The organism is Prosthecomicrobium sp. N25, from assembly GCF_037203705.1.
Classification (GTDB): domain Bacteria; phylum Pseudomonadota; class Alphaproteobacteria; order Rhizobiales; family Ancalomicrobiaceae; genus Prosthecodimorpha.
This window is the reverse complement of record NZ_JBBCAT010000003.1, coordinates 222494-278362: the sequence shown is the minus strand read 5'-3', so window position 1 is coordinate 278362 and position 55869 is coordinate 222494. Positions and strand designations below refer to the sequence as shown.

The 55869-nt window shown below is 71.2% G+C and carries 50 protein-coding genes (2 of these 50 only partly in view); 11 read left to right on the top strand and 39 right to left on the bottom strand.

Annotated elements, in window-relative coordinates; genetic code table 11:
• Positions 1-3286 carry the 3' portion of a bifunctional diguanylate cyclase/phosphodiesterase gene (locus WBG79_RS20430; protein WP_337359071.1) on the top strand. It extends 41 nt beyond the left edge of the window, so only the last 3286 of its 3327 coding nucleotides appear in the window; its start codon lies beyond the left edge, outside the window; the stop codon is at positions 3284-3286.
• Here the strand turns inward: WBG79_RS20430 and WBG79_RS20425 are convergent.
• The 5 genes from WBG79_RS20425 to WBG79_RS20405 all read right to left on the bottom strand — a co-directional run bounded on the left by WBG79_RS20425 (position 3283) and on the right by WBG79_RS20405 (position 9574).
• Positions 3283-3774 carry a GAF domain-containing protein gene (locus WBG79_RS20425; protein WP_337359070.1) on the bottom strand — a complete coding sequence of 164 codons (492 nt, stop codon included), beginning with the start codon at positions 3772-3774 and terminating at the stop codon, positions 3283-3285. The two genes, WBG79_RS20430 and WBG79_RS20425, sit on opposite strands and share 4 nt — an antisense overlap.
• 119 nt (positions 3775-3893) lie before the next feature.
• Complete coding sequence (locus WBG79_RS20420; RefSeq protein ID WP_337359069.1) at positions 3894-6350, bottom strand: response regulator; 2457 nt, start codon at positions 6348-6350, stop codon at positions 3894-3896.
• Positions 6337-6792, bottom strand: coding sequence for a response regulator (locus WBG79_RS20415; RefSeq protein WP_337359068.1), 456 nt, complete (start codon positions 6790-6792; stop codon positions 6337-6339). The genes WBG79_RS20420 and WBG79_RS20415 overlap by 14 nt, the downstream gene beginning before the upstream one ends.
• A complete protein-coding gene (locus WBG79_RS20410) occupies positions 6789-9011 on the bottom strand; it encodes an ATP-binding protein (protein WP_337359067.1) in 2223 nt (740 codons plus the stop codon). Before WBG79_RS20410 ends, WBG79_RS20415 begins: the two co-directional genes overlap by 4 nt.
• Positions 9008-9574, bottom strand: a complete 567-nt coding sequence (locus WBG79_RS20405) for a biliverdin-producing heme oxygenase (protein WP_337359066.1) — start codon at positions 9572-9574, stop codon at positions 9008-9010. Before WBG79_RS20405 ends, WBG79_RS20410 begins: the two co-directional genes overlap by 4 nt.
• Positions 9575-9726: 152 nt before the next feature.
• Between WBG79_RS20405 and WBG79_RS20400 the strand changes: the two genes are divergently transcribed.
• Complete coding sequence (locus WBG79_RS20400; RefSeq protein WP_337359065.1) at positions 9727-10380, top strand: glutathione S-transferase family protein; 654 nt, start codon at positions 9727-9729, stop codon at positions 10378-10380.
• 5 nt (positions 10381-10385) lie between these two features.
• Here WBG79_RS20400 and WBG79_RS20395 read toward each other — a convergent pair whose 3' ends face one another.
• The 18 genes from WBG79_RS20395 to WBG79_RS20310 form a co-directional block, all read right to left on the bottom strand.
• The gene (locus tag WBG79_RS20395) at positions 10386-10697 is read right to left on the bottom strand and encodes a Dabb family protein (protein WP_337359064.1); all 312 of its coding nucleotides are present in this window, start codon (positions 10695-10697) and stop codon (positions 10386-10388) included.
• Positions 10694-12349: a GMC family oxidoreductase gene (locus tag WBG79_RS20390; protein ID WP_337359063.1), complete on the bottom strand. Its 1656-nt coding sequence runs from the start codon at positions 12347-12349 to the stop codon at positions 10694-10696. Before WBG79_RS20390 ends, WBG79_RS20395 begins: the two co-directional genes overlap by 4 nt.
• A 10-nt stretch (positions 12350-12359) precedes the next feature.
• Entirely contained in the window at positions 12360-12488 is a 129-nt protein-coding gene (locus WBG79_RS20385; RefSeq protein ID WP_337359062.1) for a hypothetical protein, read from the bottom strand.
• A 10-nt stretch (positions 12489-12498) separates the two neighbouring features.
• Positions 12499-13266, bottom strand: a complete 768-nt coding sequence (locus WBG79_RS20380; protein WP_337359061.1) for a 3-ketoacyl-ACP reductase — start codon at positions 13264-13266, stop codon at positions 12499-12501.
• On the bottom strand, positions 13263-14744 hold the full coding sequence (locus WBG79_RS20375) for a GMC family oxidoreductase (protein ID WP_337359060.1): 1482 nt from the start codon (positions 14742-14744) through the stop codon (positions 13263-13265). Before WBG79_RS20375 ends, WBG79_RS20380 begins: the two co-directional genes overlap by 4 nt.
• Positions 14745-14974: 230 nt before the next feature.
• Positions 14975-16141 carry an ABC transporter ATP-binding protein gene (locus tag WBG79_RS20370; protein WP_337359059.1) on the bottom strand — a complete coding sequence of 389 codons (1167 nt, stop codon included), beginning with the start codon at positions 16139-16141 and terminating at the stop codon, positions 14975-14977.
• Positions 16142-16145: 4 nt separating this feature from the next.
• Complete coding sequence (locus WBG79_RS20365; RefSeq protein ID WP_337359058.1) at positions 16146-17030, bottom strand: carbohydrate ABC transporter permease; 885 nt, start codon at positions 17028-17030, stop codon at positions 16146-16148.
• Positions 17027-17950: a carbohydrate ABC transporter permease gene (locus WBG79_RS20360; protein WP_337359057.1), complete on the bottom strand. Its 924-nt coding sequence runs from the start codon at positions 17948-17950 to the stop codon at positions 17027-17029. The genes WBG79_RS20365 and WBG79_RS20360 overlap by 4 nt, the downstream gene beginning before the upstream one ends.
• Before the next feature lie 184 nt (positions 17951-18134).
• The gene (locus tag WBG79_RS20355) at positions 18135-19400 is read right to left on the bottom strand and encodes an ABC transporter substrate-binding protein (RefSeq protein WP_443147491.1); all 1266 of its coding nucleotides are present in this window, start codon (positions 19398-19400) and stop codon (positions 18135-18137) included.
• A gap of 165 nt (positions 19401-19565) precedes the next feature.
• Positions 19566-20345, bottom strand: coding sequence for an enoyl-CoA hydratase/isomerase family protein (locus WBG79_RS20350; protein ID WP_337359055.1), 780 nt, complete (start codon positions 20343-20345; stop codon positions 19566-19568).
• Positions 20342-21961 (bottom strand): acyl CoA:acetate/3-ketoacid CoA transferase, encoded by a 1620-nt coding sequence (locus WBG79_RS20345; RefSeq protein ID WP_337359054.1) that lies wholly within the window; start codon positions 21959-21961, stop codon positions 20342-20344. Before WBG79_RS20345 ends, WBG79_RS20350 begins: the two co-directional genes overlap by 4 nt.
• A gap of 3 nt (positions 21962-21964) precedes the next feature.
• Positions 21965-22972, bottom strand: a complete 1008-nt coding sequence (locus WBG79_RS20340) for a Gfo/Idh/MocA family protein (protein ID WP_337359053.1) — start codon at positions 22970-22972, stop codon at positions 21965-21967.
• On the bottom strand, positions 22969-24018 hold the full coding sequence (locus WBG79_RS20335) for a LacI family DNA-binding transcriptional regulator (RefSeq protein WP_337359052.1): 1050 nt from the start codon (positions 24016-24018) through the stop codon (positions 22969-22971). The genes WBG79_RS20340 and WBG79_RS20335 overlap by 4 nt, the downstream gene beginning before the upstream one ends.
• Before the next feature lie 401 nt (positions 24019-24419).
• Positions 24420-24935 (bottom strand): hypothetical protein, encoded by a 516-nt coding sequence (locus tag WBG79_RS20330; protein ID WP_337359051.1) that lies wholly within the window; start codon positions 24933-24935, stop codon positions 24420-24422.
• An 85-nt stretch (positions 24936-25020) separates the two neighbouring features.
• Positions 25021-26109: a sulfate/molybdate ABC transporter ATP-binding protein gene (locus tag WBG79_RS20325; RefSeq protein ID WP_337359050.1), complete on the bottom strand. Its 1089-nt coding sequence runs from the start codon at positions 26107-26109 to the stop codon at positions 25021-25023.
• Between the two features lie 11 nt (positions 26110-26120).
• Complete coding sequence (cysW, locus tag WBG79_RS20320) at positions 26121-26999, bottom strand: sulfate ABC transporter permease subunit CysW (RefSeq protein ID WP_337359049.1); 879 nt, start codon at positions 26997-26999, stop codon at positions 26121-26123.
• Positions 26992-27852, bottom strand: coding sequence for a sulfate ABC transporter permease subunit CysT (gene cysT / locus WBG79_RS20315; RefSeq protein ID WP_337359048.1), 861 nt, complete (start codon positions 27850-27852; stop codon positions 26992-26994). Before cysT ends, cysW begins: the two co-directional genes overlap by 8 nt.
• Before the next feature lie 10 nt (positions 27853-27862).
• Positions 27863-28948: a sulfate ABC transporter substrate-binding protein gene (locus tag WBG79_RS20310; protein ID WP_337359047.1), complete on the bottom strand. Its 1086-nt coding sequence runs from the start codon at positions 28946-28948 to the stop codon at positions 27863-27865.
• A 478-nt stretch (positions 28949-29426) separates the two neighbouring features.
• Here WBG79_RS20310 and WBG79_RS20305 point away from each other — a divergent pair, with 478 nt between their 5' ends.
• Genes WBG79_RS20305 through WBG79_RS20295 form a run of 3 tightly spaced genes read left to right on the top strand, consistent with a single transcriptional unit; the run spans position 29427 to position 31949 of the window.
• Entirely contained in the window at positions 29427-30440 is a 1014-nt protein-coding gene (locus tag WBG79_RS20305) for an ABC transporter substrate-binding protein (protein WP_337359046.1), read from the top strand.
• 1 nt (position 30441) lies between these two features.
• Positions 30442-31191 carry an ABC transporter permease gene (locus WBG79_RS20300; RefSeq protein WP_337359045.1) on the top strand — a complete coding sequence of 250 codons (750 nt, stop codon included), beginning with the start codon at positions 30442-30444 and terminating at the stop codon, positions 31189-31191.
• The gene (locus WBG79_RS20295; protein WP_337359044.1) at positions 31179-31949 is read left to right on the top strand and encodes an ABC transporter ATP-binding protein; all 771 of its coding nucleotides are present in this window, start codon (positions 31179-31181) and stop codon (positions 31947-31949) included. Before WBG79_RS20300 ends, WBG79_RS20295 begins: the two co-directional genes overlap by 13 nt.
• A gap of 10 nt (positions 31950-31959) precedes the next feature.
• Here the strand turns inward: WBG79_RS20295 and WBG79_RS20290 are convergent, their stop codons facing one another.
• From WBG79_RS20290 to WBG79_RS20275, 4 genes are read right to left on the bottom strand one after another with little or no spacing between them, the layout of a single operon-like run.
• The gene (locus WBG79_RS20290; protein ID WP_337359043.1) at positions 31960-32778 is read right to left on the bottom strand and encodes an ABC transporter permease; all 819 of its coding nucleotides are present in this window, start codon (positions 32776-32778) and stop codon (positions 31960-31962) included.
• A complete protein-coding gene (locus WBG79_RS20285) occupies positions 32775-33614 on the bottom strand; it encodes an ABC transporter permease (RefSeq protein WP_337359042.1) in 840 nt (279 codons plus the stop codon). The genes WBG79_RS20290 and WBG79_RS20285 overlap by 4 nt, the downstream gene beginning before the upstream one ends.
• A gap of 43 nt (positions 33615-33657) precedes the next feature.
• Entirely contained in the window at positions 33658-34806 is a 1149-nt protein-coding gene (locus WBG79_RS20280; RefSeq protein ID WP_337359041.1) for an ABC transporter substrate-binding protein, read from the bottom strand.
• A 22-nt stretch (positions 34807-34828) separates the two neighbouring features.
• Positions 34829-35917, bottom strand: a complete 1089-nt coding sequence (locus WBG79_RS20275) for an ABC transporter ATP-binding protein (protein WP_337359040.1) — start codon at positions 35915-35917, stop codon at positions 34829-34831.
• Between the two features lie 136 nt (positions 35918-36053).
• On the opposite strand from WBG79_RS20275, the gene WBG79_RS20270 reads away from it, so the two are divergent.
• Positions 36054-37076, top strand: coding sequence for a LacI family DNA-binding transcriptional regulator (locus tag WBG79_RS20270; RefSeq protein ID WP_337359039.1), 1023 nt, complete (start codon positions 36054-36056; stop codon positions 37074-37076).
• Between the two features lie 8 nt (positions 37077-37084).
• A complete protein-coding gene (locus WBG79_RS20265) occupies positions 37085-37645 on the top strand; it encodes a 2'-5' RNA ligase family protein (RefSeq protein WP_337359038.1) in 561 nt (186 codons plus the stop codon).
• 397 nt (positions 37646-38042) lie between these two features.
• Here the strand turns inward: WBG79_RS20265 and WBG79_RS20260 are convergent, their stop codons facing one another.
• The 9 genes from WBG79_RS20260 to WBG79_RS20220 all read right to left on the bottom strand — a co-directional run bounded on the left by WBG79_RS20260 (position 38043) and on the right by WBG79_RS20220 (position 48621).
• Complete coding sequence (locus WBG79_RS20260; RefSeq protein WP_337359037.1) at positions 38043-38756, bottom strand: SDR family NAD(P)-dependent oxidoreductase; 714 nt, start codon at positions 38754-38756, stop codon at positions 38043-38045.
• 14 nt (positions 38757-38770) lie between these two features.
• Positions 38771-39196, bottom strand: coding sequence for a RidA family protein (locus WBG79_RS20255; protein WP_337359036.1), 426 nt, complete (start codon positions 39194-39196; stop codon positions 38771-38773).
• Positions 39197-39215: 19 nt separating this feature from the next.
• A complete protein-coding gene (locus WBG79_RS20250; protein ID WP_337359035.1) occupies positions 39216-40202 on the bottom strand; it encodes an ABC transporter ATP-binding protein in 987 nt (328 codons plus the stop codon).
• On the bottom strand, positions 40199-42022 hold the full coding sequence (locus tag WBG79_RS20245) for a dipeptide/oligopeptide/nickel ABC transporter permease/ATP-binding protein (protein ID WP_337359034.1): 1824 nt from the start codon (positions 42020-42022) through the stop codon (positions 40199-40201). Before WBG79_RS20245 ends, WBG79_RS20250 begins: the two co-directional genes overlap by 4 nt.
• Positions 42019-42966 (bottom strand): ABC transporter permease, encoded by a 948-nt coding sequence (locus tag WBG79_RS20240; protein WP_337359033.1) that lies wholly within the window; start codon positions 42964-42966, stop codon positions 42019-42021. The genes WBG79_RS20245 and WBG79_RS20240 overlap by 4 nt, the downstream gene beginning before the upstream one ends.
• A gap of 84 nt (positions 42967-43050) precedes the next feature.
• Positions 43051-44673 carry a hydantoinase B/oxoprolinase family protein gene (locus WBG79_RS20235; RefSeq protein ID WP_337359032.1) on the bottom strand — a complete coding sequence of 541 codons (1623 nt, stop codon included), beginning with the start codon at positions 44671-44673 and terminating at the stop codon, positions 43051-43053.
• Positions 44673-46724, bottom strand: a complete 2052-nt coding sequence (locus tag WBG79_RS20230; RefSeq protein ID WP_337359031.1) for a hydantoinase/oxoprolinase family protein — start codon at positions 46722-46724, stop codon at positions 44673-44675. Before WBG79_RS20230 ends, WBG79_RS20235 begins: the two co-directional genes overlap by 1 nt.
• A 3-nt stretch (positions 46725-46727) precedes the next feature.
• On the bottom strand, positions 46728-47591 hold the full coding sequence (locus tag WBG79_RS20225; RefSeq protein WP_337359030.1) for a PfkB family carbohydrate kinase: 864 nt from the start codon (positions 47589-47591) through the stop codon (positions 46728-46730).
• Positions 47592-47607: 16 nt separating this feature from the next.
• Positions 47608-48621: an SIS domain-containing protein gene (locus WBG79_RS20220; protein ID WP_337359029.1), complete on the bottom strand. Its 1014-nt coding sequence runs from the start codon at positions 48619-48621 to the stop codon at positions 47608-47610.
• Positions 48622-48782: 161 nt separating this feature from the next.
• Here WBG79_RS20220 and WBG79_RS20215 point away from each other — a divergent pair, with 161 nt between their 5' ends.
• Both WBG79_RS20215 and WBG79_RS20210 read left to right on the top strand, forming a co-directional pair.
• Positions 48783-49526: a GntR family transcriptional regulator gene (locus WBG79_RS20215; protein ID WP_337359028.1), complete on the top strand. Its 744-nt coding sequence runs from the start codon at positions 48783-48785 to the stop codon at positions 49524-49526.
• A 29-nt stretch (positions 49527-49555) separates the two neighbouring features.
• Positions 49556-50887 (top strand): NAD(P)/FAD-dependent oxidoreductase, encoded by a 1332-nt coding sequence (locus tag WBG79_RS20210; protein WP_337359027.1) that lies wholly within the window; start codon positions 49556-49558, stop codon positions 50885-50887.
• Between the two features lie 338 nt (positions 50888-51225).
• Here the strand turns inward: WBG79_RS20210 and WBG79_RS20205 are convergent, their stop codons facing one another.
• Positions 51226-52749 carry an ABC transporter substrate-binding protein gene (locus tag WBG79_RS20205; protein ID WP_337359026.1) on the bottom strand — a complete coding sequence of 508 codons (1524 nt, stop codon included), beginning with the start codon at positions 52747-52749 and terminating at the stop codon, positions 51226-51228.
• A 214-nt stretch (positions 52750-52963) separates the two neighbouring features.
• Between WBG79_RS20205 and WBG79_RS20200 the strand changes: the two genes are divergently transcribed.
• Positions 52964-53326, top strand: coding sequence for a DUF488 domain-containing protein (locus tag WBG79_RS20200; protein ID WP_337359025.1), 363 nt, complete (start codon positions 52964-52966; stop codon positions 53324-53326).
• Positions 53327-53337: 11 nt separating this feature from the next.
• Here WBG79_RS20200 and otnC read toward each other — a convergent pair whose 3' ends face one another.
• A complete protein-coding gene (otnC, locus tag WBG79_RS20195; RefSeq protein ID WP_337359024.1) occupies positions 53338-53985 on the bottom strand; it encodes a 3-oxo-tetronate 4-phosphate decarboxylase in 648 nt (215 codons plus the stop codon).
• Positions 53986-54130: 145 nt separating this feature from the next.
• Positions 54131-54859, bottom strand: a complete 729-nt coding sequence (locus WBG79_RS20190; protein WP_337359023.1) for a GntR family transcriptional regulator — start codon at positions 54857-54859, stop codon at positions 54131-54133.
• Between the two features lie 156 nt (positions 54860-55015).
• On the opposite strand from WBG79_RS20190, the gene WBG79_RS20185 reads away from it, so the two are divergent.
• On the top strand, positions 55016-55869 hold the beginning of the coding sequence (locus tag WBG79_RS20185) for an ABC transporter substrate-binding protein (protein WP_337359022.1). It continues 1099 nt past the right edge of the window; 854 of the gene's 1953 nt are visible here — the first part of the coding sequence; the start codon lies at positions 55016-55018; its stop codon lies beyond the right edge, outside the window.

Below are 55869 nucleotides of genomic sequence, written 5' to 3'. Positions count from 1 at the left end.
CGCCGCCTATGCGCTGGGGGCGACGGTCTGGATCTTCGCGTCCGACAGCCTGCTGGCGCAGATCGCCGACCCGGGCGCGATCGTCGCCATCGCGAAGTTCAAGGGGGTCGTGTTCGTCGCGGTCACGGCCGGCCTCCTCTATCTCGCGCTTCGGCGCTTCGCCTCCGAGACGGCCCCGGCGGAAGCCCCGAAGGCCGGGTCCTCTCTCACGCTGGTGCTCGCCATCTCGGCCGCGATGGCGACGACCGGCCTGATCGGGACCGTGGTGTACCGGGCGGAAGCGGATGCCCTGCGCCGGCTCGCGCTGGAGAAGATGGAACTGGTGACCGCCGCCCGTGCCCAGGCGATCTCGCGCTGGGTCTCGGAGCGACGCCGCAACCTGGAGGACTTCGCCGAGAGCCCCCTGCACCGGGATGCCCTCGCGCGCGTCATGGCGACGGGGTCGCCGCTCGACCGGGCGTCCCTCGAAGCGGTCATCGACGGCTTGCGCGCCCGGTACGGCTTCGCCTCCGTGGGCCTGTTCGCCCTCGACCGGACGAGGCTCGCCGGCGACGGGCAGGACGACATCGAGGAGCATCGAGCGGCCTTCGCGCGCGCCCTGGCGGGAGTGCCGGCCGTGCTCGACGCCCACCGGCACCAGGACGGGACGCTTCGGCTCGCCTTCATGATTCCGTTTCGCTCCACGGATCGGACGTTCGCCTCGCCGCTCGGTGTGGTGGTCGGCGACCTGCGGCCCTCGGACGAACTGTTTCCCATGGTGGTGGCCCGGGTCACGGCCGCCGCAACGGAACGCACGCTGCTGGTGCGGATGCAGGACGACGAGATCGAGATCCTTTCGGGCAACGGGGGGACGGACCAGGTCCGGATGTCGGTTCAGGACGTCGGGGCCGCGGATCCTGCCGTGCGCCGGGCGATGTCGGGCGAACGACGGATCTCGAGCCAGGATCGGGACGGCCGCCCCATCCTCGCCGCCGGGCTCGAGGTTCCGCAAACCGGCTGGTCGCTGTTCGTCTCCATCGACGAGGGCGAGGCGCTCGCCAACCTCAAGCACCTGGCGGTGGCCGCGGGGGTGGCCGTGGCGATCGCCTTCGCGGCCTCGATCGCGCTCGCCGTCCTCCTGTGGCAGCGCCAGCGCCTCGGGGCGGCCATGGCGCACCTGTCCCAGGCCCGGCTGATGCAGGCGGCGGAAGACCGCTACCGGGCCACCTTCGAGCAGGTCCAGGTCGGGATCGTCAGCATCACGGCGGACGGGCGCTGGAGCGAATTCAACAGCGCGTTCCTGCACATGACCGGCTACGACGCGGAGGCGATCCGGTCGGTCGCCATCGCGGACCTGATCCACCCCGACGACCTCGAATCGGCGGCCGATTCGGTCCGGGGCCTTCTGACCGGGACCAAGGAGACCTGCCTGGCCGAGCGCAGGATCCGCAGGTCCGACGGCACCGTCGCGACCGTGATGGTGTCGGCCTGCCGCGCCGAGCATGCCGCGACCGGCGAGCCCTACGTCATCGCCGCCTTCCACGACGTCAGCGAGCGCCGTCTCGTCGAAGAGGAACTCCGGCGGGCGGCCGCGGTCTTCTCCAACACCCAGGAGGCCGTGGTCATCACCGACCCGCGCGGCCGCATCGTCGACGTCAACCCGGCCTTCACCACCATCACCGGGTGGGCCGCCGACGAGGTAACCGGGCGCCGCATGAGCATCCTCAGTTCGGGCCTGCACGACGTCGGCTTCTACAAGGCTCTCTGGCGGTCCGTGGAGGAGACGGGACACTGGCAGGGCGAGATCTGGAACCGGCGCCGCAACGGCGAACTCTTCCCCGAGTGGCTGACCATCTCGACGGTGCGCGACGCGGCGGGCCAGGTCACCCACCGCCTCGGCACCTTCATCGACATCGGCCAGTTGAAGACCTCGGAGGCGCGGCTCGCCTACCTCGCCAACCACGATCCCCTGACCGATCTGCCCAACCGCTTCATGCTGATGGGCATGCTGGCCCGCTCCATCGAGCAGGCCGCCGTGCGCGGCGCGATCGGGGCGGTGATCTTCCTCGACCTGGACCGCTTCAAGACGGTCAACGACAGTCTCGGCCACGCGGCCGGCGACGAGCTCATCGTCCTGGTGGCGGACCGGTTGCGGCGCGATCTCCTGCCCGGGGCGATCCTGGCGCGGCTCGGCGGGGACGAATTCGTCTGCCTGGTTCCCGACGCCCCCGGCCGGGAGGCGGTGGCAGAGCTCGCGGAGCGGTGGAACCGGCTCGGGGCGGAGGAATACGTGCTGTCGGGCGGGCGCAGCCTCTACATCTCGGTCAGCCTCGGGATCTCGGTCTTCCCGCATGACGGCACCTCCGCCACGGAGGTGCTGCAGCACGCGGACGCGGCGCTCTACGAGGCCAAGGCGGCAGGCGGCTCGACCTACCGCTTCTATACGCGCGGGCTCACCCAGGCCGCTGCCCAGAAGCTCGAGATCGAGGTCGGACTCCGCCGGGCGCTCGAGCGGGGCGAGTTCGAGCTGCTCTACCAGCCGGTCGTCGCCTCCGCGGACGGCCGGACCCGCAGCGTCGAAGCGCTCCTGCGCTGGAACGACCCGGAGCGGGGCGTGATCGAGCCGGCGCGGTTCATCCCCTTCGCGGAGGAGACCGGGCTCATCCTCGCGATCACCGACTGGGTGCTGCCGACCGCCTGCCGTCAGATGCAGGCCTGGCGTGAGGCCGGGCTCGGGCTCGACGTGATGGCCGTCAACCTGTCGGCCCGGGAGTTCCGGCAGGCCGACATCGTGGAGCGCGTCGCCCGAATCCTGCACGAGACCGGGCTGCCGGCGCAGTGCCTCGAACTGGAGATCACCGAGGGGGCGCTGCTGGAGCACGGGGATTCCGACCGGCGCCTGGCGGCCCTGCGCGAGCTGGGCGTCCGGCTGGCGGTCGACGACTTCGGCACGGGCTACTCGTCGCTCTCCTACCTGAGCCGGCTGCCGCTGGACAAGCTGAAGATCGACAAGAGCTTCGTGCGCAACCTGCCGTCCGACCCCACCTCGGTGGAGATCGCGCGGACCATCATCGCGCTCGCCCGCAATCTCGAGCTCGTCGTGGTGGCGGAGGGCGTCGAGACGGAAGGCCAGTTCGCGGCTCTCGCCGCGATGGGTTGCGATTTCGCCCAGGGCTATCTCTTCTCCCGTCCGGTCGCCGCCCGCGACCTGCCGGCGGTGGCTGGCCGGCCGGGGCTCATGGGCGGATCCGCGCTCCGCGCCCCCGACGAGGGCCCGAGGGCGGAGCGCCTGCGGAACTCGGCCTAGGGCAGGCCCGCGGCGATCCGCTCCTCCAGGAAGGCCGGCACGAGCACGGGGGCGAGGGCCTGCAGGGTCGCGACCGCCTCGGGGCCGTAGCGGCCGGGGGTGTCGAGGAGGTTGAGAGTGCCGAGCACGTCGCCGTCGTAGAGGACGGGCACGTTGACGACCGAGCCGAGCCCCATGCGCTCGAGCGGGCCGCTGTCCGGGAAGGCGCGGCGGAAGCTCTCGGGATCGGCGGCGCAGTAGGGCCGGCCCTCCTCCAGGACTTGGATGCTCCAGGGCGTCCGGGGCATGAGGACGGCGGGGCCGGGCGGGACCCTGTCCGGCCGGCTGGAGTGGATCCGGCGGACGCGGTGGCCCTCCACCGCCATCAGCGTGAAGAGCCGGTGGCCCGGGTCGGCGGCGGCGGCCTCTTCGACGGCGCGGACCATGGCCGCCGGTTGGCCCTTTTCGGCGAGGACGGCCCAGAGACGGGCGAGGCGGGTGTCGGTCACTTGCGGCTGCTCCGGGCTCGGGCGGCACGCTCCGCCCCGCCCGAGCCACCATAGCGCAAGCGCGGGCCTGGTCCGGTCGGGGGGTCGGCGGCGAAGGGGGAGGGCCGGGCGCGGCCGGATCAGTTTCGGAGGCGAATCACCTTGCGATCGGGCGTGCCTTGAAGGATGGCGCCGAGCTTGCGGGCGAGTTCGTCGTCCCGGAAGGGCTTGCGGATGATGCGGTCCTCGCCGACGTCGCGCAGGGCCTTGAGGTCCGCGTAGCCGGTGATGAAGAGGACCGGCAGGTCGGGATGCATGAGGCGGGCGGCGTCGGCGACTTCCGAGCCGTTCATGCCCGGCATGGCGTAGTCGACCAGGAGGAGATCGGCGACCCGGCCCTGGCGAAGAAGGTCCAGGGCGGCGTTGCCGCTGCCGGCCTCCAGCACCGCGTAGCCGAGTTCCTCCAGCATGGCCGAGGTCACCTCCCGGACGGCACTGTCGTCGTCGAGGAGGAGCACGGTGCGGCCACCGGTGTCCGGGGTGGGTCCGGGGGCGATCGGGGGCGGGATGTCCCGGGCCGGCGCCGCCACGTAGGCGCGGGGCAGGAAGACCTGCACGGTCGTGCCTTCGCCGAGCCGGGTCTCGATCCGGACCCCGCCGCTCGACTGCTTGGCGAAGCCGTATACCTGGGCGAGGCCGAGGCCGGAGCCCTTGCCGACGTCCTTGGTGGTGAAGAAGGGCTCGAAGGCCTTGGCGAGTACCTCCGGCGCCATGCCGGAGCCGGTGTCGCTGACCGACAGCATGACGTAGTCGCCGGGCGACGGCTCCTCGGGACGGGCCGGGGGCGTGTCGAGCCTGACGTTGGCGGTCTCCACCGTCAAAGCGCCGCCGACCTCCATGGCGTCGCGGGCGTTGATGGCGAGGTTGAGGATGATGAGCTCGATCTGGGTTGGGTCGACCAGGGCGGGCCAGAGGTCCGGCTTCAGCACGGTCTCGATGCGGATGCTGCCGCCCATGGTCGATTGCAGCAGGTCGCGCATGCCCGCGACCGTCTCGTTGAGGTCGAGGGGCTTGGGCTCGAGCTTCTGGCGCCGGGAGAAGGCGAGAAGCTGCGCGGTCAGCTTGGCGCCCCGCTCGGCGGCGGTCCGCATGTGGCCGAGCCGCTGCGCCAGGCGGGGATCCCGGGGCAGCTTGGCGAGCGCCTTCTCGACGAAGGCCACGTTGCCGAGGATGACCGTCAGGAGATTGTTGAAGTCGTGCGCGACCCCGGAGGTGAGCTGGCCCACGGCCTCCAGGCGCTGCATCTGGCGGAGGGTCTCCTCGACGCGCTCGCGTTCGGCGATCTGCTCGGCGAGCTGGCGGTTGCGCTCCGCCAGGGCTTCGGCGGCCGCCCGCTCGCTGGTGATGTCCCGGCCCACCGCATAGAAGGCGTCCCCTTCCGGCGCCGCCGTCCAGGCGATCCATCGCCAGGTACCGTCGATGCGACGGATGCGGTTCTCGAAACGCTCGATGCGGTCGCCGCGGCCCAGCCGGTCGACGATGGCCACCGAGCGCTCCTGGTCGTCCGGGTGGATCATCCGTCCGATCCGCGCGCCGACCAGGTCGTCCGGGCGGTGGCCGAGCATGGACATCCAGGCCGGGTTGACGCGCCGCAGGCAGCCGTCGAAGCCGACGACGGCGAAGAGGTCCGGGCTCAGGCGCCAGATCCGGTCGCGCTCGGCCGTGCGCTCGGCGACCTGCTGCTCCAGGGAGGCGGCGAGGTTCTGCAGGGTCTCGTGGGCCTTGCGCTCGGCCGTCGTGTCGCGCACCACGCCGACGAGCCGGACGGCCCCGTCGCCGTCGTTCTGGGTCTGGCCGTGCATGGCGACCCAGCGGGGCTCCCCGCGGGCCGGCGAAACGCGGAACTCGACGTCGAAGCTGCAATTCGGCTCGCCGCAGCCCTCGCTCGCGGCCTCGACCGCCTTGCGGACCCGCTCGCGGTCTTCCGGGGCGCAACGGTCGAGGAGCATCTCGTAGGACGGCTCGGCCTCGGCATCGAGGCCGAAGAGGCTCCGGCAGCGGGCGTCGCACCGAAACTCCCGGCGAACGGCATCGTAGTTCCACAGGCCGAGTGCGGCGGCCTCGGTGGCCACGCGGGCGCTGAGTTCGCTGCGCTGGAGCGCCTCCTCGACGCGCCGCCGCTCCGCCCTGTCCCTGGCCTGCTCGAGCGCCCGCGACACGGCGCCGTCGAGCCGTCCGAGGTTGCGCTTCATGACGTAGTCGGCGGCACCGAGCTTCAGGGCGCCGGTCGCGAAGTCCTCGCCGACGACGCCGGAGACGAAGATGAAGGGGATCTCGGGCTTCAGCTCCCTGGCGAGGCTGAGGGCGGTGAGACCGTCGAAGTCCGGCAGCGAATAGTCCGCGAGGATGATCTCGCAATCGCGCGACTGGAGGGCGTCCACGAAGTCGGCCCGATTGGTCACGCGGGTGACGAGGAACTCGCCGTCGGCCCGCTCGAGCTCGGCCATCAGGAGCTCGGCGTCGAGGTCGCTGTCTTCCAGAAGCAGCACGCAGACGCGGGACACGGCGTTGGCGCCGCGGTCCTCATTCGGGCGCATAGGACCCCCGCGGCGGCGGCTCGTTGAGGATCGCCCAGAACATGCCGAGGTCCTGGATCGCCTCGAAAAAGGCGTTGAACTCGACCGGCTTGACCACGAAGGCGTTGACCCCCAGTTCGTAGCTCCGGACCAGGTCGCGCTCCTCGCGCGAGGAGGTCAGCATGACGATCGGGATTTGGCGCTGGCGCGGATCGGTCTTGACCCTCTCCAGCACTTCCAGGCCGTCCACCTTCGGCAGCTTCAGATCGAGCAGGATGACGGCCGGATCGCCGGGCGCGCGAGCGGCATGGGCGCCGCGGGCGTAGAGGTAGTCGAGGGCCTCGGCGCCGTCGCGCGCGACGACGATGTCGTTGGCCAGCTGGCATTTGGCGAGCGCGGCCAAGGTGAGTTCCAGGTCTCGAGGGTTGTCCTCGACGAGCAGGATCGGGCGCAGGTCGCTCAACGTCCGACCCTCCCTTCCTGTCGCCGGCGCGGCAGCACGAATGTGAACTCCGATCCCTGCCCCGGTGTTCCCTTCGCCGCCACGGTGCCGCCGTGCCGGTCCACGATGCGCTTGACGAGCGCGAGCCCGATGCCCGTGCCTTCGAAGTCCTCCGCCCGGTGCAGGCGTTGGAACACTCCGAACAGTTTGCCCACGTAATCCATCTCGAAGCCGACCCCGTTGTCCGCGACCGTATAGGCCACGCTGTCGCCGAGGTCCCGGGCCGAGATGTCGATGACCGCGTGATCCTCGCGGGCGGTATATTTCACCGCGTTGTGCAGGAGATTCTGGAAGACCTGCCGCAGCATGCTCGGGTCTCCCCAGGCGTCCGGCAAGGGGCCGACCCGCCATTCGATCGACCGCCCCGCCGTGTCGGGCTCGAGCGAGCGACGGACGTCGGCGACGAGCTTGCGCATGTCGACCGGGCTCGTCTTCAACTGGGAGCGGCCGAGCTGCGAGAACTGCAGGAGGTCGTCGACGAGGCGGCCGGAGGCAAGCGCGGCTTCCCGAATGGTTCTCAAGTAGTGCTGCGAGCGCTCGTCGAGCAGCTTCTCGCGATCGGCGAGGAGCTGGGCGTAGCCGACGATGTGGCGGAAGGGCGCCCGCAGGTCGTGCGAGATCGAATACGAGAAGGCCTCCAGCTCGCGGTTGGAGGCCTCGAGCTTCTCGGTGAGTTCGGCGCGTTCCTCGGCCCGCCTGAGCACGAGCGCCTGGATGGAGGTGCGGAAGGCCTCGGCGCTCTCGATCTCGGCGGGCGACCAGGGCAGGGCGTGCAGGCGCACCTGTTCCTTCCAGAGATCGAAGGACTTGCGCGGATGCAGGCGGCCGCCGCCGGGCTCGACGGGCTTGCGCGGGTCGCCGCTCCAGCTCACGGTGCGGACGACCTCGGGCCGGAACCAGAACAGCATGTCCGGGTGGATCTGGGAGACCGGCAGGGCGATCACCCCGCTGGCGACATCCGCGAAGGCCTCGGCCTCCGGCCAGTCGGCGGCGAGCGAGTCGGTCGCGTAGCTCTCCTGCCGGTCGGACTGGAGGCGCGCCGCCAGAGCGAGGATCCGGTCTTCGGAGGGGGCCGTTCCGACGGTGAGGACGCGGTCGCGGGTCACGACGGCGGCGCCGTCCGCGCGGGCGAGGGCGAGCCACGGGCCCGGGTTGGCGACGAGGCCCTCCTGGAAGCTGGGGCTTTCCGACAGGCGGGCGAGGAGTTCGGTCTCGGCGCCCTTCAGGTCGAGGCGTTCGGCCGCGTGGGCGGCCTGCTGGCGGGCGTCGATCTGCAGGGACAGGACCTGGCCGAGCAGGTCGCAGGCGGTGCGCATCTGGGCTCCGACCGAACGCGGCGCCGCGGAATGGGCGGAGACGAGGCCCCAGAGCCCGCCGCCGACCAGGATCGAGACCGACATGGAGGAGCCCGTGCCCATGTTGCGCATGTACTCGAGATGGACGGGCGAGACGCTGCGCAGCGCCGAGAACGAGAGGTCGACCGGCCGCCCGTCGACAGGACTGAGCGCCGGCTCGACCGGGCAGGGGACGTAGTCAGCGCTCGGGATCAGGCGGATCCGGTTCATCCGGTAGAGCGCGCGCGCCTGGGCGGGGATGTCGGAGGCCGGGAAGCGGAGGCCGAGATAGGAGGGCAGGACGCCATTGCGATCCTCGGCCAGCACCGTCCCGTGGCCTTCGGCGTCGAAGGTATAGAGAAGGACGCGGTCGAAGCCGGTGAACGACCGGATCTCCCGGACCGCGATCTCCGCGATCGCACCGACGTCCGCGGCCCCGGCGATCTCGTCCAGGAAGCGGCCGAGGCGCGGGTAGAAGGCCTCCAGGGTGGCGGTGTCTGGCTCGAGGGCTTCGAACTCGAGGATCAGTCCCTGGTCGGTCGCATGGCCGACCAGCTGGAGGGAGCGATCGGCGACCGGTACCACGCGCAGAAGCCGCGTCTCGACGGCCGGGTCCCAGCCGCGGACCAGGGCTACCAGCGCGGCGGCCTCCGGGGTCTCCGCGAGGCAGGATCCGGGCGGCAGGGCGAGGCCCGTCACCTCGGCGAGATTGCGGCTCGCATGCCGGACGTGGAGCGTGGCGGGATCGAGGATCACCAGCGCCCCATGGGGCTGGATCGCGCCGGGGATGTGGATCGGCTCGGCCGCGCAGGCAGCCAGGTCGGGTTCGGGCGTGCCGGTCGTCATGGATCGAGCCACTCCGCCAGGAGCCCGAAGGTGCGCACCGCGGCGGCGACGGCCTCCGCGTGATCAACGTCGTCGCCCCGTCCGTCGATCCAGGCCTTGAGCGCCTGCCAGCGCGGTCCCGTCTCGCGTCCGTAGGGATGGAAGAAGGCGAGGCCGCCGGCCGGCAGCCAGGGCGCCTTCGCCAGGGCCCGGGCGATCACCGTGCCGCCGAGCGTCGAGCCCTCGACCACGTAGAGGGACCCGACGGCGGCCGGCAGGGTCGCGGCCAGTCCTGCGGCGCCGGGACAGGCGGGCAGGGCCGCGAGCGCGGCCGGATCGAGGCCGAGCGCGCCGAGGTCGCGGGCGAGATGGGGCAGCCTGGAGCGCCCCGCCAGCACCGGCCGCAGCGCGTCGTGGCGGGCGAGAGCCGGTTCCCAGGCGGCGTGGAAGCCATGGAAGCGGGCGAGGAGGCCGCGGATTCGCGCCCGGTCCGCCGGCCCGTCCAGGAGCGCGAGGCGCGCCTCCAGGTGGGCATGGGCCTGCGCGGTCCCCTGACGCAGCAGGTAGGTGAGAAACTGGGGCATCCCTGCGGAAATCGACGGTTCCCGCGCGTCAAGTAAATTCAATGTCGAGCCTCATTTTCGGCAGTATGATCACCAGAATCCGCAAAACACAATGGCCGCATCGCGGCCGCAGGCTGCCGACCTGAACCACCGATCACCAGGACGCAACGCTCATGATCCTGCATGCCCACCCCTTCTCGTCCTATTGCCAGAAGGTCCTGACGGCGCTCTATGAAGCCGGGACGGCCTTCACGTACCAGCATCTCGACTTCGGCGATCCCGCGGCGCGGGAGGCCTTCGCGGCGCTCTGGCCGGTGATGCGGATGCCGGTGCTGGTCGACGGGGACCGGATCGTGGTCGAATCGACGATCATCATCGAGCATCTCGACCTCCACCACCCGGGACCCGCCCGCATGGTTCCGGGAGACCCGGCGGCGGCCCTCGAGGCGCGCCTGCTCGACCGTGCGTTCGACAACTATGTGATGACGCCCATGCAGCGGGTCGTGGCCGACTTCATGCGTCGCCCCGAGATCCGGGACCCGACCGGCGTCGCCGAGGCGCGCAGCCTGCTCGACCGGGCCTATGGCTGGCTCGACGGGCGGCTGCGGGGGCGGACCTGGGCGGCCGGCGAGAGCTTCGGGCTGGCGGACTGCGCGGCGGCCCCGGCGCTCTTCTACGCCGACTGGGTGCAGCCGATCCCGCCGTCCTGCGGGCGGCTCCGGGACTACCGGGCGCAGCTTCTCGCCCGCCCGTCCTTCGCGCGCGCCGTCGACGAGGCGCGCCCCTACCGGCACTTCTTCCCGCCGGGCGCGCCGGACCGGGACTGACGGGCTCAGCCGAAGGGGATGTCGAGGACGCAGATGCCGTCGATCCCGCCGACCGCGCCGGCGACGAGCCGGGCCCCGACCGCCTTGTGGGCCGGGTGCTCCTGGTAGGCGGCGAGCGCCTCCCAGGTGTCGAAGTCGATCGTGAAGCCGTGGCGGTAGCCGCGCTCGATCTTCTCAGGGCTTTCCGAGCGGCCGGCCACGATCGGGCCGATGCCGGGAACGAGGGCCCGGATCGGCTCGAGATCGGCGAAGACGGCGGCGATCTCGGCCTCGGTCACCTCGGGGCGGAACTTCACCAGGACGATGTGGCGGATCACTGGGCGGCCTCCCGGACGAGGGCGTGCGGCCGCCGGTTGCCGGCGAAGACGGCCGGCGGCAGGGGATCGCGGCCGAGGATCAGGTCCGCGGCCTTCTCGCCGACCATGATGGTCGGCGCGTTGGTGTTGGAGGACGGCACGCGCGGCATGATCGAGGCATCCGCGACACGCAGGCCGTCCAGGCCGCGCACCTTCAGGTCGGGCGTCACGACGGCGTCCGGGCCGACGCCCATCCGGCAGGTGCCGGCCGGGTGGTGGTCGGTCTTGGCGTGCCGGCAGCCGTACTCGAAGAGCTCCTGGTCGGTGCGGACGTCCGGGCCCGGCAGGCGCTCGGCCATCACGAAGGCCTTCAGGGCCGGCTGGCTCAGGATCTCGCGGGCGAGCCTCAGGCCGCGGATCGACATCTCACGGTCGTAGGGGTCGGCCCAGTAGTTCGGATCGATCAGCGGCATCGCGAAGGGGTCGGGGCCGGGGATGCGGACCGTGCCGCGGGAGCGGGGGCGCAAGAAGGCGGAGTTGAGCGTCACGCCGGCGTTGCGGAGCTTGGCGACGCCCGCCTCGATGCCCGAGCCGAGGCCGAGATGGAGCTGGATGTCGGGCGAGCGGGCATCGGGGTCCGCGTACCAGAAGCCGCCGGTCTCGAAGAGGCTGGAGGCGACCGGGCCCTTCTTCAGGAGGAAGTACTGGAGGCCGGCCCAGGCGGACCACCAGGGCTTGGCGTATTTGTCGTAGGTGTGGTCCCCGGTGCATTCGGCGATGACGAACAGGTCCAGGTGGTCCTGCATGTTGGCGCCGACGCCGGGCAGGTCGTGGACGACCGGCACGCCGACGCGCTTCAGTTCGTCGGCCGGCCCGATCCCGGAGAGCTGCAGGAGGCGGGGCGAGCCGATGGCGCCGGACGAGAGGATCACCTCCCGGTCCGCGCGGATGATCCGGGACCCGCCGCCCTTGCCCTCGACCACCTCGACCCCGACGGCGCGGCCGCGCTCGACGACGATGCGGGTCGCCTGCAGTCCGGTGAGGACGGTGAGGTTCGCCCGGTCGCGAATCGGGTTCAGGTAGGCGATGGAGGCGGAGGAGCGGCGGACGTCGCGCTGGGTGAGCTGGTAGAAGCCGACGCCGTCCTGGGTCCGGCCGTTGACGTCCGGGTTGTAGGGGATGCCCATGTCCTGCGCGGCGCGGAAATAGGCGTCGCAGATGGGCAGGGGCGAGACCGGCATGGAGACCCCCAGCGGGCCGCCATAGGCGTGGTAGTCGTCGTTGAAGCGCTGGTTGTCCTCGGCGCGCTTGAAGTAGGGCAGCACTTCCCGGTAGCTCCAGCCGGCGCAGCCCTCCTCCTCGGCCCAGGCGTCGTAGTCGAGTGCGTTGCCGCGCGTGTAGATCTGGGCGTTGATGGAGGAGCCGCCGCCGATCACCTTGGCCTGGGTGTACCAGAGCACCCGGTCCTGCATGTGCTTCTGGGGCACGGTCGACCAACCCCAGGAGCCGATGCCCTTGGTCATCTTGGCGAAGCCGGCGGGCCAGTGGAAGAAGGGGTGGGTGTCGCGTCCCCCCGCCTCGATCAGCGTGACGGTGACGGACGGGTCGGCGGACAGGCGGTTGGCGATGACGCAGCCGGCGGAGCCGCCGCCGACGATGACGTAGTCGGGCATGGGATCCTCCCTAGAGTCGCGGAATGGAGAGCGCGCCATCGACGGCGACGACGGAGCCGGTGGCGAAGCCGAGCCGTCCCCCGGCCAGGGCGATGACGCAGCCGGCGGAGCCGCCGCCGACGATGACGTAATCGGGCATGGGATGCTCCCTAGAGTCGCGGAATGGAGAGCGCGCCGTCGACGGCGACGACGGAGCCGGTGGCGAAGCCGAGCCGTCCACCGGCCAGGGCGGCGACCACGGCGGCGACGTCCGCCGGCTGCCCCCAGCGCCGCGCGGGCACGAGGCCGTCGGCGATGCGGGCGTCGTAGCGGTCGGCGACCGGCGCGGTCATGCCGGTGCGGATAATGCCCGGGCGGACCTCGAAGACCGCGATGCCGTGGTCGGCGAGGCGGACCGCGAGGGCCTTCACCCACATGGAGAGGCCGGCCTTGGAGATGCAGTAGTCGGCCCGCTCGTGGGAGACGAGTTCGGCGGAGACCGACGTGACGGTGACGATCGCGGCGGGGTGCGGCCGGCCGGCGGCGAGCATGTGCCTGGCGACCACCTGCGTCAGGAAGACGGTGCCGCGCAGGTTCACGTCCATGACGGCGTCGAAGTTCTCCGGCGTGATCTCCAGGCAGTCGCCCCGCACGGCGGCGCCCCGGCCGGCGTTGTTGACGAGGACGTCGACCCCGCCGAAACGGTCGATCACATGATCGAGGAGGGCCGGGTGGCTCTCCACATGGGCGACGTCATGACGCCAGAGGTGGAAGCGCGCGCCGGTGGCGGTCACGGCCTCGCGGGCGGCTGCGGCAGCCTCGTCGTCGTCGACGAGGTCGGTCGCGGCGATGTCGAATCCGGCCGCGCCCAGCGCCTCCGCGATGCCGCGGCCGATCCCCTGGCGGGCGCCGGTGACGAGGGCGACGGGGCGGGTCATGACGTCAGCTCCTTCCGGATGTGGGCGGCGGCGCGCAGCGCCAGGGCGGCGACGGTGAGGGACGGGTTGACGGCGGCCGAGGTCGGCAGGACGGAGGCGTCGACGACCCAGAGGTTGTCGTGGTGCCAGGCGCGCAGGTCCGGACGGACGGGCGCGGCGGCCGGGTCGGCGCCCATGCGGAGCGTGCCGCACTGGTGGGAGGGCGTGCGCCGGTCGAAGGGGCGGGAGAGGACGACGGGCGTGTCGATGGCCCTCAGCACCTCGCGCCAGCGCGCCACCAGGGCCAGATGGGCGTCCCAATTGGAGCGGCGCCAGTCGAGCACGACCCGGTCGCCGTCGTAGAAGACGCGGCTCTCCGGGTTCGGCAGGTCCTCGCTCATCAGGTACCAGTCGGTCGAATGGCGGCCCATGAGCGCGGTGGCGAAGGCCGGGGCCCAGCGGATCTGCGCCTTGAGGATCGGGCCGGTGATCTTGCCGAGGAGCTGGACGTTGCCGAGCGGGCCGCCGCCGCGGCCGTCGTCGAGGTAGAAGTCGTTGAGCCCCAGGGTCTTCTGGTAGACCGAGGTGTTCGGCCGGCGCGGGTCGATCGCCAGCATGGCCGAGGAATTGTGGTTCATGAAGTTGCGGCCGACCTGGCCGGAGCGGTCCGCGAGGCCGGAGCGCAGCAGGAGCAAGGCCGAATTGACGGCGCCCGCGGCCAGGATCACGAGCCGGGGGGAGAGGCGGACCTCCTCGCCATGGCGCCGGTACACCACCGTGGCGACGCGGCCGTCCGGGCCGGCTTCCAGGCGCTCGACCAGGGCGCCGGTCTCCAGGCGGACGTTGCGGTGGGCGAGAGCGGCGGCGAGGCCGCAGGTCTCAGCGTCCATCTTGCCCGTGCGCGTGTCCGGGTAGGCGTCCCAGGGGGTCGCGGCGCGCTTCAGCCATGTCTCGACATCGACGCCGAGGGGCAGCGAGAAGGGGTGCAGGCCCTCGCGCGCCAGCCGGGCGCGGGTCTCGGCGATGACCGGCTCGTCGGGGACGGGCGGATGCGGGTAGGCGGCGGAGTGGGGCGGCTCGGTCGGGTCCTCGCCGAGGCAGCCGCGGACGCGGTAGAGCGCTTCGGCGGCGGTGTACCAGGGCTCGAGCTCGTCGTAGCCGATCGGCCATCCGGGCACGGGGCCGCCGGGGAGGTCGCGGGGCACGAAATCCTCGGCGCGATAGCGGATCAGGACGGCACCGTAGAGCTTGGTGTTGCCGCCCACGTAGTAGTAGTTGCCCGGGTTGAAGGGTGTGCCGGCCGGGTCGTGCCAGGTCTCCTTCGGGCGGAAATGGCCTCGGCCGAAGATGGCGTTGACGTCGCGCGTCTCCGGCGTGTCCTCGATCCGCTCGCCTCGCTCCAGGATCAGGATCGAGGCCCCGGACGGCGCCAGCCCGGCCGCCACGGTGGCGCCGCCCATGCCGGAGCCGATGATCACGATGTCCGGGGATGCGGGCACGGGCGGGAGTCCCTTGTTGGTGGTTCAGAAGCTGGGCGGCTGTTGGGCACTTCCTCTCACCCGCGTCCCCGGACAAGGCGCGTGAGCGCCGCCGATCCGGGGTCCAGCGCGTCCCTCGCACCGCAGCGCTGCGGCGGGCGGAAGGGGCTGGATCCCGGCTCTCCGCTCCGCTCCGGCGGGGGAGGAGGCAGGCCTCGGGGCACCTCCTCGCCGCCTCACCTCCGCACGGACTACAGCCGCCGCGTGGTCTCCGGGTCGAAGAGGAGCGCCTTGTCGAGGTTGAACGCGAAGGGCACCGTGTCGCCCGGCCGGACGTTCGCGTCGGCGCGCATGCGGGCGATGACCTCCTTGCCGGCGATCGGCGTGACCACGAAAGTGTCGGAGCCGGCCGGCTCGACCACGTCGACATGGGCGTCGACGACCTCGATGATCGCGTTGGCATCGGCACTCGACTTGTCGGTGATCGCCTCGGGGCGGATGCCGAAGATCACCGGGCGGCCGTCGGGGAGGTCCGTGGTGCCGACCGAGCCGGGGATCGGCAGCGCGATCTCGCCGCCGTTGGCGCCCTTCGCGCCCTTGGTCAGGGCGACCACCGCACGGCCGTCGCGGCGGCGGATCGTGCCCTCGATCAGGTTCATGGAGGGCGAGCCCATGAAGTCGGCGACGAAGAGATTGACCGGGCGGTTGTAGATCTCGGCCGGGGAGCCGACCTGCTGGACCTCGCCGCCCTGCAGGACCGCGATCTTGGTGGCGAGCGTCATGGCCTCGATCTGGTCGTGGGTGACGTAGACGATCGTGGTGCCGGTCGTCTGGTGCAGGCGCTTGATCTCGGTGCGCATGTCGACGCGCAGCTTGGCGTCCAGGTTCGACAGCGGCTCGTCGAACAGGAAGACGCGCGGGTTGCGGACGAGGGCCCGGCCCATGGCGACGCGCTGGCGCTGGCCACCGGAGAGCTGGCTCGGCTTGCGGTCGAGCAGGTGGCCGATCTGGAGCGTCTTGGCGACGCCCGCGATGGCCTTTTCGCGGTCCGCCTTCGGCACGCCGCGCATCTCCAGCGCGAAGCCGATGTTCTCGGCGACCGTCATGTTGGGGTAGAGCGCGTAGGACTGGAACACCATGGCGATGTCGCGCCGGGACGGGTGCAGGTCGTTGACCTTGGCCCCGTCGATGCGGATCTCGCCCTCCGAGATGCTTTCCAGGCCCGCGATGGTGTTGAGGAGGGTGGACTTGCCGCAGCCCGAGGGCCCGACCAGCACCAGGAAGCCGCCCTTCTCGAGCGTGATGTCGATCCCCTTGAGGATCTCGACCGACCCGAACCGCTTTTTCAGGCCGATCATCTGCAGGAAGGCCGCGGGGGCGGCGGTCGCTGTCGCGGAATGGGGGAGCGTTTGCAGCATGGGATCAGCCCTTCACGGCGCCGGCCATCAGACCGCGGACGAAGTAGCGGCCGGCCAGGACGTAGACGAGGAGAGTGGGGAGGGCGGCGATCATGGCCGCCGCCATGTGGACGTTGTATTCCTTCACGCCCGTCGAGGAGCTCACCAGGTTGTTGAGCGCCACCGTCATGGGGGCGGAGTCGCCGTACGCGAAGGTCACGCCGAAGAGGAAGTCGTTCCAGATGTTGGTGAACTGGTAGATCACCGTGACGACGATGATCGGGCCGGAGGACGGCAGCAGGATGCGGCGGAAGATCTGGAAGAAGCTCGCGCCGTCGATCTGCGCCGCGCGGATCAACTCGGTCGGGAAAGCCTCGTAGTAGTTGCGGAAGAACAGGGTCGTGAAGCCGAGGCCGTAGACGACGTGGACGAAGACGAGGCCCGTGGTGGAGTTGGAGAGCCCGATCTGGCCGAGGATCGTCGCCATCGGGATCAGCACCGTCTGGAACGGGATGAAGCAGGCGAAGAGCATCAGGCCGAAGACGACCTTGTGGCCGGGGAAGCGCCACTTGGTCAGCACGTAGCCGTTCAGCGCGCCGAGCACGGTGGAGATCGCGACGGCCGGCACCACCATCTTGATGGAGTTCCAGAAGTAGCCGTGGATGCCCTCGCAGACCTGGCCGATGCAGGTCTTGCCCCAGGCCTGGACCCACGGCTCGAAGGTGAGCGTCTCGGGCAGGCCGAGCATGTTGCCGCCCCGGATTTCGTCGAGCGGCTTCAGCGACGTGACGATCATCACGAAGAGGGGCAGCAGGTACAGGATCGCGAAGACGATCAGCAGCCCGTAGATCACCACGCGGGTGACGATGGAGCCTCCGACGGGCCCGGAGGTGGCGGCGGCGGCGCTCATCGGCTCTTCTCCCGGAGCTCTGAATAGAGGTAGGGGACGATCACCGCCGAGATGGTCATCAGCATGATGATCGCGCTCGCGGAGCCGACCGCCATCTGCTTGCGGGTGAAGGTGTAGGAGTACATGAAGGTCGAGGGCAGCTCGGTGGCGTTGCCCGGCCCGCCGCCCGTCAGCGCGATGACGAGGTCGTAGGACTTGATCGCCATGTGGGCGAGCACGATGAAGGCGGACAGGAACACGGGCCTCAGGATCGGGATGACGATCCGGCGGTAGACGTTGACGGTCGAGGCGCCGTCGATCTGGGCGGCCTTCAGGATCTCGCCGTCGACGCCGCGCAGGCCGGCCAGGAACATCGCCATGACGAAGCCGGAGGCCTGCCAGACGCCGGCGATCACCACCGTGTAGATCGCCATGTCGTTGTCGACGAGCCAGCCGAACTTGAAGGAGGTCCAGCCCCAGGCGTTGATGGTCTTCTCGAGGCCGAGGCCGGGGTTCAGGAACCACTTCCAGGCCGTGCCGGTGACGATGAAGGAGAGCGCCATCGGGTAGAGGTAGATCGGCCGGAGGATCCCCTCGCCGCGCACCTTCTGGTCGATCAGGATCGCGAGCAGGAGCCCGAGCGCGATGCAGATCAGGATGTAGAGGGACCCGAAGATGCCGAGGTTCGTCAGCGCCACCCACCAGTTCGGCTGGTTGAACAGCCGCCCGTAGGCGTCGAAGCCGGTCGCCTCGTAGACCGGCATGAACCGGGACGGGGTCAGCGACAGGTAGAAGGTGAAGAGGATGAAGCCGTAGACGAAGATCAGGATACCGGCGAAGGAGGGCGCCAGCACGAGCTTCGGCAGGGCGGCCTGGAGCCATTCGGCGCGCGAGCCGGCGCGCTCCGGGGTGGCGATGGGGGCTGTCGTGGTGACGGTCATGGGGCTCTCCGACGGATCTTCGTCAGGGAGGGGGGTCGGGGCGGCCGAGGCCGTCCCGCGAGGTCGCCTGCGACCGGGAGGTCGCCCGCAAGGGTCGGGCGGAGGCAGCGCCCCCGCTCCGGCCGGATTTCGGGGAGGGGCGCAAGCGGGCGCGCCCCTCCGGTTCGGTCTCGGGATCAGCCGATCACTTGGCGGCGGCGACCGCCTTGGGCAATTCGGCGACCGCCTTGGCGGTGTCGAGCTGGCCGTTGAAGTGACGCGTCACGACGTCGTAGATCGCGTTCTTGACGGCGGCCGGCGAGGCGTGGCCGTGCGCCATGGAGCCGAAGAGCGTGCCCTTGGCGCTCGCCTCGGCGAGGTCCTTCATGCCCTTCTTGCCGCAGTCGTCGAAGTCCTTGTCGCTGACGTCGGTGCGGGCCGGGACGGAGCCCTTCTTGACGTTGAAGGCCGACTGGAAGGCCGGGTCGAGGATCGACGAGGCGAGGACGGCCTGGGCCTCCTGCTTGTCGGCGCCGACCTTGAACATGGCGAACTGGTCGGCGTTGAACGTGACCGTGCCCTGCGTGCCGGGGAAGCGGAAGCAGACGAAGTCCTTGCCCGGGACCTTGCCGGCGGCCAGGAACTCGCCCTTCGCCCAGTCGCCCATGATCTGGAAGGCGGCGTCGCCCTTGATCACCATGGCGGAGGCGAGGTTCCACTCGCGGCCGGGGAAGTTCGCGTCGACGTAGGTGCGCAGCTTGGCCATCCGCTCGAAGGCGGTCTTCATGTCGGCGGAGCCGAGGGCGGCGGGGTCGAGGTCGATCATCGACTTCTTGTAGAAGTCGTTGCCGACCGAGAGCAGGATCGAGTCGAAGATCGTCGCGTCCTGCCAGGGCTGTCCGCCGTGGGCGAGCGGGATGAGGCCCGCGGCCTTGACCTTGTCGAGGGCGGCGACGAACTCGTCGAAGTTCGCCGGCATCGCGGTCACGCCGGCCTTCTCGAGCACGGCCTTGTTGGCCCACACCCAGTTGGTCGAGTGAACGTTGACCGGGGCGGCGACCCACTGGCCCTTGTACTTGGAGAAGCGCTGCAGGGCGGCCGGAATGACCTTGTCCCAGCCTTCCTTGTCGGCGACGCCGTTCAGGTTGGCGAGCACGCCCTCGGCGGCGAAGTCCTGGATGTCGAAGCCGAGGCCCTGGGTGGCGGTCGGCGGGTTCTTGGCGGCGAGGCGAGCCTGCAGAACGGTCATCGCCTGGGCGCCGCCGCCGCCCGAGATCGGCGCGTCCTTCCAGGTGATGCCCTTCGCCTCGACGGCCTTGCGCAGCACGGAGAGGCCCGCGGCCTCGCCGCCGGAGGTCCACCAATGGACCACCTCGACCTCCTTCGACTGCGCGACGGCAGCCGTCGGCGCCAGCCAGGCGGCGCCGGCCGCGATCATCACTCCGGCGAGAAGCTTGGTACGGATCGTCATTTTCATTCCTCCCGTTGGACATGCCCCGCCGGGCACCGCCCGGCGGAGAAACTCAGCCGCCGGTCCGACCGCGCGTCGCGGTCCGGTCCGGGGTATTCCGGCCGCCCTTGGCGGGCGGTTCTGCCGGCATCGTTCTCCAAAGCGGAGCCCGGCGCCAGCGCGAAGTCAGCGCCCGTCGAAGCGGGGCGCGCGCTTCTCCCGGAAGGCGGCGACGCCCTCCCGGAGATCCGCCGTGTAGGAGGTCAGGGCGCCCGCCATCGACTCGAAGGCGAGATCCGCGTCCTCGCCCTCGGCGGCGTTGATCATCTGCTTGGCGACCTGGACGGCCACGGGCCCGCGCGCCGCCACGGCGGCCGCGATCGCCTCGGCGCGGGCGAGGCCGGCACCGCGCGGCACCACCTCGTCGACGATGCCGAGCGCCAGCGCGTCGGGGCCCTCCACCATGTCGCCGGTGAGGCTCAGGCGGCGCACGGTCTGCGCGCCGAAGCGGCGGACGAGGCGCTGGGTGCCGGACCAGCCGGGGACCATGCCGAGGCCGGTCTCGGGCAGGCCGAAGCGGGCGCCCTCCTCGGCGAGGCGGATGTCGGCGGTCGCGGCGAGCTCGAGCCCGCCCCCGAAGGCGTGGCCGGCAAGGACGGCGACGAGGGGGACCCGCAAGCGGGCGAGCGCCTCGAAGGCTCGGTGGCCGGCCCGGGTCCAGTCGCGCCACATGGCGAGCGGCTCCAGGCCGCCCCAGGCGGCGATGTCGCCGCCGGCGCAGAAGGCCTTGCCCTCGGCGGCCAGGATGGCGACGCGGGCGTCGGGGTGGGCCTCGATCGCCTGTGCGGCGGCGAAAAGGCCCTCGATCATGCCCATGTCGAGCGCGTTCAGCTTCTCGGCCCGCTTCAGCGTGAGGCGGGCCACGGGGCCGTCGAACGCGAGGGCGACGCGCGGATCCCGGTTCATTCGGCTGCCTCCGCGAAGGCGAGGCGGGAGGGGGCGGTCGCCAGCGCCAGCCCGATCGGCGAAGGGCGGAAAAGGGCGGGGTCCATGCGCTTGGGCGGACGCGGGACGAGCAGCGGGAATTCCGACTGGGCGAGAACGTCGCGCTCCAGGTCGACGCCGGGAGCGAGCTCGGTCACCGCGATGCCGGCGGCCGTCAGCTTCATCACGCAGCGCTCGGTGACGTAGGTGATGTCCTGCCCCTGCTCGACGGCGCGGCGGCCCGAGAAGGAGACGTGCTCGACCGCGTTCACGAGCTTGCGGACCTTGCCCTCCTGGGCGATCTGCAGCGCGCCGTCGCGGATGTCGAGCTTCGCGGCGGCGGTGAAGAAGCCCGAGAAGACGATCTTGCGGGCCCGCGCGGTGATGTCGACGAAGCCGCCGGCTCCGGCGGTCACGTGCGGGCGGACGCCCAGCTTGGAGACGTTGACGGAGCCTTCGCGGTCGATCTGAAGGAAGGACAGGAGCGAGCAGTCGAAGCCGGCGCCCTGGAAGTAGGTGAACTGGTAGGGCGAGGGGACGATGCATTCGGCGTTGGAGGCGCAGCCGAACTGGAAGTCGAGGAGCGGCACGCCGCCGACGGCGCCCTGCTCGATCACCCAGGTGACGTCCCCATGCCGGCCCTCCTCGATCAGGATGCGGGGCACGTTGGCGGAGATGCCGAAGCCGATGTTGACGGCGTCGCCGTCGCGCAGTTCCTGGGCGACGCGGCGGGCGATCACCTTCGAGACGCCGAACTCGGGCACCTCGAAGCTCGACAGCGGGCGGAAGATCTCGCCCGAGATGGCCGGCTCGTACGGCGTCTGGGTGGTCTGCATCTGGTCGGGGGCGACCACGATGGCGTCGACCAGGATGCCCGGCACGTAGACCTGCTGGGGCTTCAGCGAGCCCGCCTTGGCGAGGCGCTTCACCTGCGCGATGACGATGCCGCCGTTGTTGCGGACCGCGAGCGCCTGGTCGAGGGGGCCGAGATAGCCGCCCTCGTGCTCGTAGGAGAGGTTGCCGCGCTCGTCCGCGGTGGTCGCGCGAATGATGGCGACCTGCGGGGTGATGGCCGGGAAGTAGAGCCAGGTGTCGCCGGCGAAGCTGACCTTCTCGACGACGGGCTCGGCCGCCGCCCGGGCGTTCATGGCGCAGCCCTCCCGGTCCGGGTCCACGAAGGTGTCCATGCCGACCTTGGTGAGCACGCCCGGCCGCTTGGCGGCCGCTTCGCGGTGCATGTCGAACAGGATGCCCGAGGGGATGTTGTAGGCCGGGATGCGGTTGCCGGTGACCATCTGCCAGATCTTCGGCGGTTCGTGGCTCGACGGGCCGGAGGGGTAGGAGCCGGCCAGCACCTTCGCGAGGCAGCCGTCCTTGGCGATGTGGTCGATGCCGGCGACGCCCCACATGTCGCCGGCGGCGATCGGGTGGAGGGTGGTGAGGTCGCGCGGGTGGCCGTCGCGGTCGAAGCGGCGGCCGATGGCGGCCAGCACGGCGTCCGGGCAGCCGAGGCCGGAGGAGGACGAAACGGTCACGACGGCGCCGTCCGGGATCAGCAGGGCGGCCTCGTCGGCGGTCAGGACCTTGGGCGCGGGCATCGGTCAGGCTCCCGTGTTCACGGCGGCCTCGCGGCCGGTCCGTGCGGATTCGAGGGCGGCGAGGGCGAGCGCCATGGAGCGCACGCCGTCCTCGCCGGTGGCGCTCGGGGCGCCCTCGCCGCGCAGGGCGGCGTGGAAGTTGGAGAGGGCGCGCTCGTAGAGGTTCACGTGGTCGACATGCAGGTCGTGCTCGCCGGAGTCGTTGCGCAGCGTGACGGTGCCGACCGGGCGCTGGGTCATGCAGTCGAGGCCGATCAGCGAGCCCTCGGTGCCGTGGACCTCGAAGCCGGTGCGCGGGTAGCGGGTCGTGAAGGCGTCGTGGAACTGGGCGAGCAGGCCGGAGCGGAAGCGCGCCACGCCCATGACGCCGTCCTCGATGCCGGGCGCACCCATGCCGGCGTGCTGCACCATGGCGGTAACGGCCTCCGGTTCGTCGTCAAGGACGAAGCGCAGCGTGTCGGCGTCGTGGACCGTGATGTCCATGACCACGCCCGCGCCGGTCTTCGGATCGCGGATGCGCCAGCCCTGCAGGTGGGGCGGCAGGTAGACGGCGTGGAAGACACGGGCGAAAAGGGGGCGGCCGATGCGGCCCTGCGCGATGGCGTCGCGCAGGGCGCGATGGGTGCCGGCGTTGCGCAGGTGATGGTTCGTCGCCATCACGACGCCTGCGCGCTGCGCGGCGGCGACCATCTCGCGGGCGTCGGCGAGGGTGAGCGCCAGCGGCTTCTCGCACAGGAGGTGCCGCCCGGCGGCGATGGCGGCGAGGGCCTGGGGATGGTGGAGCTCGTTGGTGGTCGAGACGTAGACGGCGTCGACGTCGGCGAGCGCCTCGTCCATGGACGTGGTGGCGCGCGGGACGGCGTGTTCGCGGGCGTAGGCGACGGCGCGATCGCGATCAGCGCTCATGACCACCTCGACGGAGCCGCCGGTGGCGCGGATGGCGGGCATGACCCATTCGCGGGCGATGGTCGAGGCGCCGATCAGCGCCCAGCGGGGAGCGGTCGTGCTCATGCGGTGATCCTCGCGAGGGTGGACGGGGCCGGACCGCAGGAGCGGCGCAGCACGAGGCGGGTGGGGCCGTAGAACTCGACGGGCTCGATGGCGCGCCCCTCGATGCGGGCGAGCAGGACCTCGGCGGCCTGGGCGCCGAGCGCCATGGTGTTGCCGTCCACGGTGGTGAGCGGCGGCGCGTTGTGCTGCGCTTCCGCGATGTTGTCGAAGCCGACGATCGAGACGTCGCGGCCGATGACGAGGCCGCGCTCGCTCATCCACTGCGCCGCCCCGATGGCGACGATGTCGTTGTAGGTGACGAAGGCGGTCGGCCGCCGGGCGCCCGCGAAGGCGGCGGCGACGGCCTCGCGGCCGCCGGCGCGAGTCGGCATGGCCTCGAACACCATGGCGGGGTCGTATGGAAGGCCGGCCGCCAGGAGCGCGTCGCGGTAGCCGTCGAGGCGCTCGCGCATCGTGGTCATGGTGTCGTAGCCGCCCAGGTAGGCGATGTCGCGGTGGCCGAGGCCGATCAGGTGCGCGGTCGCCTCGCGCTCGCCGGAGCGGTTGTCGGGGCCCACATAGGGGAGAGGGCTGCCCTCGACGCGGCGCATGGTGATGACCATGGGCATGGCGGCGAACTCGGCGAGCGTCCAGGCGGTGGTGCCGCGGGCGGGCGACATGATGATGCCCCCCACGCCGTATTCGCGCATGGTCTTCAGGACCTCGGCCTGGCGGTCACGGTCCTCGTTCGTGTTGGCGAGGATCGGCACGTAGCCGAGCTTGTAGATCGCCTCCTCGATGCCGACGGCGAGCTCGGCGAAGAACGGGTTCATGAGGTCGGAGATGATCATCCCGACGAAGCGGGACGTGGCCGTGCGCAGCGAGGCGGCGCCGCGGTTGTAGACGTAGCCGAGCTGGGCGCTCGCCCGCTCGACGCGCTCCCGCGTCTCGGGCTTGACCTGCGGCGAGCCCTTCAGCACCAGCGATACGGTCGACTTCGAGACACCCGCGGCGCGCGCGATGTCGACGATGGTCGCCGGCCGGCGCGGTTCGCGCGGCTTCGCCATGTCGTCTCCTCCCTTGCGTCCGCGCCGCCTTGTGGATCAGCGGCTGCGGTCACGCTCAGGATATTGGAACGTTCCGATGAGTTTGTAAAGGAGAATATAAATGTTGAAATTTCGTTCGTTTTTACAATAGTTTATGCGCACAAGTCGGCGAGTGCGTTGAAATTGGAACGTTCCATCTATAGCGCTGCCTTGAGGTCGGGCTCAAGACGGGCGGGCTCAAGACGGTGCTGCGGGTATCCCCTCCCGGGAGGCCCTCATCTTGCCCCAGGGCTCTGGAGCTGTCCCGGTCGACGCGGCCGGGACCGGGGAGCGGCATCGCCAACGGAGGCTCGGGGGCGGGGCCGGCCGGGCGTCCGGCGGCCGAGGACGGCGGCGATCTTCACCGCCGTCCCGGTTCGGCGTCAGCGGGCGGTCACGCCCGAGAGGATCTTCAGCGGGAGCACAGCCAGACGGGACTGGGTTTCGACGGCGATGCCGAGGCCGTCGAGGGCGGCGCGCTGCTGGGCGAGGATCCAGTCGGTCGGGGAGCCGCAGTCCCGGAGCGTGCGGGCCGAGGTCACCGCCCAGGCCATCTGCCGGGAGAGGATCGCGGACATCTCGTCGGCGACGACGCGGGTGGCGACGGGCAGGCCTCTGACGGCCCCGGACGCGCTGGCCACGGCTTCGTCGGACCCGGTCTCCCGGGCCGCCGTCTCGGCTTCGGCGGCGGTGTGCTCGGCGCGGCTCGTGAAGGCTTCGGAGGCGTCCTCGGCGCGGCTCGTGAACGCATCGGCGGCGTCCTCGCCGGCCTTGCGAGCGTCATCGCCCGCGTTGCGGGCGTACTCCGTCATCGCGATCACGCTCTCGGAGGCCGATGACGAGAGGTCGGCGGCGGTCCCGGTCGGGGCCGTCGTGGGGAATCGTGCCTTGTCGGCCATGCGTGCCTCATATTCCTGCTGTTGCGGTGCAGCAAGAACGCGTTCGGCACTGCAGGGGTTCCCGGGGCCGGCGGGGCGGACCGGGTCAGCGGGCTCCGGCGCCGGCGGCGCGGCGGGGCGCCTGGGCGGCGAAGGACTTGCCGTCGGCGAGGAACAGGCGCCAGCGCTGGGCCCGGAGCCCGATGCGGTCGCCCGCCGCGAGCGGGTGGTCGGCGGAGGTGTCGACCGTGACGGTCAGGTCGCGGCCGACTTCCACCTCGGCGCGGCGGCCGGGCCCGTGGCGGGTGACGCTGCGGACCACACCGGCGAGGCCCTGGCTCGGGGCCCCGACGTCCCAGTGCTGCGGGCGGACGAAGAGGCGGGCGGGGCCGTGGCCGACGACGTCGAGGCCGAGCGGCACGGGGCGGTCGTAGAGCCAGGCCTTGCCCTGGTCGAGGGTGACGGGGAGTTCGCTCGAGTCGCCGATGAACGAGAAGACGAAGGGGCTGGCGGGCGTGTCGTAGACCTCGTCCGGGGTGCCGACCTGCTCGATCCGGCCCTTGTCGAGGACCACGACCCGATCCGCGAGCTCGAGCGCCTCCTCCTGGTCGTGGGTGACGAAGACGGTGGTGTAGCCGGTCTCCTGGTGAATCTCGCGCAGCCACTTCCGGAGCTCCTTCCGGACCTTGGCGTCGAGCGCGCCGAACGGCTCGTCGAGGAGCAGCACCTTCGGGTCGACCGCGAGCGCGCGGGCGAGGGCCACGCGCTGCCGCTGGCCGCCGGAGAGCTGGGCCGGGTAGCGGTTCTCGAGGCCGGTCAGGCGGACGAGGTCGAGCAGGGACATGACGCGCTGGCGGATCTCGGCCTTGGACGGGCGAGCCGCGCGCGGGCGGACGGAGAGGCCGAAGCCGATGTTTTCGGCGACCGTCATGTGCTTGAAGAGGGCGTAGTGCTGGAACACGAAGCCGACGCCGCGCTCGCGCACGGGTGTCGCGGAGGCCTCCTCGTCGCCGAAGAAGATCTGGCCGCGGCTCGGCTGCTCCAGGCCGGCGATCGAGCGCAGGAGCGTCGTCTTGCCGGAGCCCGAGGGGCCGAGCAGCGCGAGCAGTTCGCCGGCGCGGATGTCGAGGTCGACGCCGTGAAGCGCCGGGAAGGTGCCGAAGTCCTTGGCGAGGTCGCGGATCCGGATTTCCATGGTCGTGCCTCTCAATGTCCCCTGGTGCCGCCGGCGAGGTGACCGCCGTAGCGCCATTCCAGGAAGGTCTTCAGGACGAGGGTGACGAGGGCGAGGGCGGCCAGCAGCGACGCCATCGCGAAGGCGGCCACGAACTGGTACTCGTTGTAGAGGATCTCCACGTGTAGCGGCATCGTGTTGGTCAGTCCCCGGACGTGGCCGGAGACGACCGAGACCGCGCCGAATTCGCCCATGGCGCGGGCGTTGCAGAGGAGCACGCCGTAGAGCAGGCCCCACTTGATGTTGGGCAGCGTCACGCGGACGAAGGTCGTCAACCCGGAGGCGCCGAGCGTCATGGCGGCCTCCTCGTCGGCGGTGCCCTGCTCCTGCATCAGCGGGATCAGCTCGCGGGCCACGAACGGGAAGGTGACAAAGATCGTCGCGAGCACCAGGCCCGGAACCGCGAAGATGATCTGGATCCCCTGGCTCTTCAGGAAGGGGCCGAGGTAGCCCTGGGCGCCGAAGAGGAGCACGTAGACGAGGCCCGAGACGACCGGCGAGACCGAGAAGGGCAGGTCGATCAGGGTGATCAGCAGGCTCTTGCCGGGGAAGCGGAACTTGGTGATCGCCCAGGCGGCGGCGATGCCGAAGACGAGGTTGGCCGGCACCGCGATGGCGGCGACGATCAGGGTCAGGCGGATCGCCGCCTGCGCGTCGGGCTCCCGGAAGGCCTCCAGGTAGGCGGCGGTGCCGTTGCGGAACGCCTCCACGAAGACCGCGACGAGCGGCAGGACCAGGAAGAGGGCCAGGAAGCCGAGCGCGACGGCGATCAGCACGGCGCGGGCCGCGAAGCCCTCGCCGGTGGCGGTCGCGGTGGCGGCGGCGGAGCGGGAAAACGCGATATCAGACATCGCCGTAGCGCCTCCGGCTCCAGGCCTGAATCAGGTTGATGACGAGCAGCATGAAGAAGCTCACGAGGAGCATGATGAGCGCGATGCCGGTGGCGCCGCGGTAGTCGAACTCCTCGAGCTTGATGACGATCAGAAGCGGGGCGATCTCCGACACATAGGGCATGTTGCCGGCGATGAAGATGACCGAGCCGTATTCCCCCACGCCGCGCGCGAAGGCGAGGGTGAAGCCGGTCAGGACGGCCGGCAGCAGCGGCGGCAGGAGGACGCGCGTCACCGTCACGAAGCGGGAGGCGCCGAGGGTGGCGGAGGCCTCCTCGATCTCCCGGTCGAGCTCCTGCATGAGGGGCTGGACGGTGCGGACCACGAAGGGCAGGCCGATGAAGGTCAGCGCCACCAGGATGCCGAGGGGCGTGTAGGCGATCTTCAGGCCGAGCGGCTCGAGAAGGGAGCCGACCCAGCCGTTGCCCGCGTAGAGGGCGGCGAGCGCGATGCCGGCGACCGCCGTCGGCAGCGCGAAGGGCAGGTCGACGGCGGCGTCGACCAGGGCCCGGCCCGGGAACTGGTAGCGGACCAGAACCCAGGCGACGAGAACGCCGAAGACGGCGTTGAGGAGCGCCGCCGCGAAGGCGATGCCGAAGGAGATCCGGAGCGCGGCGACGACCCGGGGGTCGGTGGCGATGGCCCAGAGGCCGTCGAGGCCGAGCCCGGCGGCGCGGGCGGCCAGCGCGCCGAGCGGGATCAGCACGACCAGGCTCAGATAAACGAGCGTGTAGCCGAGGGACAGGCCGAAGCCCGGGAGGATCCCGGGCCGGTCCCGGCGGCGCGGGGCCGCTATGGCGAGGGCGGCGGTCATGGGCGCCCCGTCAGTTCGAGGGCCGGTAGATCTGGTCGAAGGTGCCGCCGTCGCCGAAGTGCTCGGGCTGCGCCTTGGCCCAGCCGCCGAAGTCCTTGTCGATGGTGACGAGCTTCAGCTTCGGGAACTTGGCGAGCGCCTCGGCCGGGACGACCTCGGGCCGCGACGGGCGGTAGTGGTGCTTGGCCGCGAGCTTCTGGCCGGCGTCGGAATAGAGGTACTGCAGGTAGGCCTCGGCCTGCTTGCGGGTGCCCTTCCGGTCGACGTTGGCGTCGACGACGGCGACGGGGGGCTCGGCGAGGATCGAGAGCGAGGGGACGACGATCTCGAACTTGTCGGCGCCGAACTCCTCGAAGACCAGGAAGGCCTCGTTCTCCCAGGTGATCAGGACGTCGCCGAGGTTGCGCTGGGCGAAGGTCGTGGTCGAGCCGCGGGCGCCGGTGTCGAGGACGGGGACGTTCTTGAGGAGCTTGGAGACGAAGTCACGGACCTTGGCCGGGTCGTTGCCGGTCTTCTCGGCCGCGTAGGCCCAGGCGGCGAGGTAGTTCCAGCGGGCGCCGCCGGAGGTCTTCGGATTGGGCGTGATCACGCCGATGCCCGGCTTCACCAGATCGTCCCAGTCCTTGATGCCCTTCGGGTTACCCTTGCGCACGATGAAGACGATCGTGGACGTGTAGGGCGAGGAGTTGTTGGGAAGGCGCTTCTGCCAGTCGGGCGGCAGGAGCTTCGCCTCACGGGCGATGGCGTCGATGTCGGCGGAGAGCGCCAGGGTGACCACGTCGGCGTCGAGGCCGTCGATGACCGAGCGGGCCTGCTTGCCGGAGCCGCCGTGCGAGGCGCGGATCGTGACCACCTCGCCGGTCTTCGCCTTCCATTCCGCCGCGAAGGCCGCGTTGGCCTCCTTGTAGAACTCGCGGGTCGGATCGTACGAGACGTTGAGGAGCGTCGTCTGGGCCTTGGCCTGGAAAGCCAGGCCCGCCACGGTGCCGAAGGCGAGGGCGACCAGCGCGGCGTCGAGCGCCTTGCGCCAGGCGGGGCGGCGGGCCGGCGTGCGGTCGGCGGCGAAGCGGATCGAAGCGGTCGACACAAGGCTCATGGTCACCTCCCTTGTTCATCTCCCATTAATGTCGACTGAGTTTGTCGGATTTGTCAATTCCATATGCTGCGGTGATTTTGGAATGGTTTATCCCCGGAGGCGAATTCGGAGCGGTCCGGCTTGCCGCGACCCGGCCAAGGCTCCGCTCCCGGTGCGCTCTCGCGGCCTGGCCCAGGCAGGACTTCGGGCGTGCTCCCGTAAAGGCAAGGGGGCGGGGAGGAACCGGCCGAAACCGCACCGGACCTGGGGGCTCCCGCCAGGGTCCCGGCGCGGAAGGCGCCGGCCCGGACGGGCGCTCCTCGGGAACGGGATTGCGCGCCCGGCGGTTCATGGCGTCAGGCGATCCGCCTCAGGGCGGCCCTCGGGAATGACTTTCCTGTCCCGGGGCTGACCGACCGGCTAGTCTCCGCCCCGACCGTTTCCCTGGCGTGCGGCGGCCCTCACCGGCCCCCCTGCCGTTTCGTCGACCGGAGTTGACATGTTCAGGTCCAAGATCCTGGGTTTCGCCGCCGCCCTCGCGGCTCTCCTCCTTCCGGCCGTGGCGGCCGCGCAGACGCCCGTGCGTGTCGGCTACATCCCGATCCTCGGCGTCGCGCCGATCTTCATCGCCGACAAGGAAGGCTGGCTCGCCGCCGCGGGCCTGAAGCCGACCTTCACGCCCTTCGAGTCCGGTCCGAACATGATCCAGGCGCTCGCCTCCGGGACGGTCGACGTCTACGTGGCGGGCGTGGCCCCGCTCGGGGTGGCACGTTCCAAGGGGGTCGACGTCAAGGTCGTGGCCGCCACCGCCATCGAGGAGATGACCTTCGTGGCGGGCCCCAGGCTCGCGAAGTATTTCGAGGGGGGCGCCAAGGCGGCCGAGGCCTTCGCCAAGTTCCGCGAGGCGGAGGGGCGGCCGGCAAAGCTCGCCACCCAGCCGCCGGGCTCGGTTCCGGACACGACGCTCAAGCACTGGGTCTACAAGGTCGGGGGCACCAAGGAGAGCGACGTGCAGATCGTCGCCATGGGCATCGACGCGACCCAGCAGGCGCTGCTCGCCGGCGCGGTCGACGGCGCGACGGTGCGCGAGCCGGCGGTCTCCATCATCACGACCCGCAATCCCGCGACACGGCTGGTCGCGCTCGGGGGCGACATGTTCCCGAACCAGCCCGGCACCGTGGTGGCAGTCTCGGGCGCCTTCCTGGCCAAGAACCCGGAGGGCGTGCAGAAGATGGTCAAGGCCGTGGTGGACGCCATCGACCTGATCGCCAAGGATCCGGACCGTACCGTGCCGCACATCGAGGCGGCGCTCGGCAAGGGCATCGTCGAGACCTCGATCATCCGCAAGGCGGTCGCCTCGCCGGCCTCGAAGTTCGTTGCCGACCCGCGCGTGATCATCGAGCCGTCGCGGCTCATGCAGCAGTACCAGGTGACGATCGGGACGCTCGACAAGGAGGTGCCGCTCGACGGCCTCTTCGACACGAGCTTCTACCAGAAGGCCACGGGCCGCTGACGTGCGGAGATCGAGCCTCGCGCTGCCGCTCCTCGGCCTCGCCGCGTTCCTGGCGCTCTGGGAACTCGTGCCCCGGCTCGGCCTCGCCTCGGCGGGGCTGATGCCGTTGCCGAGCGCGATCCCGGGCGCGTTCCTGAAGGAGCTGAAGTCCGGGATCTGGCAGGGCGCGGTCGCGGCGAGCCTCTCCCACTACGTCGTCGGCCTCCTGGTCGGGGCGGGGCTCGGCATCGGCTTCGGCCTCCTGACGGGCATGTACCGGCCGGTCGAGGAGGCGACGGCCGGCATTGTGCGCGTGCTGCGGCCGATCCCGGGCCTCGCCTGGGTGCCCTTCGCGATCCTGTGGTTCGGGGTGGAGCCCTCGGCGGCGATCTTCATCATTGCCGTCGGCGTCTTCTGGATCGTCTACTTCGCCACCCACGGGGCGGTGCGCAGCGTGGACCGGGACCTCCTGGAGGTCGCGGCGGCCTTCGGGTTCCGCTCGGGGCCGGCGCGGCTCGCCAAGATCGTCGCCCCGGCGGCGACCCCCGGCATCCTGGTCGGCATCCGCACCGCGCTCGGGCAGGCCTGGATGGCGGTGGTGGCGGCCGAGATCTTCGGCGTGCACGGGCTCGGGCAACGCATGATGGCGGCCTCCAGCCTGCTCGCCACCGACATCGTGGTCGTCTACATGCTGACCATGGCGGCCCTCTACGGGCTCTTCGACGCCGGCTTCGTCCGGCTGCAGAACCGGCTTCTCCAATGGAAAGCGTGATCGAGATCCGCGGCCTTTCGCTCGCCTTCGAGCAGGGCGGCCGGAAGACCGAGGTGCTGCACCGGCTCGACCTCGACGTCGCGCCCGGCGAGTTCGTCTCCATCGTCGGGCCGTCGGGGGTCGGCAAGTCGACGCTCCTGCGCGTGATCGCCGGGCTCGCCGCGCCGAGTGCCGGAACCGTCCGGGTGCGCGGCGCCGAGGCGGTCGCCAAGGGCGACGCCGTGCAGCCCGTCGCGATGGTGTTCCAGGACGCCCGGCTCCTGCCCTGGCGGCGCGTGATCTCCAATGTCGGCTTCGGGCTGGAGCATGCCGGGATCCCGCGGGCGGTCCGGCGGGAGCGGGCGGAGGCGGCCCTTAGGCTGGTCGGCCTCGCCGACCTCGCCGACCGGTGGCCGCACCAGCTCTCCGGCGGGCAGCGCCAGCGCGTCTCGCTCGCCCGCGCGATGGCGGTGCATCCGGACGTCCTCCTCATGGACGAACCCTTCTCGGCGCTCGACGCGATCACGCGCGAGGGCCTGCAGGACGAGCTCCTGAAGGTCCGTGCCGCAACGGGGCGGACGGTCCTGTTCGTCACCCACGACATCGACGAGGCGGTCTACCTCTCCGACCGGGTGGTGGCGCTGATGGGCTCGCCCGGCGAGGTGCGTTCGTCGCTCGCCATCGACCTGCCCCACCCGCGCCGGCGCGGCTCGACGGCGCTCGCCGCGCTCGCCGAGCAGCTCAGGTCGGACCTGTCGGCCGGCAGCGCGGAGCTGTGAGGGGCGCCACTTAGCGCCCGATCCGGCTCAGCACGTCGGCGCGCAGGAAGCGCTCGATCACCAGCATGAAGAGGACCGAGGGGACGAGCAGGATCAGGGCCGTGATCGAGGCGATCTGGTAGTTGCCGCCCATGCTGGCGCTGTAGAGGAGGAGCGGCAGGGTGCTCACCTGCGGCACGCCGACGAAGAAGGTGCCGGTGAACTCGTCGAGGGATTCCAGGAACACGAAGACGGCGCTCGCCATCAGGCCCGGGGCGGCGAGGGGCAGCGTCACGGTCGCGAAGGTGCGCAAGGGCGAGGCCCCCAGGTTGCGGGCGGCGAGTTCCAGGTCGCGGTCGACGGCCGCGAAGGCGGCGGCGGCGATCCAGACCGAATAGACGAGGCCGTGGGCGGTGTGGACCGCGACCACCCCCGGGACCGTCCCGGTCAGGCCGAGGCCGTAGAAGATCCGGGCGACGTTGATGTAGATCGGCACGGACGGGAAGGCCTGCGGCAGCAGGAAGACGATCATCAGGAGCGTGCGGCCGGGCAGCTTCAGGCGGCCGAGCGCGTAGCCCGCCGGGATCGAGAGCGCGAGGGCCAGCCCGACCACCAGGAGCGCGATCGTCACCGAGGTCGCGAGCGACGACATGGCGTCGCCGGTCGGCCGGAACACGGTCTCCCAGTAGCGGAAGCCGTAGGTCACCGGCAGCTTGTAGGGCGTATACCAGCGCTCCGCGACGGACCAGAGGACGAGGTTGGCGAGCGGGCCGAAGATCGCGAAGGCCAGGAGCCCGAGGCCGAGGACCTTCAGGAGGGTCGACGGGAGGCTGCGGGCGAGGGCGCTCACGCCTCGGCCTCCTTGCGCACGCTGTGGCGCAGGTAGAAGACCGCCGCCACGGCCGTCATGGCGTAGGAGATCACCCCCAGCGCGTTGGCGGTGGCGTAGTCGCCGTAGGAGTTGATGCGGAAGGCCATGTCGACGGTCAGCATGGTGGGCTGCGAGCCGGCGACCATGAGGGGCACGGACAGGACCGACAGCATGGTGACGAAGGAGAGCGTCAGGGCGACCATCAGGTTCGGCACCACCTGCGGCAGGATCACGTCGAAGAGGCTGCGCAGCCGGGAGGCGCCCAGGTTGCGGGCCGCCTCGATGGTGGAGCGGTCCAGGGCCGCCATGGCGCCGGCGAGCAGCAGGGTGACGAAGGGCGCCTGCTTCCACACGAAGGTGATGATGATGCCGCGCCAATCGAGGAAGCTCGTGGCCTGCAGCGGCTCCATCACGCCGAGCGCCACGAGGCTGTTGTTCATCAGCCCGTTCTTGGCCAGGAAGGTGCGCATGCACTGGGCCGCGACGATGAAGGGGATGAAGAGCGGCCAGCGGTAGAGCGCGCCGAGGATCGCCAGGACCCAGGGCGTCTCGCCGAGCGTCAGCATGCCGGCGAACGCGATCGCGATGACGGCCGTGCCCAGGGTGGCGGCGAGCACGATGAAGAGCGTGAAGAGCACGTCTCCCGAGTAGAGCTCGAAGGCCTTGGCGAAATGCTCGAGCGACAGCCCGCCCTCGCGCCCCGTGAAGGCCGCCGCGAGGGAGAAGCCGAGCGGATAGAGGAACAGGGCTCCGACCATCGCGAGCGCTGGGGCGACGAGGGCGAGGCCGAGGAGGGTGGGGCGGTTGGCGGCCATGGGGGTGTCGGCCCGGCGGCGACGGCCGCCGGGCCAGGCTCGGTCAGTTGGCCACCTTCTTCTCGTAGCTTTCGAGGATGTCGTTGAAGTAGGGGGCGATCGGGAAGGGCTTGCCCTTGGTGGAGAGGTCGTCGGGCGTGATGTCGGCGAAGAGCTTCTGCCAGGCGGCCTGGTCGAGCTTGGCCTGGAGGTACTTGGCGTCGATGCCGGGGTACCAGTTGAAGCGCTTGACGATGCCCTCGGCCTGGACCTCGGGGCTGGTGGCCAGCGCAATGAACTCCTCGGCGAGCTTGGCCTGCGCGGCCTTGGCGGGCACGGCGTAGTACATGGGCTGGCCGGGCATGCCGGGGGCGACGAGCTTCAGCTTCATGTTGGGCGGCAGCTTGCCCTCGGCCTGCCAGGTGTAGAACATGTCCACCCAGACCGGCCCCATGGCGATCTCGCCGCGGTTCAGCATGTCGAGCGTGCCGGCGTTGCCGGGGGTGATGACGACGTTCTTGTTGAACTCCTTGAGGTCCGCGAGGCTCTTGTCCCAGGCGGCCTTCAGGGTCTCGTCGTAGGGGCCCTTCATCAGCTTGTCGGCATCGCCCCCGAAGGCGTAGACCCAGCCGGTCACGAAGGCGACCCCGGACATGCCGCCCTTGATGCCGTTGTAGCCGAACTGCTTGGGGTTCTTCTTCACCCAGTCGACGAGGTCGGTGTAGGTGGCCGGCGGGGTCTTGACCATGTCGGCGTTGTAGGCGAGCGCCGTCTGGGAGTGGAACATGGGCATCACGTAGCCGCCGACCTCGGCGCCGAGCGAATTCTCGGCCGTGTCGCGGGAGACCAGGTTGCCGGTCGGGATCTTGTCGCGGTACTTGGCGAGCAGGCCCTCCTTGACCATCTGGCCGGCCATCTTCTGGTGGGCGACGACCACGTCGAAATCCCAGGCCGGCGCGTTCGCCTGGCGCTGGGCGGAGAGCTTCTCGTAGATCTTCTGCGAGCCGCCGTCGCCCGGGCCGGTGCCGACGGCGACGACCTTCACGCCCGGGTGGCTCTTCTCGAACATGGGCCCGAGATAGTCCTTGATGTAGTCGACCATGTTCTGGTCGCCGGCCGTGGCGACGTTGAGGGTGGTCTGGGCGCCGGCCGGCCCGGCGAGGGCCAGGACCGCGGCGGCCGCGGCAAGAGCCGACTTCATGCGATCGAGCATCGGGGTTCTCCTCGTCTCGGGGTCACGCGGCCCGTGCCGCGGGACCGGCTTCTGCCTCGCCGGCGAAGACGTGCAGCGCCTCCGCCGGAATCTGGACCGTGACGGCGTCGCCCACGGCGCGCCGGACGGGGTCGTCGACCATGAAGCGGCCGACGGGGGTGGCGACGGCGTAGCGGTAGCGGCCGCCCGGGTAGCTCGCCTGCTCGATCCGGCCCGGCAGGGCGATGCCGTCGGCCGTCTCGCCGGGGCCGCCGAGCGCGACCGCGTCGCCTCGGAAGTGGATGCGGACGGGACCCTCCGGCGCCTCCGCGCGGGCGAGGTGGGCGCCCGGCCCGCCGGCCACGTCGATGCGCAGGCCGGCGCCCTCGCGCCGGGCCGTGCCGGAGACGACGTTGTCGGCGCCCAGGAAGGCGGCCACGTAGGGGGAGTTCGGCCGGCGGTAGACCTCCTCGGGGGCGCCGTCCTGGACGATGCGGCCACGGTCGAGGATGACGATCCGGTCGGCCATGACCATCGCCTCCTCCTGGTCGTGGGTGACGTGGACGGCCGTGAAGCCGATGCGCCCGTGCAGGCCCCGGATCTCGTGCCGCATGGCGAGGCGGATCTTGGCGTCGAGGTTGGACAGGGGCTCGTCGAGGAGCAGGACGGGCGGGTCGACCGCGAGGGCCCGGCCGAGGGCGACGCGCTGGCGCTGGCCGCCGGAGAGGGCCGTCACCTTGCGATCCCCGAAGCCGGGGAGCTCCAGGAGCGCCAGCATCTCGCCGACCCGCCGGTCGATGTCGGCGCGCGGCCAGCGGCGGAGCTTCAGACCGTAGGCGATGTTCTCGGCCACCGACATGTGCGGCCAGAGCGCGTAGGACTGGAACACCATGGCGAGGCCGCGCCGCTCGGGCGGAACGGCGGTCACGTCCCGGTCGCCGATCAGGATGCGGCCGGCGCGCGGCGCGATGAAGCCGCTGATGGAGCGCAGGAGCGTGGTCTTGCCGCAGCCCGAGGAGCCGAGCAGGGCCACGAAGGTGCCCGGCTCGATCGCGAGGTCGATCCCGTCGAGCACGGTGGTGCGGCCATAGCCGACCTCCAGCCGCTCGACCGCGACCCGGGACCCTCTCATCGGTCGTCTCCTCCGCCGGCCCCGGACCTTCAGGCCTCTTCACAACAGGCTGGCGGCTCAGTATGACAGGCGTATGAACACGTGTGCAAGAGCCTTCCTTCCGGCTCTGCACCGGCGCCGCGGGATGTGGGCGGTCATGACGGACGGGGACGGCGGCGCAAGCGCGCGGGTCGCGCGGCGGGTGACGGCGGCGGACGTCGCCCGGGCCGCCGGCGTGTCGCGCGTGGCCGTGTCGCGGAGCTTCACGCCGGGGGCGAGCGTGGCGCCGGCGACCCGGGACCGCGTCATCGCCGCGGCGGCGTCGCTCGGCTACCGCCCCAATGCGCTCGCCCGCCAGCTCAACGGCAGCGCGCCGGAACTGGTCGCCTTCGTGGCCGGCTTCATCGACAACTACTACTACGCGAGCTTCATCGACCGGCTTCTGAGCGGCCTGCAGGCGCGCGGGCGGCGGCCCCTCTACGTGCATGTCGGAGAGGGCGGGCACGCGGCGGAGGCCCTGGCGCGGGCGGCGGAATACCCGGTCGCCTGCACGATCGTGGCGGCCGGCAGCCTCGGCTTGGACGCCATCCGGCAGGCGATGGGGAACGGGCCGGTGGTCCTGTCGGGACCGGGGTCCGCCCTGCCGGAGGTCGACGCGGTTTTCACCGACGGAGCGGAGGGGATCCGGCTCGCGGTCCTGCACCTGGTGGCGCGCGGCCGGCGGCGGCTCGCCTGCATCACCGGGCCCGAGCACCTCGTCAGCGCCCGGGAGCGCGGGGACTCGTTCCGGCGGACGGTGGCGGAGGCGGGCGTGGAGTCGCTCGGCGTCCTGACGACGCCCTTCACGGTGCCGGGCGGGACCGAGGCGGCGCGGCGGCTCCTGGCCTCCGAAGTCCTGCCGGACGCGATCGTGTGCGGGAACGATGCGATCGCGATCGGCGTCCTCAACGTGCTAAAGGCGGAGGCGGGGCTCGCGGTGCCCGAGGACATCGCGGTCACCGGCTTCGACGACACTGCGCCGGCGTCCTGGCCGCTGATCGGCCTCACCAGCGTCGGCAGCCCGGTGGAGCTCCGGGTCGGCCATGTCTGCGACCTCGTCGACCGCCGGCTCGCCGCGCCCGACGCCCCGCCGCGGCAGATCCGCATCGAGCCGCATCTCGTCGTCCGAACCACAAGCTGAGGCCGCCCTTGACCCGACCCGATCCTGCCGCCCGCCACTCCCTCTGGCTCCTCGCGTCGGAGCGCGACGAGCGGGCCCTCATCCAGATGGTACGCGACCTCGCGAAGCGCTTCGGCACGCCGGTCTTCCGGCCGCACCTGACGCTGGCCGGGGACCTGGCCGCCGGAGCGGCGCAGCTGACCGGCGAGCTCGACGGCATCGTGCGCGGGCTCGCCCAGCCGGTCCAGCCGGTGCTCGCCGTCGAGGCCGGTCCCGACTTCTTCCGCTCCTTCTATACCCGCTTCGAGCCGACCGACACGCTCAGGACGCTGCGCACCCGGGCCTACGAGGCGGGGGGTGTCGAGGAGCCCTCCGGTTTCCTGCCGCACGTCTCCCTCGCCTACGGGGCGGCCACGGCCAACGACCAGGAACAGGCGCGGGCGGAGTGGTCCACCTGGCTCGAGGGCATGGACGTCCGCTTCGACCGGGTCGCGGTCGTGCTCTCCGCCTCCGGGGTCCCGATCGAGGACTGGGCCGTGATCGCCACCAAGACGCTGGCGCGCGAGGTGGCGGGCGGGGAGGACGAGTAGGGCTGGGCGTCGGGTGGCGGACGGGCCGCCGAGTTGAGTTCGGCACGGCTGCGAGTGGCTTCCCGACCTCCCCACGCGTGTCATCCCGGCCATCGCGCCGGGATCCATTGGCCTCTCATCCCCTTCTGCGAGCGCAGTTTTCGTGATGCCTGGCTTTTCCCGGGCATCCATGGCCAGCGTTCAATCTTCGCCGACTGGTTGTGGGGTCAAGCCCCAAAAGACAGACCGAAGGGTCGGTCCTTCGCGGGACCGGTATGATCCGTCTCGCACGGTCCCGCCCCCTTGCGCGGCCAATGGGTCCCGGCGCGATGGCCGGGATGACACCCGTGGGGAGGCTTTCCCGGCGTGGCTCTGCCGTGCATTCGTCGGTCGCAGCCGACGGGGACTCCTCCGCCGGTCAGAGCATGTCCTCGAGGCGGCAGTTGACCAGGAGTTCGGCGACGGTCGCGGTGTTGGGGAGGCTCAGGAGGGTGGCGGCGAGGCGGGCGAGGTCGGCGGGGCTCGTCATCTCGGCGGCCGGCAGCTTGTTCATCCCGGCCGCCATGTCGGTGTCGACGAAGGACGGGCAGAGGGCCGTGGCGCGGATGCCGTCGGCCCAGCCGAGGCGGCGGGTGGCGTGGGTCAGCGCCACCAGGGCGAACTTGGACATGCCGTAGGCGACGTGGTCGTTGCGGACGCGCTTGCCGGACAGCGAGGCGACGTTGAGGACCCGGCCGGTGCCGCTCGCGGCGAGGTGGGGCAGGGCGGCCTGGGTCAGTCCGAGCGGTCCCTTGACGTTGACGGCGAAGACGCGGTCGACCTCCTCCGGGGCGATGTCGGGGATGCGGGCCGTGGAGTTCGTGCCGGCGTTGTTGACGAGCGCGTCGATGCGGCCGAAGCGGGCGACCGCCCCGGCCACCCAGGCGCGGTGTGTCGCCCAGTCTTCCGCGCGATAGACGGCGCAGTGGACGCGGGTCGGGTCCCAGCCTTCGGCCAGGCGCCGCAGCGAGCCAAGGTCGCGGGCGCCGAGGCTGACGGACCAGCCGTCGGCATGGAGGGTCTCGGCGATCGCCTTGCCGATCCCCCGGTTGGCGCCGGAGATCAGCGCGACGCGGCCTTGTGGAGCGAGCATGCGGGCCTCCTCGTTCAGAGCGTGATGCGGCGGCGCTCCTCGGGCGCGGCGGGATCCCGGCGGCGGTAGGCCGTCACCTCGAACTCGACCTTCATCTCGTGGTGGGCGAGGGGCGTGCAGGTCCAGGTGCAGGCCGGGTCGATGCCCTTGAAGACCTCGGCATAGACCGCGTTGACGGCCTCCATGTCGGCCGGATCGGGTACGAAGCCGCGGAAGCGGACCACGTCCTTGAAGCCTGCCCCCACCGACGCGAGCGCGCCCTCGATGTTCTTCAGGGCCTTGCGGGCCTGTCCGGCGGCGTCCGGGGCGATCTCGCGGGTGCCGTAGTCGCGGCCAGCGGTGTTGGAGACGTAGATGGTGTCGCCGGCGACGACGACGCGCGAATAGCCGATCAGCTCCTCGTACTTGCTGTTCGACTTGACCTTGACGATCTCGGCCATGGGATTTTCTCCTCGGGGTTCAGGCTTCGCCGACGGCGTCCAGGCGGATGCAGGCGGCGCGGTGGTCGGGGCCGACCGTCTCGAGCGGGGGCACGACGGCGGCGCAGTCGGCGGTCGCGAAGCGGCAGCGGGTGCGGAAGACGCAACCGGACGGCGGGTCGGCGGGGCTCGGCGGTTCGCCCATCAGGATGTCGCGCCGGCGGCGGCGGGCGGGGTCGAGCGACGGGGCGGCGGACAGGAGCGCGCGGGTGTAGGGGTGGCGGGGATTGCCGAAGACCTCGGCGGTCGGGCCCTCTTCCATCACCCGCCCGAGGTAGAGCACCACGACGCGGTCGCAGAGATGGCGGACGGCCGGCAGGTCGTGGCTGATGAACAGCATGGCGAGGCCGAGGCGGGCGCGCAGGTCCTCCAGCAGGGCCAGGACCTGGGCCTGAACGGAGACGTCCAGCGCCGAGACGGGCTCGTCGGCGACGATGAAGTCCGGGTTGGTGGCGAGCGCGCGGGCGATGCCGATGCGCTGCCTCTGGCCGCCCGAGAAGGCATGGGCGTGGCGTTCGGCGTGCTCCGGCCGCAGCCCGACGGCGGCGAGGAGCTCGGCGACCCGGGCGGGGCGATCCTTCGGCGGCAGGAGACCGTGGATATCGAGGCCGTCGGCGATCTGCGCGCCGATGCGGCGGCGGGGGTCGAGGCTCGAATAGGGATCCTGGAAGACGAGCTGCATGCGCCGGCGCAGCGCCCGCAGGGTCGCCGGGTCGGCGGCGGCGACGTCGATGCCGTCGAACCGGACCGTGCCGGCGGTCGGGCGTGACAGACCGAGCACCATGCGGCCGATGGTCGACTTGCCGGACCCGCTCTCGCCGACGAGGCCGACCGTCTCGCCGCGGGCGACGGTCAAGTCGACGTCGGTCACGGCGCGGATCGACCGCCGCTTGCCGAAGAGCGGCAGGCCGCCGCGGGCCGGGAAGGCGCGGGAGAGCTTGTCGGCGCGGACGAGCGGCTCGCTCACAGGTCCCTCCAGCGCAGGCAGCGGGTCACCCGGCCCTCGGCCGGGGACTCCAGGGCGGGCCGGCTCGCCTCGCAGGCGGCGACGCGGAGCGCGCAGCGCGGGGCGAAGACGCAGCCCGGCGGGATCTCGTTGGGGGCCGGCACGGTCCCCTCGATCGGCTTCGGGGCGCGGCCGCTGTCGTCCGGGGCGCTCGCCAGCAGGGCGGCCGTGTAGGGGTGGCGCGGGCGGGCGAAGACCGCGGCGGTCGGGCCCTCCTCGACCAGTTCGCCGGCGTAGAGGACGACGACCCGGTCGGCGATGGAGGCGACCACGGGCAGGCTGTGGCTGACGAAGATCATCGCCAAGTCGAGGCGCGTCTTCAGGTCCGCGAGCAGCTCGAGCACCTGCGCCTGGATGGTGACGTCGAGCGCGGTGGTGGGCTCGTCGGCGATCAGCAGCACGGGGTCGTTGGCGATCGCCATGGCGATCATGACGCGCTGGCGCATGCCGCCGGAGAGCTCGTGCGGAAAGGCACGGGCACGTGTCTCCGGGTCCGGGATGCCGACGCTCGCCATCAGGTCGACGGCCTTGCGCATCGCCGCGCCGCGGCCGAGCCGGCCATGGGCCAGGATCGCCTCGGCGATCTGGTCGCCGACCCGGTGGACCGGGTTCAGGCTCGACATCGGGTCCTGGAAGATCATAGCCACCGACCGTCCGCGCAGGTCGGCGAGGGCGGCCTCGTCGAGGTCGAGGAGTTCGCGGCCGTCGAAGCGGATCGAGCCGGCGGCGGGGCGGACCACGGCCGGCAGCAGGCCCATGACGGCGAGACCGGTCAGCGACTTGCCGGACCCGGATTCGCCGACGATCGCCAGCGTCTCGCCCCGGGCGACATGCAGCGACAGGTCGCGGACGGGGCGGATCGTGTAGTCGGCGGCGGGGATCTCGAGGGTCAGGTCGCGGATGTCGAGGAGGGCCGGCGCGGGCGCCGCCGGGTCCGTGGCGGGGCGGAGGCCGGTCAGGCGGCCCCAGAGCGAGGCGGGCTCGGGATGCGGGTCGAAGAGGTCGCGCAGGCCGTCGCAGAGCGCGTTCATGATCAGGATCGTCAGCGTCAGCGCGAGGCAGGGCCAGAGCAGCAGGAGCGGTTGCTGCGTCATGGTGGCCCGCGCCGACCCGATCATCAGGCCCCAGGACGGCGCCGGCGGCACCACGCCGAGGCCCAGGAAGGAGAGGCCGGATTCCAGCACGACGGCGGTCGCGGTGACGAGGCTGAACTGGACCAGGATCGGCCCGCCGATGTTGGGCAGCACCGTCCGCCACATGATCCGCCCCGGACCGGCGCCGAGGGCGCGCACGGCCTCGACATATTCGTGGCTGCGGACGGAGAGGACGCCCGCATAGGCGACGCGCGTGAAGCCCGGGATGAAGACCAGCGCGAGGACCGGGATGAGCGTGCCGACGCCGGGGCCGAGCAGGGTGACAACCAGCAGCGCGAGGAGCAGGGGCGGGAAGCAGAGGAGGACGTCGACGAAGCGCAGCGCCATGAATTCGGTGGTGCCCCGCAGGTAGCCGCCGAGCACGCCGAGGGCGGTGCCGACGACCGAGGCGATTGCGGCGGACGCGAAGGCGACGAGCAGCGAGGCGCGCGCGCCCCAGACGATGCGGGAGAGGACGTCGCGGCCGAACTCGTCGTTGCCGAGCGGGAAATCCCAGCTCGGCGGGGCCATGCGCTTCGGCACGCTCATGCGCACGGGGTTCTGGAGCGGCAGGTAGGGGGCCGCCAGGGCGAGGCCGATCAGCAGGACGAGCAGGAGGGCGGCGACCCAGGGAAAGCGGCTCCTCATTGGCGCACCCTCGGGTCGAGCGCGACATAGACCATGTCGACCAGGATGTTGAGGAGGACGAAGAGGATCGAGATCACCAGGATGATGCCGACCACCTCGGGATAGTCGCGCGCGCCGACGGCGCTGACCAGATAGCCGGAGAGGCCCGGCCAGTTGAAGACGAACTCCACCAGCACGGTGCCGCCGAGCAGGCCCCCGAGGTTCAGGGCCAGCACGGTGACGACCGGAATGAGCGCGTTGCGCAGCACGTGGTGGACCAGGATGGGCGTGCCGCGCAGGCCCTTGGCGCGGGCGGTGCGGACGAAGTCGCGGGCCATGACGTCGAGGACCGCCGTGCGGGTCATGCGCGTGACCATGCCGGCGAGACCGAGGCCGATGCAGAGCGCCGGCATGGAGAGGAGCAGGAGGTGCTTGCCCGGGTCCTGCGCGAAGGGCACGTAGCCGCCCGCCGGCACCCAGCGGAGCCACTGGGCGAAGACCATGATGCAGAGCGTGCCGAGGACGAAGACCGGGACCGCCAGGGTGAGGCCGGCGAAGCCGGAGACGATGCGGTCGAAGGGGCGGTCGCGGTTGACGGCCGCGAGCGTGCCGATCGGGATGCCGAGAAGGACCGCGATCAGCCCGGCGGCGCCGATCAGCTCCAGGGTGCGCGGCAGCCGCAGGGCGATCTGGGCGGTGACGGGCGTGCCGTCGCGCAGCGAGGCGCCGAGGTCGCCGCGGACGAGCCGCAGCATGGCGTCGGCGTATTGGACCAGCACGGGCCGGTCGAGCCCGAGTTGCGCCTTCAGGGCCGCGACGGCGCTCGGGTCCGGCGAGCCGCCCTGCTGGGCAAGCAGAAGTTCGGCGGGATCGCCGGGCACGAGGTGGATCGCCAGGAAGACCAGCGTCGCCACAGCCCAGACCAGGAAGACCGCCGTCAGGAGGCGTTTGCCGAGCCAGATCACGCGCGGGCTCCCGTCCTCGAGGATGCGGCGGCGGGGCCGGGGCGCGGCCGACGGTGCTTCAGTGCGGCCACGCCCGGCATCCGCTCACGCTCCTTCAAGCATGCGGCGCTCGGCGCGGTCGCGCTCGACGGCGGCCGGGTCGCGCTCCGCGTAGGGGCCGTAGCCGCCCGCGCCGGGGGTGACGATGCCGACCGTCTGGCCCGGCTCCAGCGTACCCTCGCCGCGCCGGAACGGGCCGACGCCCTCGCCGAACTCGAAGGCGCCGCCTGCGCCCGGCTCGCCCCCGGCGAGGCCCCAGGGCCGCGTGTGAAATCGCGAGCCGTCGATGTCGACCCGGCAGGGCGCCTCGGCGCGGTAGACGCGGCGCAGCCCCATGCCGCCGCGCTGGCGGCCGCGGCCGCCGGAGCCGTCGACGAGCTCGTAGCGCACGACGGTCAGCGGATACTCGACCTCCAGCGCCTCGACGGGCAGGTTCGAGGTGTTGGTCATGTGCACGTGCACGCCGTCGAGGCCGTCCTTGTTCGGCCGGGCCCCGGAGCCGCCGCCGATCGTCTCCAGGTAGACCCAGAGGTCGCCGGTGCCGGGCATCTCGCCGACGAAGACGGCCGACGCGCAGGCGCCGTTGCAGGCGGCGATGACGCGGTCGGGAACCGCCTGGGCGAGGGCGCCGTGGATCAGGTCGACGACGCGCTGGCAGGGCGCGATGCGGCCGTTGACGGCGGCGGGCGACTTGCAGTTCAGCACGGTGCCTTCGGGCGCCGTGACGGTCAGCGGGCGGGCGAGGCCGGAATTCGGCGGGATGGTCGGGTCGACCACGGTCTTGACCGCGTAGTAGACGGTCGAGAGCAGCGCGGTATAGACCATGTTGAAGCCGGCGCGGACCTGCCTGGGGCTGTCGAAATGCAGATGCATCTCGTCGCCCCGCACGGTGATCTCGACCTTGAACTCAATGTCGCCCTCGATCTCCGGGCCGTCGAAGCGGTCGGCGAAGCGGTAGGTGCCGTCCGGAATCGCGGCGATGCCGGCGCGCATCTTGCGCTCGGCATAGTCCTGCAGGGCGCGGCCGGCGGCGAGCACGACGTCGCGGCCGTACTTGTCGCAAAGCGCCCCGACGCGCTCGACGCCCATCCGGTTCGCGGCCATCTGGGCGCGCAGGTCCGACAGGCGCTCGCGCGGGACCTGGCAGTTCAGCAGGATCAGCTCCTGGACGTCGGTCAAGAGCTCGCCGGCCCGGTAGAGGCGGATCGGCGGGATGCGGATGCCCTCCTGGAAGATGTGGGCGTGGCCGCGGTCGGCGAAGTCGGCGTGGTGGGCGGTGTTGACCGCCCAGGCGACCATGACGCCGTCGTGGAAGATCGGCTCGGCGAGGACGATGTCGGGCAGGTGCGTGCCGCCGCCCTCGTAGGCGTCGTTGCCGATGAAGACGTCGCCGGAGCGCATGTCGGCGACCGCATGGCGCTTCAGGATGTGCGGGATGATGCCGATGAAGCTGCCGAGGTGCATGGGGATGTGCTCGGCCTGGCAGAGGGTCGTGCCGTCCAGGTCGAAGAGGGCGGTGGAGCAGTCGCGCCGCTCCTTGATGTTCGTGGAGTAGCTGGCCTTGACCAGCGCCTCGCCCATCTCCTCGGTGATCGACGAGAAGGCGCTGCCGATCACCTCGACGGTGATCGGGTCGACGGCCACGGGCTCCGGTCGCGGGGCGTGCATCAGAGCGTCTCCAGGATCAGGTTGAGGTAGGGCTCGACATGGGCGGTCATGTTGGGCAGCAGGACCGTGGTGGCGTCCATCTGCTCGACGATGGCGGGGCCGACGATGCGGTTGCCGGGCTTCAGCTTCTCGCGGTCGTACACGGTCACGCGCACGAAGCCGTGGGCCTCGGGGAACCACACCTCGCGCTCGCCCATCTTCGCCGCGGAGGCGTCCGGGCCGGCGTCGGGCTCGGGCTTGAACTCGGCCTTCGGCACGAAGCCGATGGCCTCGACCCGGAAGGTGACGAGCTGCACGGCCTCCTCGGCGGCGACGAAGCCGTAGAGGCGCTTGTGGGCGGCCGCGAAGCCGTCCGCGAGCGCCGCCAGGGTGGCGGGGCCAACCGGGCCGTCGGGGACGTCGATGGCGAGTTCGTAGTTCTGGCCCCGGTAGCGCATGTCGACCGTGCGGCGGAGCCGGCGGTCGGCCGACGCCACGGCCTCCTCGTCGAACCAGTGGCCCGCCTCGGCGGCGAGGCCCTCGAAGATTCCGCCGATCTCGGACTCGAGGCCCGCGGCGAGGGTCATCAGGCGGGTGGTGGCGAAATTGGCGCGCAGGTCGGTCAGCAGCAGGCCGAGGGCGCAGCCGATGCCGGGATTCCTCGGCACCAGGATGCGCTTCATGTCGAGCTCGCGGGCGAGCCGGGCGGCGTGGACCGGGCCGGCGCCCCCGAAGGCGACGAGGGTGTAGTCGCGCGGGTCGTGGCCGCGCTGGACGCTGATCACCCGGATCGCCTTCGCCATGTTGGCGGTGACCACCGAGACGATGCCCTGCGCGGTCTCCATCGGGTCCATGCCGAGCTGTTCGGCGAGGCGCTTCACCGCGGCCACAGCGAGATCCTGGCGGATCTTCATGCGGCCGCCGAGGAGTTCCTGCGGGTTCAGGGTCTGGAGCACCACGTTGGCGTCCGTGACGGTCGGCTCGGTGTTGCCGCGGTCGTAGCAGACAGGGCCGGGGTCGGCGCCGGCCGAGCGCGGGCCGACCTTCAGGAGGCCGCCGGAGTCGATGTGGGCGATCGAGCCGCCGCCGGCGCCGACCGTGTGGATGTCGAGCATCGGCGCCTTGATCGGATAGCCGTGCACGGTCGCGTCGCTGGCGAGGCCCGCGACCCCGTTCTTCAGGAGCGCGACGTCGCTCGACGTGCCGCCCATGTCGAAGGTGATCAGGTCGGGGATACCCGTCATGACGCCGAGCGCCTGGCCGGCGACCACCCCAGTGGAGGGACCGGAGAGGACGGTGCGGACCGGCAGGCGCGCGGCCGCGTCGAAGCCGATGACGCCGCCGTTGGACTGGGTCAGGTGCGGGGCGACCGCGATTCCGAGCTCGGCGAGGCGGGCGGCGAGCCGGCGGATGTAGCCGTGCATGACCGGGCCCAGATAGGCGTTCACGACGGCGGTGGAGATCCGCTCGTACTCGCGGAATTCGGGGGCGACCTCGTGGGAGGCGCACACGAAGGCGTCGGGGAAGACCTCCTCGACGATGGCCCGGGCGCGGACCTCGTGGTCGGGGCGGACGAAGCCGTAAAGGAACCCGATCGCCACGGCCTTCACGCCGGCGGCCTTCAGGGTCAGGGCGGCGGCGCGGACGGCGGCCTCGTCGAGGGGCGTCATGACCGAGCCGTCATGGCGCAGGCGCTCGCCGACCTCGATGCGCAGGTCGCGGGTGACGAGCGCCGGGGCCTTGTCGGCCTGCAGGTCGTAGAGCTCGGGCCGCTTCTGGCGGCCGATCTCGATGAGGTCGCGGAAGCCGGCGGTGGTGAGAAGCCCGGTCTTCACGCCCCGATGCTGGATCAGCGCGTTGGTGGCGACGGTCGTGCCGTGGCCGAAATAGACGACGTCCGCCGCCCCGGCGCCGACGCGGGCGAGGCCCTCCTCGGTGCCGCGCGCGATGGCGCGGGACGGGTCGTCGGGCGTGGAGGGCACCTTCCAGACCTCGACGCGGCCGGTCGCGTCGTCGAACAGACAGACGTCCGTGAAAGTGCCGCCGGAATCGATGCCGATGCGCCAAGCCATGTCTCAGGTTCCCATGCTCGCGGCACCTTGTTCCAGATGCTCGCCGGAGGTCCAGGGGGAGCCGTGACCGAAGGCGCCCCGGTAGCGGCAGACGGACGCCGCATGGGCGGCGCCGGCCATCAGGGCTTCGGGCACGGTGCGGCCGCAGAGCCGCGAAACGAGGAAGGCGGTGATGAAGCCGTCGCCGGCGCCCAGCGTGTCGACCACCTCGGTCGGCACGACGCCGCCCCGGTGCCATTCGCCGTCGACCAGGGCGACCGAACCGTCCAGGCCGCGGGTCACGACGACGATGCGGGGGCCTCGCGCGGCGCAGTCCTCGGCGAGCCGACGGCACTCGGCCTCGGCCACCTTGGGGTAGGACAGGAAGGCGATGCCCACATCGGGCAGGGTGGCGGCCAGGTTCTCCGGGGTCCAGCGCTCGGAGTAGTCGAAGGAGAGGCTGCGGGCGACCCGACCGATCGCCGGCAGGGCCGAGCCGAGCTCGCTGTAGATGCTGGTGTGGACGTGGTCGAAGCTGCCGACATAGGCGAGGTCCGCCGCGTCGAAGCCACCCCACGCGCCGCGGACGCCCGGCGAGGAGCGGACGAAGCGGCGGTCGCCCTCGTTGTGTGCGATGAGCACGCGGGCGTTCGGCCCGGGCCGGCGGCGGCAGCGCGCGAGGTCGACGTCCTCGTCCCGGAGTGCCGTCTCGATCACGGCGGCCGTCGAATCCGAGCCGAGGCAGCCCATGTAGGCGGTCTCGCAGCCGAGGCGCCGGGCCAGGACCGCGACATTGACCGCGTTGCCGCCCGGGAACTGCAGGCCGAGGTCGACATAGGTGTCGACCGTGTTGTCACCCAGGCCGAGGATCTTCAGGGGCTTCGCCACGACCATCCGCTCCGGCTCAGTAGGCCACCTTCCACATGTAGCGGCGCGTGCTCAGGGGCTGGTCGCGGAGCACGGAGAGGTGCGCGGCGTAGCGCTTCAGCGCCGCCTGCAGCACGTAGGGGGCGAGGATCGGCCGGGCCGACGCCGGCACGCCGGGCATCGGGTAGACGCGGCTGTCGTATTTCATGACGCGTTCCGCATAGGTGTCGCAGAAGCGCTCGACGCGGTCCATGATCGGCCGGGTCGGGTCCTCGCCCATGAGGAGGACGAGCGGCGTCTGCTTGTCCACGATCTCGAAGGGGCCGTGGAAGAACTCGGCGGCGTCGATCGGATAGCTGTGGAGCCAGAGCATCTCCATGAGGATGCAGACGCCGAACACGTAAGCGGTGGTGAAGCCCGGGCCGGAGGCGACGTGGTAGATGCGGTCGTCGTCCCGGAACGCCTCGGCGTCGCGCGCCGCCCGGGCGTCGTTGGCCACGGCGGCCTGGCAGACGGCCGCCGGCAGGGCGTCGAGCCCGGCCATCAGATTCCCGGCCTCGGTCCAGCCGTCGCGTTCGGCGAGCAGACCTGCGACGAGGGCATGCATCAGCATCGCCATGGCGGTGAAGGATTCGGCCGTGTCGCCGACCAGGAAGGTGGTCCCGACCTCGCGGGCGAGCGGGCGGTCGGCGAATTGCGAGAAGGCCACGACCTTGGCGGGGCGGTCCTTCAGGAAGCCGGCCGCCGCGACCGTCTCGGGCGTGTTGCCCGACTTGGACGCGAGGAAGACCAGGGTGCGCCCGTCGAGACGCCGCGGGTCCTGGGCCATGAACTCGGCGGGGAACGACCGTTTCACCTCCAGGCTCGGAGAGAGATGCTCGATCCACCATGCGAGGCCCCGCATGGCGCGGTTCGCCGAGCCGCAGGCGACGAAGTGGATGCGGTCGACGTCGCCTGCCAGCGATCGGCCGAGGGCGTAGGCGTCGGCGAGCTGGCGGCGGGTCTGGTCGAATCCGGCCAGGGTCGCAGGCGCATCGTAGGCGATGGACATTCGGATGTTTCCGCTGGATCGGGCCGGGTGATTGGAGTATACCAACACCTATACCAATTGGCTGTCAAGCCCGTCCGAAGAGGCCGGAAATGCGTGCGGCACTGCACCGGGAAAGTGCTGGTATAGTGCGAAGCTTGCGGAGAATCGCCAGGAAACCGGTCATGCTGCAGCGCGACGAGGAGGGGTCCCGAAAGCCGGTCTACGTGCAGATCCAGGACTACATCCTGGATCTGATCAGCGGCCCGGATTTCGGACCCGGCGACAAGGTGCCGTCGGAGCGGACGCTCGCCGAGACCCTCGGGGTCAACCGCATGACCGTCCGCAAGGCCATCGACAAGCTGGTCGAGCGCGGCGTTCTGGAGCGCAACTCGACGAGCGGCACGCGCCTGCCGCTGCCGCAGGTCGCCCGTCCGATCGACATGCAGCCCGCCGGGGGCATCGCCCGGATCGTGCTCGCCGCGGGCGGGACGCCCGGCAACAAGCTCCTGCATTTCGGCATGGCGAGCGCCAAGGAGACGACGGCCCAGCGGCTGAAGGTGCCGGTCGGGACGGAGCTCCTCATGTGCCGGCGGCTGTGGACCGTGAACGACATGCCCTTCTGCATCGAGACCAGCTACCTGCCGGCGGCGCGCTTTCCCGACCTGGTGGCGGAGGACCTGGTCGCCGGGCAGTCGCTCTACGGGCTCCTGCGCGGCCGCTACGGGGTCGAGGCCTCGGCCTCCGAGCGGGAGATCAGCGCCGCGCCGGCGGCCGACCTGGAGGGCCGGCTCCTCGGCCTGGAGCCTGGTTCGCCCACCCTCGTCATGCGCCTCGTCGCGCGCGACGGGGAGGGGCGGCCGGTCGAGTACATGAAGTCCGTCAACCATCCCGCCCATGTGGTCTTCCGGGCGACGCCGCCCGGCTGAGCCTTCCTTCCATCCGCCGAGGAACACCGATGCGCATCACCATTGACCCCTTCGAGGGGGACGCCGAACTGCCCGCCAAGTCCGAGGTCGTCGTGATCGGCGGCGGCATCATCGGCGTGACCACGGCGCTGTTCCTGGCGTTGCGGGGGGTCGAGGTGACGCTCTGCGAGAAGGGCGGCATCGCGCAGGAGCAGTCCGGGCGGAACTGGGGTTGGGTGCGCGTCATGGGGCGCGATCCGGGCGAGATTCCGCTCGGGCTCGTCAGCCAGACGCTCTGGGAGAAGATGAGCGAGCTGACCAATGCGGAGCTCGGCTTCCGGCGCGCCGGCATCCTCTACGTGGCCGACACCGAGAAGGAACTCGCGGCCCAGGTCGCTTGGCTCGACCATGCCAAGATCTACGGCATCGAGTCGCGGGTGCTGCGCGGCGCTCAGCTCGAGGCCCTGATCCCCGGGGTGCGGCGGCGTTTCGTGGGCGGGCTCTACACGCCGGCGGACGCCCGGGCCGAGCCCCAGAAGGCGGTCCCGGCGATGGCCGAGGTGGCGCGCCGGTTCGGGGCGCGGATCCTGACCAACTGCGCGGTCCGCGGGCTGGAGACCAAGGCCGGCCAGGTCTCGGGCGTGGTGACCGAGCGGGGGGCGATCGCCTGCTCGACGGTGGTGCTCGCCGGCGGCGCCTGGTCGCGCCTGTTTCTCGGCAACCTCGGCATCGACTTCCCGCAGCTCAAGCTGCTCGGCTCGGTCCTGCGCACCGAGCCGCTGGAGGGGCCGCCGACTCTGGCGGTCGGGGGCTCCGACTTCGCCTTCCGCAAGCGGCTCGACGGCGGCTATTCGGTGGCGCGCCGCAACGCCAGCGTCGCCGAGGTGGTGCCGGACAGCTTCCGGCTCTTCGCCGACTTCTTCCCCTCGCTCGTCAAGCAGCGTGGCGAGCTGCGGCTCAGGGTCGGCCGCCGCTTCATCGAGGAGGCGAGCCTGGCGCGGCGCTGGCAACTCGACGAGCGGACGCCTTTCGAGCAGGTGCGCGCGCTCGATCCCGAGCCCTCCCAGGGCCTCCTCGACGAGGGCCTCGCCAACGTGAAGGCCGCCTTCCCGGCCTTCGCGGAGGCCCGGGTGGCGGGCGCCTGGGGCGGCCTCGTCGACGCCATGCCGGACGCGGTCCCGGTCATCGGCTGGGTGCCGCGCTATCCCGGCCTCCTCATCGCCAGCGGCTTCTCCGGCCACGGCTTCGGCATCGGCCCGGGCGCCGGCCACCTCGTCGCCGACCTCGTCACCGGTGCCAAGCCCATCGTCGACCCGCTCCCCTACCGCCCCGAACGCTTCCCGAGGCTGGCCCGCACCATTGGCGTGGGCCGCGCGGCGTAGCGACCTCTCCCCTCTATCCCCGGACGTTCCTCCGCATCCCGGGCAAGGCGCGGAATGCGCCGCAGATCCGGGGTCCAGCGGGTGCGGGGATGACGGGCGTGGCGGGCATTGCGGGAGGCCCGGCCCTCACCCTGCAGAATGCGCTGGCCCCCGGCGCTTCGGCCGGGGATGCGGGGGAGAGGATGTGCCTTGGGGTCGGCCCTAAAGGGGGTTGTTAGTTCGGCTCCACGTCTCCGCCCGCATCCCCGGACAAGGCGCGTCAGAACCCGGGACACCGGCCTGAAGAAAAAGGCCGCTCCCTGGAGGAGCGGCCCGAGGCTTCGCGGATCGGGGGCGGCTCAGCCGAGGGAGGCCTGTTCGAGCAGGTAGCCGGAGAAGAAGTTGGTGCCCCCGGGGAGGCTCTTGAAGCCCGTCAGGGACTTGACCATGCCGTAGCCCTGGGAGCGCCAGGCGAGGCCGACCAGGGAGGCGGCGTCGAGCGCGACCTTCTCGAGTTCGGCGTAGATGGCCTTGCGCTTGGCGATGTCGAACTCGGCGCGGCCCTTGGCGAAGAGGGCGTCGATCTCCGGCGTCGGGATGCCGTAGCTGCGCGACACGCTGGGGGGGAGCTGGCCGTTCAGGATCGGGGCGAGGCCGTCCGGGTCGTTATTGTCGGCGGTCGTGCCCTGGACGCAGAACTCGTACTGGCCCTTGTTGCCGAGGTTCACGCGGGTCGCCCAGTCGGGCAGGTTCAGCTTCACGTCGATGCCGATCTCGGAGAGATGGGCCTGGACGACCTCGGCGGTCGACTTGTGCATGCCGTATTGCGCGGTCGACAGGAGCGTGCAGGCGAAGCCCTTTGGCACGCCCGCCTCGGCCATCAGCTTCTTGGCCTTGTCCGGATCGTAGCCCCAGTATTTCGAGGCGGCCTCGTTGAAGTAGGGGCTCGTGGGCGGGATCGGCAGCCCGGTCAGCGGCCGGCCGCGGCCGAAGAAGGCGGCGTCCACGATCTCTTCCCGGCGGATCGCGTAGGCGACGGCCTGGCGCAGGCGCTTGTCCTTGAAGGGGCCGGTCTCGCCGTTGAAGTTCAGCGCCATGAAGGGGCCGTCGGCGGCGTCGAGCTTCAGCTTCGGGTCCTTCTCGATGGCGCCCATGTGCTGCCAGGGCACGTACTCGATCAGGTCGACGTCGCCGGCCTGCAGGGCGGCCACGCGCAGGTTCTCGTCCGCGTAGGCGATGATCTTGATGGCGCCAACCTTCGGCATGCCGGGCTTGTAGTATTTCTCATTGGCGACCACGTCGATGGAGACGCCGCGCTCCTGACCCTTCATGACGAAGGGGCCGGCGCCGATGCCGAGGGCACCGCCCTCGGTGGAGCCCTTGGCGATGATCGGGGCGTGGGGGCTGGCGAGCCAGACCGGCAGCGTGACGGTCGGCTGCCGCATGGTGATCCGGACGGTCTGCGGGTCGGGCGTCTCGATCCGCTCGACGCCCTTGAATTCGTTCTTCAGGAAGGCCGTGGAGGCGTCGGCGGCGATCTGCTCGAGGGTCCACTTGACATCCTCGGATGTCACCGGCCGGCCGTCGGAGAACTCGGCCTTGCGCAGCTTGAACACCCAGGTGGTGGCGCCCTCGGTCGCCCAGCTCTCCGCGAGTTCGGGGCGGACCTCGCCGTCCGGACCGAAGCCGGTCAGGCCGCGGAAGACCAGGAGCTTGACGGTCAGCGCCGCCGTGCCGGTGTGGACCCAGGGCTGCAGGCTCGGCGGGAAGCTGGACAGGCCGAAGCGCAGGACGTTCGACGGGGCGGCCGCGAAGGCGCGGACGCGGGTCAGGGGCAGGGCGGCCCCGGCGGCGAGGACGGTACGGCGCGACAGCAGGATCATTGGAGGGCCTCCACGAGAGCGCGACCGAAGGGCGGCGGAATTGGTGTATACCAATGCATCCACCAAGGCAATGCGGTCTCGGCTTGGGCTAGGCCAATTTCTTTTGCCGCCCCGCATTCCCCCGGCCGCGTCGCCGTCGACAAGGCGCGCGCGCGAAGGCAGACTGGCGGGAAAAGCGAGCGCCCGTCGCGGGCGCCGGACCGGGGAAGCGCCGATGCTCAGGGTGAAGCGGGTCTACGACCCTCCGCAGCCGGCGGACGGCTACCGGGTGCTGGTCGACCGGCTCTGGCCGCGCGGGCTGACCCGGGAGGCGGCCGCGCTCGACGCCTGGATGAAGGACCTCGCGCCGAGCGACGGCTTGCGGCGCTGGTTCGGCGAGGCGGAGGGACGCTGGCCGGAGTTCGCGGTCCGCTACCGCGCCGAGCTCGCTTCGGAGGCCGCCGCGGGCGGGCTCGCCGAGCTCCGGTCGCGCGCGCGGGAGGGCACCGTCACGCTGCTCTTCGGCAAGCGCGACGCGGTCTACAACAATGCCGAGGTGCTGCGGGCCGTCCTGGAGGGAACGGAACCTCCGCGGTGAGGCGCGCCTGATCAGCCGAAGACCTGCTTCAGTTCCTGGACCTGCTCGTAGGTGAGGCGGCGGACCGGCTGGCCGCGCAGGACGACGACGAGCCTCGCCGTCTCCTCCAGTTCCTCGGCGGCGAAGACGGCGCTCTCCAGGTCCCTGGCGGCGACCACCGGGCCGTGGTTGGCGAGCAGCACGCAGGCGTGCGAGCCCTGGAGGCCCCGGATCATCTCGCCCATCGCCGGGTCCCCCGGCCGGACATAGGGGAGCAGCTTCACGGCGCCGACCCGCATGACGACATAGGGGGTGAGCGGCGGGATGCAGTCCTCCGGGTCGACGTCGGAGAGGCAGGAGACCGCGGTGGCGTAGGTGGAATGCAGGTGCACGACGGCGCCGGTGCCCGGGCGCGTCTCGTAGAAGGCGCGGTGCAGGAAGATCTCCTTCGACGGCGGATCGCCGGCGACATGGCGGCCGAAGCGGTCGATCTTGGAGATGCGCGCCGGGTCGAGAAAGCCGAGGCAGGAATTCGTCGGAGTGATGAGCAGCCCGTCTTCGAGGGCGACGCTGATGTTGCCCGAGGAGCCGACCGTGAAACCGCGGTCGAACAAAGATCTTGCGAGCCGCGCCATCGTCTCGCGCAGGAGGATTTCACGCTGCTGGGCGCCGATGCTCATGGCCGTTCCGGGTCGATCGATGGTCAGGACAGAACAAGCCTGCCGAAATCCAGGCGAATTTCAATGCCCCGAATGATGGATCGGCAGGCAGCGGACGGCTTCCCGGCGTGCGTGGACAATCGGGCACAGGCGGGTCAGGGGTCGGTCAGGCGGTCGCGCCGAGGCGGTGCGCCGGCTCCGTCTCGCGGCGCGACAGCCGCTCGGCGCGCAAGCGCTCGGTCAGGTGCAGGCCGGCGCCGCGCACATGGGCCTCGACCACGCGCGCGGCGGCGTCGGGATCGTGGCTCCGGATCGCGTCGATGAGGGCGCGGTGCTCGGCCAGGATGGCGCGCCGGCGCGGCTCGGTGAAGGGGAAGCGGCGGCTGATGGCGCGCAGGATGCCGCGCTGGCGCGCCCAGAGCGCCAAAGCCTCGCTGTTGTAGTGCGGCGCGTAGGTCATCCCGTGGAAGGCCGAATCGCGGTTACCGTAGGCCTCCTGGTCGTCGAAGCCGGCCACCTCGATTTCGGCCTGGATGGCGGCCAGGCGGGCGATGTCGGCGGGGCTGGCGGTCTCGGCGAACCAGCGGACGAGGTACGGTTCGACGAGGGCGATGATCTCGTAGACGTTGCGGACGAAGTCCTCGTCCACCGAGCGCACCCTTGCTCCGCGGTTCGGGCTGATCACCACGAAGCCCTCGCCCTGCAGACGCTGGAGCGCCTCGCGCACCGGGTTGGTGGACGTGCCGAAGCGCTCGGCGAGTTCGCTCGCCTTCAGGCGCGCGCCGGCCGGCAGGCGCCCCTCGATGATGCCGTCGCGGATCTCCCGATAGACGCGGCCGGAGCCGAGCCCGTCGGCCTCGTCGAGATCGGGAACCGTCACCTTGGATTTCGCCATCCGCGTCTTTCCGTCCGGCCTTCTTTCCGCAGGCGCCACAGGCCACTTCTGCGCCATCGTACATCACAATTGACAGATAATGTACGATCTGGAATGGTTCCTCCATCAAAAACGCGCGGCGTCAAGCCGCCGGCACCCCTCCGGGAGGACATATCCATGACCATCGGGACGCTTCCGGCGTCGGCGCCGTCGCGCCGCGCGCGCCGCCTTCTCGCCTCCGCCGCAGCGCTTGCGGCCGCTGCATCCTTCGCCGCGCCGGCGCTCGCCCAGTACAAGCAGGCGCCGATGCTCGACCAGGCGGTCGCCGACAAGAAGCTGCCGCCCGTCGCCGAGCGCCTGCCCGAGAAGCCCTTCGTGGAAAAGCCGGTCCAGTCGGTGGGCAAGTACGGCGGTACCTTGCGGACGACGATCCTGGCCAACGGCGACCACTACAACCTCACCCGGACGGTGGCGAACGAGACGATCGTGCGCTGGACGCCGGACTGGAGCGAGGTCGTCCCGTCGATCGCCGAGAGCTTCACGGCGAGCCCGGACGCGACCACCTACACGTTCAAGCTCAGGAAGGGCATGCGCTGGTCGGACGGTACGCCGTTCACGGCGGACGACATCATGTTCTGGTACGAGGACGTGTTTCTCTCGCCGGAGCTGACGCCGTCCAAGAACCCGATCTTCGTCCTGGAAGGAAAGCCCGTTGTCGTCACCAAGCTCGGCGACTACGAGGTCCAGTTCAAGTTCGCGGCGCCCTACGGGCTGTTCCTGCAGCAGCTCGCCTACGGGCAGGGCCATATCCCGATCATCTACCCGAAGCACTACCTCAAGCAGTTCCATGCCAAGTACAATGAGGCCGGCATCAAGACGATGCTCGCCGAGAGTCAGACCGTGAAGGACTGGGTCAGTCTCTTCAATTCGAAGGTGTCGCTGACCTTCCAGCCGGCGTTCTGGCAGAACCTGGACCTGCCGACGCTCAATCCCTGGCTGCTGACCACCGCGTACGGGCCGACGGACCGCGT

What these genes read in the sequence shown, in the direction of transcription:
- WBG79_RS20420 (WP_337359069.1), bottom strand. Translation starts at nt 6,350, where the DNA reads ATGCGCCCGAATGAGGACCGCGGCGCCAACGCCGTGTCCCGCGTCTGC.
- WBG79_RS20410 (WP_337359067.1), bottom strand. Translation starts at nt 9,011, where the DNA reads ATGACGACCGGCACGCCCGAACCCGACCTGGCTGCCTGCGCGGCCGAG.
- WBG79_RS20405 (WP_337359066.1), bottom strand. Translation starts at nt 9,574, where the DNA reads ATGCCCCAGTTTCTCACCTACCTGCTGCGTCAGGGGACCGCGCAGGCC.
- WBG79_RS20400 (WP_337359065.1), top strand. Translation starts at nt 9,727, where the DNA reads ATGATCCTGCATGCCCACCCCTTCTCGTCCTATTGCCAGAAGGTCCTG.
- WBG79_RS20390 (WP_337359063.1), bottom strand. Translation starts at nt 12,349, where the DNA reads ATGCCCGACTACGTCATCGTCGGCGGCGGCTCCGCCGGCTGCGTCATC.
- WBG79_RS20385 (WP_337359062.1), bottom strand. Translation starts at nt 12,488, where the DNA reads ATGCCCGATTACGTCATCGTCGGCGGCGGCTCCGCCGGCTGCGTCATC.
- WBG79_RS20380 (WP_337359061.1), bottom strand. Translation starts at nt 13,266, where the DNA reads ATGACCCGCCCCGTCGCCCTCGTCACCGGCGCCCGCCAGGGGATCGGC.
- WBG79_RS20370 (WP_337359059.1), bottom strand. Translation starts at nt 16,141, where the DNA reads ATGCTGCAAACGCTCCCCCATTCCGCGACAGCGACCGCCGCCCCCGCG.
- WBG79_RS20365 (WP_337359058.1), bottom strand. Translation starts at nt 17,030, where the DNA reads ATGAGCGCCGCCGCCGCCACCTCCGGGCCCGTCGGAGGCTCCATCGTC.
- WBG79_RS20360 (WP_337359057.1), bottom strand. Translation starts at nt 17,950, where the DNA reads ATGACCGTCACCACGACAGCCCCCATCGCCACCCCGGAGCGCGCCGGC.
- WBG79_RS20355 (WP_443147491.1), bottom strand. Translation starts at nt 19,400, where the DNA reads ATGACGATCCGTACCAAGCTTCTCGCCGGAGTGATGATCGCGGCCGGC.
- WBG79_RS20350 (WP_337359055.1), bottom strand. Translation starts at nt 20,345, where the DNA reads ATGAACCGGGATCCGCGCGTCGCCCTCGCGTTCGACGGCCCCGTGGCC.
- WBG79_RS20345 (WP_337359054.1), bottom strand. Translation starts at nt 21,961, where the DNA reads ATGCCCGCGCCCAAGGTCCTGACCGCCGACGAGGCCGCCCTGCTGATC.
- WBG79_RS20340 (WP_337359053.1), bottom strand. Translation starts at nt 22,972, where the DNA reads ATGAGCACGACCGCTCCCCGCTGGGCGCTGATCGGCGCCTCGACCATC.
- WBG79_RS20335 (WP_337359052.1), bottom strand. Translation starts at nt 24,018, where the DNA reads ATGGCGAAGCCGCGCGAACCGCGCCGGCCGGCGACCATCGTCGACATC.
- WBG79_RS20330 (WP_337359051.1), bottom strand. Translation starts at nt 24,935, where the DNA reads ATGGCCGACAAGGCACGATTCCCCACGACGGCCCCGACCGGGACCGCC.
- WBG79_RS20325 (WP_337359050.1), bottom strand. Translation starts at nt 26,109, where the DNA reads ATGGAAATCCGGATCCGCGACCTCGCCAAGGACTTCGGCACCTTCCCG.
- cysW (WP_337359049.1), bottom strand. Translation starts at nt 26,999, where the DNA reads ATGTCTGATATCGCGTTTTCCCGCTCCGCCGCCGCCACCGCGACCGCC.
- cysT (WP_337359048.1), bottom strand. Translation starts at nt 27,852, where the DNA reads ATGACCGCCGCCCTCGCCATAGCGGCCCCGCGCCGCCGGGACCGGCCC.
- WBG79_RS20310 (WP_337359047.1), bottom strand. Translation starts at nt 28,948, where the DNA reads ATGAGCCTTGTGTCGACCGCTTCGATCCGCTTCGCCGCCGACCGCACG.
- WBG79_RS20305 (WP_337359046.1), top strand. Translation starts at nt 29,427, where the DNA reads ATGTTCAGGTCCAAGATCCTGGGTTTCGCCGCCGCCCTCGCGGCTCTC.
- WBG79_RS20295 (WP_337359044.1), top strand. Translation starts at nt 31,179, where the DNA reads ATGGAAAGCGTGATCGAGATCCGCGGCCTTTCGCTCGCCTTCGAGCAG.
- WBG79_RS20285 (WP_337359042.1), bottom strand. Translation starts at nt 33,614, where the DNA reads ATGGCCGCCAACCGCCCCACCCTCCTCGGCCTCGCCCTCGTCGCCCCA.
- WBG79_RS20280 (WP_337359041.1), bottom strand. Translation starts at nt 34,806, where the DNA reads ATGCTCGATCGCATGAAGTCGGCTCTTGCCGCGGCCGCCGCGGTCCTG.
- WBG79_RS20275 (WP_337359040.1), bottom strand. Translation starts at nt 35,917, where the DNA reads ATGAGAGGGTCCCGGGTCGCGGTCGAGCGGCTGGAGGTCGGCTATGGC.
- WBG79_RS20270 (WP_337359039.1), top strand. Translation starts at nt 36,054, where the DNA reads ATGACGGACGGGGACGGCGGCGCAAGCGCGCGGGTCGCGCGGCGGGTG.
- WBG79_RS20260 (WP_337359037.1), bottom strand. Translation starts at nt 38,756, where the DNA reads ATGCTCGCTCCACAAGGCCGCGTCGCGCTGATCTCCGGCGCCAACCGG.
- WBG79_RS20255 (WP_337359036.1), bottom strand. Translation starts at nt 39,196, where the DNA reads ATGGCCGAGATCGTCAAGGTCAAGTCGAACAGCAAGTACGAGGAGCTG.
- WBG79_RS20245 (WP_337359034.1), bottom strand. Translation starts at nt 42,022, where the DNA reads ATGAGGAGCCGCTTTCCCTGGGTCGCCGCCCTCCTGCTCGTCCTGCTG.
- WBG79_RS20235 (WP_337359032.1), bottom strand. Translation starts at nt 44,673, where the DNA reads ATGCACGCCCCGCGACCGGAGCCCGTGGCCGTCGACCCGATCACCGTC.
- WBG79_RS20230 (WP_337359031.1), bottom strand. Translation starts at nt 46,724, where the DNA reads ATGGCTTGGCGCATCGGCATCGATTCCGGCGGCACTTTCACGGACGTC.
- WBG79_RS20220 (WP_337359029.1), bottom strand. Translation starts at nt 48,621, where the DNA reads ATGTCCATCGCCTACGATGCGCCTGCGACCCTGGCCGGATTCGACCAG.
- WBG79_RS20215 (WP_337359028.1), top strand. Translation starts at nt 48,783, where the DNA reads ATGCTGCAGCGCGACGAGGAGGGGTCCCGAAAGCCGGTCTACGTGCAG.
- WBG79_RS20210 (WP_337359027.1), top strand. Translation starts at nt 49,556, where the DNA reads ATGCGCATCACCATTGACCCCTTCGAGGGGGACGCCGAACTGCCCGCC.
- WBG79_RS20205 (WP_337359026.1), bottom strand. Translation starts at nt 52,749, where the DNA reads ATGATCCTGCTGTCGCGCCGTACCGTCCTCGCCGCCGGGGCCGCCCTG.
- WBG79_RS20200 (WP_337359025.1), top strand. Translation starts at nt 52,964, where the DNA reads ATGCTCAGGGTGAAGCGGGTCTACGACCCTCCGCAGCCGGCGGACGGC.
- otnC (WP_337359024.1), bottom strand. Translation starts at nt 53,985, where the DNA reads ATGAGCATCGGCGCCCAGCAGCGTGAAATCCTCCTGCGCGAGACGATG.
- WBG79_RS20190 (WP_337359023.1), bottom strand. Translation starts at nt 54,859, where the DNA reads ATGGCGAAATCCAAGGTGACGGTTCCCGATCTCGACGAGGCCGACGGG.